Source organism: Geodermatophilus sp. SYSU D00525 (assembly GCF_054050475.1).
Map to the genome: position 1 here is coordinate 1 of NZ_JBJGZK010000018.1, position 56,678 is coordinate 56,678.

Genomic DNA, 56,678 nt, shown 5'->3' on the forward strand with positions numbered 1-56,678 from the left:
GCTCCGCGAGGGGTGCGACGGGTGGGCTCGGCGCAGGCCGGGACGGCTCCTGGCCGCGGTGTCGTGCCCGAGTGGGGCCCGGAGGGCTCCGCGAGGGGTGCGACGGGTGGGCTCGGCGCAGGCCGGGACGGCTCCTGGCCGCGGTGTCGTGCCCGAGTGGGGCCCGGAGGGCTCCGCGAGGGGTGCGACGGGTGGGCTCGGCGCAGGCCGGGGACGGCTCCTGGCCGCGGTGCGGTCCGGTAGGACCGCAGTTACGACGCGTAGACCTCGGGCTTGAGCGTCCCGATGTAGGGGAGGTCGCGGTAGCGCTCGGCGTAGTCGAGGCCGTAGCCGACGACGAACTCGTTGGGGATGTCGAAGCCGACGTAGCGCACCGGCACCTCGACCTTGATCGCGTCGGGCTTGCGCAGCAGTGCGCACACCTCCAGCGAGGCGGGCCGGCGGCTGCCCAGGTTCTTGAGCAGCCAGGACAGGGTCAACCCGGAGTCGATGATGTCCTCGAGCACGAGCACGTCCATGCCGGAGATGTCCCGGTCGAGGTCCTTGAGGATGCGCACGACCCCCGAGGAGCTGGTGGAGCTGCCGTAGGAGGAGACGGCCATGAACTCCATCTGGGTGGGCAGCCGCAACGCCCGGGCGAAGTCGCTCATGAACAGCACCGCGCCCTTGAGGACGCCGACGAGCAGGACCTCCCGGCCCTCGTAGTCCCGCGCGATCTGATCGGCCAGCTCGGTGATCTTGTCCTGGATCTGCTGCTCGGACAGCAGCACGTGGTCGATGTCGGGGCCGTAGCCGTGGTCGGGCCCCAGTTCGACAGGGGTCGACGCGGTCTCGCTCACGGGGCCTGCTCCTCGGGGTCGGGGGCGGTTCCGGCCCTCCCGCCCCGGGAGCCGGCGGGCCGCAGCACCAGCCTGCCAGACGCCCGGAGCGCCTCCGCACCGCCCGGGAGGGCCACCGGCCCCTGCCCGCGCCAGCCGGTGAGCAGCGCGTCGACGGCGGCCAGGTGCACCGCCTGCAGGTCGCCGACCCCCGCCCCGCGCAGCCAGCCGCGCAGCACCCGGCGGCGCAGCGCGGCCGGCAGCCGCGCCAGGTCCGGCACCGGCAGGCCGTCCGGCCCGGCGAGCCGGGCGAGGTGGTCGCCGGCCAGCGCGTCGAGGGCGTCGAGGTCCTCGCGCAGCAGGTCCGCCGTCCGGGCGAGGGCCGGGGCGACGCCGCCGCCGAGGACCTCCTCCAGCAGCGGCAGCACCTCGGCGCGCAGCCGGGCGCGGCGGTAGGCCGGGTCGGTGTTCCACGGGTCGTCCCAGACCGGCAGGCCCAGGGCGGCGCAGGCGGCGCGGGTGGTGGCCCGGCGGACGCCGAGCAGGGGCCGCCAGAACGGCGGGCGCTCGGCCACCATCCCGGCCACCGAGCGCGGGCCCGAGCCGCGGCCCAGCCCGAGCAGCACGGTCTCGGCCTGGTCGTCGAGGGTGTGGCCGAGGGCGATCCGCGCGCCGCGCTCCCGCGCGCACCGGGCCAGGGCCGCGTAGCGGGCGGCGCGGGCCGCGGCCTCGGGGCCGCCGTCGGTCCCCACCTCGACCGGGACGACCAGGACCGGGTCCAGCCCCGTCCCGCGCAGCAGGCCGGCGGTGTCCCGCGCCCGCTGCGCCGAGCCCGGCTGCAGGCCGTGGTCGACGGTCACCGCGCCCGCGGGCACCCCGGCGCGCGGCGCCTCGAAGGCGACCGCGGCGGCCAGCGCGAGGGAGTCCGCTCCCCCGCTGACGGCGACCAGCACCGGCTGCCCGGACGCCCGCAGGCCCGGCCGGACGGCGCCGCGGACCTGCGCGACCGGGACCGGCGGGCCGCTCACCGCGCCCCGGCGGTCAGGCGGTCACGGCCGGGCGGCCGTGCACCCGCTCGACCCACCGGGCGGGGTCGGTGAGCTCCTCGACCAGCGGCAGGGTCTCGGGCCCGGTCCACACCCGGTTGAAACCCTCCATGCCGACGAGGTCCACGACACCGCCGACGAAGGTCCGCCCGTCGGCGTACTGCTTCATCTTCTGCTCCAGGCCCAGCAGCCGGCGCAGCACGCGGTCGAGCGGGCCGCGGCCCTTGCGGCGCTGCGCGAAGCGCTTGCGCAGCGTGCGGACCGAGGGCACGACGTCGGGACCGACGCCGTCCATCACGAACTCGGCGTGCCCCTCGACCAGGCTCATCACGGCGGTGACCCGGTCGAGGACGGCGCGCTGCTCGGGGTCGCGCACCAGCGCCATCAGCCCCTGGGAGCCCTCGTCGCCGTCCCCGCCGCGGACGGCGTCGGCGATCCCGCGGACCAGGTCGGACATCCGGTCGCGCAGCGCGTCGGGGCTGAGGTCGGTGGCCTCGACGAACTCGGCGATCTGCGCCTCGAGGTGGTCGCGCAGCCACGGGAAGGCGGTGAACTGCAGCTGGTGGGTGACCTCGTGCAGGCACACCCACATGCGGAAGTCGGTCGGGTCCACGCCCAGCTTGCGCTCGGCGTCGACGACGTTCGGCGCCACCAGCAGCAGCCGCCCGCCGGTGCCGAACACCTCGTACTGGCCGAGGACGCGGGAGGACAGGAAGGCCAGCAGCCCGCCGGCCTGGACGCCGGTGGCGCGCGAGCCGATCGCGGTGGCGAGCGGCCCGGGCCGGTTCTCCGAGCGCTCGGTGAGCGCGGTGACCAGCGGGTCCAGCAGGGCGGCCATGCCGGTGGTGTTGGCGTCGATCCAGCCGGGCCGGTCGACGACGGCGACCTCCGGCACGGGGCCGCCCGCGACCGGGTGCAGCCCGGTCAGGCCCTCGACGTGGGCGACGGCGGCCGCTGCGGCCTCGTGCAGCTCGCGGACGACGGCGGCGGCCTCCTCCCGCGTGGTGGCGGGCCCGGGCCCGGCCAGGCGGCGGGCGGTGCGCCCGGCGAGCTCCCAGTCGACCAGTGCGCTGCTCGTCATCGCCTCACCGTACGCGCGGAGGCCGGGCGTCGGCCCCGTTCAGCGGCACCCGCAGGCGGCCAGGGCCGCGGCCACCGCGTCGAGCGCCGCCTCCTCGGGCCCGCCGCCGCCGGTGGTGCCGTTGGCCACCAGCGCGTAGGCCAGCAGCCGGCCGTCGGCGGTGACCACCGTGCCGGCGAGGCCGTGCACGCCGAGCAGCGTGCCGGTCTTGCCGCGCACCGCGCCGGGCGCGGTGGCCGGGTCGGCGTCGCCGCGGTCGGCGAGCGTGCCGTCGTAGCCGGCCACGGCCAGCCCGGAGACGACCGCCGACGCGCCGGGCAGGGAGCCGTCGGCGGCGCCGGTGACCACGTCGGCGAGCAGGTCGGGGGTGACCAGGTCCAGCCGGGACAGGCCGCTGCCGTCGTACAGCTCGACGTCGGGGGTGTCGAGGCCGGCGTCGGCCAGCGCCCCGGTGACCGCCTCCGCCGCGCCCTCGAAGGTGGGCGGCAGGCCGCGGGCCAGGGCGACGTGGCGGGCCAGGGAGTCGGCCAGCAGGTTGTCCGACTGCGACAGCGCCTGCTCGACCAGCCGCGCGACCGGTGCCGAGCGGACGCTGCCCAGGGTGGTGGCGCCGTCGGGGGCCTCGCCGAGCTCGACCGCCGCGCCGGGGGCGCCGAGCGCCTCGGCCAGCGCCCGCCCGGCGTCGGTGCCGGGCTGGCCGCTGCGGGCGTTCTCCCCCGGGACCACCCGCGCGCCGTCCACGGCGGCCGCGGTGACCGGGGCGGCGTAGCTCGAGGGGGCGTCCTCGGGCCCCCAGCCCTCCGCGGTCAGCGGCCCCTCGAACAGCGAGGTGTCGACGACGACCCGGCTCACCGTCGTGCCCGGCGGCAGCGCGGCCAGCACCTGGGCCGCGAGGTCCGCGACGGTGGCCGCGCCCGGGTAGGTGAGCGAGGGGGCGGTCGTGGACAGGGTCGGGTCACCGCCGCCGACGAGGACGACCTCGCCCGGGGCGGACCCGGCGACGACCGTCGTCCCGAGCGTGTCGTCGGGGTCCAGGGTGGTCAGCGCCGCGACGGAGGTCAGCAGCTTGGCCGTCGAGGCCGGGGTCACCTGGTCAGCGGCGCCCTGGTCGAACAGGGTCTCCCCCGTGGCGACGTCGACCACCTCGGCGTTCACCCCCCGGGCCAGCGCCGGGACCGACAGCAGCGGGCCCAGCTCCGCGGCGAGCGCGTCGGGGTCGGGCGCCGGGGCGTCGGAGGACAGCGCGGCGAGCACGGGCGCGGGGTCGCCGACGTCGGGCAGCACCGCGGCGGGCCCGGCGGCGTCCGGGGCGGCGTCGTCCCGGGTCAGGAACAGGACCCCGCCGACGACCAGCGCGGCCACCAGCAGGAGCGCCAGGGCGCCGATCAGCAGGCGCCGGCGCAGCCGCCGGTAGCTCGGCGTGACCGTCGTCGGACCGTTCGGCGCGATGCTGCCCACCCCCCGTACGAGACCCCGGGGCGGACCTGCGCCGGTGGGCCTGATACCGGTGGGCCACACTACGTGCCGTGCAGTTCGACGTGACGATCGAGATCCCCAAGGGCCAGCGCAACAAGTACGAGCTGGACCACGCCACCGGACGCATCCGGCTCGACCGGATGCTGTTCACCTCCACGCGGTACCCGGCCGACTACGGGTACATCGAGCACACCCTGGGTCAGGACGGCGACCCGCTCGACGCCCTCGTGCTGCTCGAGGAGCCGACCTTCCCCGGGTGCCTCATCACCTGCCGGGCCATCGGCATGTTCCGGATGACCGACGAGAAGGGCGGGGACGACAAGGTCCTCACCGTGCCGGCCACCGACCCCCGCATGGCCCACCTCCAGGACATCACCGACGTCTCGGAGTTCGACCGGCTGGAGATCCAGCACTTCTTCGAGACCTACAAGGACCTCGAGCCGGGCAAGTCGGTCGAGGGCGCCGAGTGGGTCGGCCGGGCCGAGGCCCAGGCCGAGATCGACGCCTCCATCAAGCGGGCCCAGGAGGCCGGCGGCCACTGACCGCCGCCCCGGGCGATCCACCGGCCCTCCGAGCGCACGACGGACGACGCACGGCGGTGCACCCCTCCACGGGGTGCACCGCCGTCGTCGTGTCAGCGCCTCGTGTCGTGCAGGACGAGGGTCAGGAACCCCAGCTCACCGCGGTAGCCCTCCAGCCACTGCCGCCGGTGCGCGCGGGCGGCCTCCAGGGCGGCGGCGCGGTCCTCCCCGGTCGCCTCGGTCAGCGCCCACTCGGTGACCGCGCCGGTCCAGCACCACTCGTACTCGTCCCACTCGGCGAGCGTGGACAGGTGGCCGTAGCCGGGCTCGAAGCCGGCGCGGGTGACCTCGGCCAGCAGCCCGGGCAGGTCCGGCAGCTCGCCGGGCTCGGCGCCGAGGCCGGCCAGCGCCGCCTCGCCGGGCCCGGCCTCCCAGAAGCCGTCGCCGAACAGCACCCGGCCGCCGGGGCGCAGGTGGCCGCGCACCGCGGCGAGGGTCCCGGCGGGCCCGCCGAAGGCGTGCGTGGCGCCGATGCAGACGACGACGTCGAACTGCCCGCCGCGCCAGGCCGCGGCGTCGGCCTGCACGAACTCGACCCGGCCGACCAGGCCACCGAGTGCGGCCCGGTCCCGGGCGGCGTCCAGGGCGGGGGCGGAGGTGTCGACGCCGACGCCGACCACGCCGGGGTGGGCGGCGACCAGCGGCAGCAGCCAGGCGCCGGAGCCACAGCCGAGGTCGAGCACCCGGCCGTCCTCGGGCGGGGCCATCCGGGCGACCAGCCGGGCGAGGGCGTCGTCGGAGACGGGGGCCGCGACCGGGTGCCAGCGGTGGGCGACGGCGCTGAGGAGGGCTCTGTCCACGCCGGCAGTCTGGCGCAGCCGCCGGGGTCAGATGAGGCCGCGGGAGCGCAGGTCGCGCAGCTCGGCGAACACCCGCCGGCGGATGAGGTCCTCGCGCTTCTCGCCCAGGCCCACGAAGCGCAGCGACAGCTCCGTGCGCTCGTCCTCGCGCGGGTGGCGCCGGACGATCTCGGCCTTGGCCGACACCCGGGTGCCGTCCAGGTCCACGGTGACCGGCAGGACCGCGCCGACCTCCAGGGCCGCTCCCACCTCCCGCTTGCCACCGAGGATGCAGCGCGTGCCGCCCTCGCTGAGGTCGACGGTGGTCCCCGACAGCAGGGTCTCGCCGGCGCCGAGCTCGACGGGCAGCGACAGCGGGGTGCGGACCGCGGACCGCCGCTGCCCCCGCGAGGCGGGGCCGACGACGCGGAGCCGCCAGGTCGGCGCGTCGCCGGTGCGGACCTCGGCGAGCTCGACCGGCAGGGAGCGCAGCTCCTCGGGCCCCCGCCAGATGAGCTCCATGCGCTCGCCCACGTCGAGGCGGACGCGGCGCCGCGAGGCGTCCTCCCCGACGCTGACGACGAGCTCGCCGCCCGTCGCCTCCTCGACGAAGCTGGTCAGCACGTCGTCCCGGCTGACCGCCTTCACGTCGAGCACGGCCCTGTCCTCGGGGTAGTCGACTCCCGGCGTCCCCATCGTCGTCCTCCTCGCTCGCCCGGTCACGCACGTGACGACGGGGGACCACCCGGTCCGCGGCAGGTCCTCGCGGTCACGTTCCCCAGCTGCATCGGCAGCGGGGACGCGGATCTCCAGTCGGGCGCACCCCGGGAGGTCACCCTCCCCCCGTCGGGGGAGGTGCCGGCGGGCACGCCACCGGCCTCAGCCGGGGACGGGCACCCGCGGCCGCGGCACGTCGGCCGGCAGGACCGGTCCGGTGTGCAGCCGCTCCGCCAGCTCCCCGGCCGGGGCGGGCCGGCCGACGAGGTACCCCTGCACCCGGTCGCACCCGAGGGCGGCGAGCCGGCGGACCTGCTCGGCGGTCTCGACCCCCTCGGCGACCACGCGCAGTCCGAGACCACGGCCGAGGCCGACGACCCCGGCCACGACCGGGCCGTCGCCGTCGGTCATCCCCGCCGTGAAGGAGCGGTCGATCTTGACCTCGGTGACCGGGAGCCGGCGCAGCTGGGCCAGGGAGGACCACCCGGTGCCGAAGTCGTCGACGGACACGCCGACACCGAGCCCGCGCAGGCGCGCGAGGTGCCCGTTGCGCACCGCAGCCTCCGACAGCACCTGGCTCTCGGTGACCTCCACCGTCAGCGCCCGGCTCGGCAGCCCGGTCTCCCGCAGGACCGCCTCGACCAGGTCGGCGAAGCCGGGGTCGGCGAGCTGGAGCGGGGACACGTTGACGGCCACGTCGAGGTCGAGCCCCTCGCACCGCCACCGCGCGACGGTGGCGCAGGCCTCGCGGAGCACGTGCGCGCCGATGTCCCCGATCAGGCCGCCGGCCTCGGCGAGGGGGACGAACACGTCCGGCGGGACGGAGCCGAGCTCGGGGTGCCGCCACCGGACCAGCGCCTCCACGGCCGCCACCCGCCCGCTGACCAGGTCGACCTGCGGCTGGTAGTGGACCTCGATCTCCGCGCGCGCCAGGGCGCCGTGCAGGTCGGTCTCCAGCCGCAGCTCGTGCGCGGAGGCGATCCGCGTGGTGCGGCCGCCGCGCAGCCGGGCCTTGGCCCGCTGCAGGTCCTCGGCGGCCCGGGCGACCAGCTCGCGGGCCGACTCCGCGGGCGCGTCCGCGGGGTCCGTCGCCGCCGTGCCGGTCACGAGGTCGACGAACACGTCCTCGCCCGCCACCGTCACCGGGGTCGTGACGGCCGCGGCGACCCGGTCGCCGAGTGCCGCGAGCCCCGTCGCCCCGACGCCCGGGAGGGCGACGGCGAACTGGTCACCGCTGTAGCGGGCCAGCACGTCGCCCTCGCGCAGCACCGACCGGAGCCGGTCGGCGACCTGCCGCAGCACCTCGTCGCCGGCCTCGTGCCCGAGGCTCTCGTTGACCCTGCTCAGCCGGCTGACGTCGCAGAACAGCACCGCGCAGCCGGCGGACCGGTCGCCGGGCGCCACGAGCTGCTGCAGGCGGGCCTCGAACGTCTCGCGGTTCGGCAGCCCGGTGAGGGCGTCGTGCGCGGCCTGCCACTCGACCTCACCGGCGAGCCGGCTGTTCTCCAGCGCGACGCCGGCGATGCCGGCGAGGCCCCAGAGACGTTCGACGAGCGTCTCCCCCAGCGTGGTGGGCGGCTGCCGGTGCACCCAGTGCGCCAGCACGATCCCGACGAACCGCTCGCCGACGGCGATCGGCACACCGGCCATCGCGCGGACCCCGAACTCCTCCAGGACGCCGCGCGCCCAGGGCGAGCCCGAGGCGTCGACGAGGAGCGGCCGGCCGTGGCGGACGATCTCGCACAGCTCCGGGCTCTGCGAGGTGTCGGTCGCGTAGCGGGCGACGCGGTCGGCCAGCTCGCCGCTCCAGCCGCTCGCCCCCGCGATCCGGACCGACTCACGGCCGGACTCCCACAGGGCGACCGCCGAGCGCTCGGCCGAGCAGAGCACCGGCACGGCCTCCGCGACCACCTGGGCGATCCGGTGCACGGACCCCTGGCCGGCCAGGGACCGCGCGACGGTCAGCAGCAGGCGGGCGGTCTCCTCGTGCTCCCGGGCCTCGGCGAGCAGGGCCGACGTCTGCAGGCCCACCGCCGCGTGCCGGGCGAAGGCCGCCAGCACCGCCTCGTCCTCGGGGAAGAACGCCTGCCCCGGCCACAGGACGGCGGCGAGGACGCCGTAGGCGCGGTCCGCCGCGGCCACCGGCACGGCCAGCACCTCGGCGTCCCCCACCCGCTGCAGACCCGGCTCGAGGACGGTGTCGCCGAGACGGTCCACGACCTCCGTGCCCAGACCACGGGTCCGGACGTGCCGTGCCCCGTCCGGCAGGCGGACGTCGAGCAGGTGGCCGGGGGCGTGCAGCGCCCGGTCCGCGCGGGACGTGACGCGGTCCAGGGTCTGCTCGACGTCGGCACCGCAGACCAGGTCACCGATGGCGTCCTGCAGGATCGCCAGCCGCTCGTCGGACAGGAGCGCCGCGTCCAGGTCGGGCCGGGCCGCGGGACGCCGGCGCCACGGCCTCCGGGAGGTCCTGCGCCGCGGCACCCAGCTGACCTCGTAGACGCACTCCGGGGCGCCGTCGACCTGACAGGCCTCGTGCCGCACCTCCGCCGCGGGGAGCCCGAACACCACGGTCACCTGCCGGAGCATCCCGGTGTTGTAGTCGCAGTCGACCCGGTTCGGGACGTCCGGCGGCAGGACCCGCCACCCCACGCGAGCGGCGCCGGGGTCCGCGCCGAGGCAGCGGAAGACCGCGGCGGTGTCCAGCCGGGTGGACACCCGCGACACCGAGCGCAGCACGGCCTCCGGCGAGCCGAGGGCCCGGACCACCGCCCGGAACGGCGCGAGGGCCGGGTCCTGCAGCGCGGCCTCCCCGAGGCGCAGGCCGATCCCCGGGTCCCCGAGCTCGGCGGCCACCGCGTCCAGGAGCGCCGCCTTGACCCCGTAGGGCACCCGGCCGTGCAGGCCCTCGAGCTCCGCCCGCCGGTCGCCGAGCCCGGCCCGCGCCAGCACCCGGTCGACCGAGCCGTCACCTCCGAGGTCGGCGGCCAGCCGCAGGACCAGTCGGGTGGTGAGCGTGGACGTACCGGCGTCGTGGTGCATGGGTCCCCTCCTCCGGCGCCGCGTGGTACCGGGCGCCGACGGGAGAGGTATCGGCCGCTCCTGTTCCTCTTTGAGCCCGCGGCTCCCGGTCCCCCCTCGAAGGAGAGGGGTTCGGCCAGCCCGCGTCAGGCGCTGACGTAGGCCGCGAGGTGCTCGCCGGTGAGGGTGGACCGGGAGGCGACGAGGTCGGCGGGCGTGCCCTCGAAGACGACCCGGCCCCCGTCGTGGCCGGCCCCGGGACCGAGGTCGACGATCCAGTCGGCGTGCGCCATGACCGCCTGGTGGTGCTCGATGACGACCACCGACCGGCCGGAGTCGACGAGCCGGTCGAGGAGGGCGAGCAGGTTCTCGACGTCGGCGAGGTGCAGGCCCGTGGTCGGCTCGTCGAGGACGTAGACGGCCCCCTCGTCGGCCATCTGCGCGGCCAGCTTCAGCCGCTGCCGCTCGCCGCCGGACAGCGTGGTGAGCGGCTGGCCGAGGGTGAGGTAGCCGAGCCCGACGTCGGCGAGCCGGTCGAGCACCTTCGCCGCGGCGGGGGTGCGGGCCTCGCCGGAGCCGAAGAACTCCCGCGCCTCGGCGACCGGCATCGCGAGGACCTCGCTGATGTCCCTGCCGCCCAGGTGGTACTCGAGCACCGAGGCGTCGAACCGCCGGCCCTCGCACTGCTCGCAGGGGGTGGCGACGCCGGCCATCATCCCGAGGTCGGTGTAGACGACGCCCGCGCCGTTGCAGGTGGGGCAGGCGCCCGCGGAGTTGGCGCTGAACAGCGCGGGCTTGACGCCGTTGGCCTTGGCGAACGCCTTGCGGATCGGCTCCAGCAGCCCGGTGTAGGTGGCCGGGTTGCTCCGCCGCGAGCCGCGGATCGCGGTCTGGTCGACGGTCACCACGCCCTCCCGGCCCGCCACCGAGCCGTGGACCAGCGAGCTCTTCCCCGACCCGGCCACCCCGGTGACGACGACGAGCACGCCGAGCGGGATGTCGACGTCGACGCCCTGCAGGTTGTGCGTACGGGCGCCACGGACCTCGAGCGCGCCGGTCGGCGTGCGCACGGAGGTCTTGAGCGCGGCCCGGTCGTCGAGGTGCCGCCCGGTCAGCGTGCCGCTGGCCCGCAGGCCCTCGACGGTGCCCTCGAACACCACCTCACCGCCCGCGGTGCCGGCCCCGGGCCCGAGGTCGACCACGTGGTCGGCGATCGCGATGGCCTCCGGCTTGTGCTCGACGACGAGCACGGTGTTGCCCTTGTCCCGCAGCTGCAGCAGCAGGTCGTTCATCCGCTGGATGTCGTGCGGGTGCAGGCCGACGGTCGGCTCGTCGAAGACGTAGGTGACGTCGGTGAGGGCGGAGCCGAGGTGGCGGATCATCTTGGTGCGCTGGGCCTCTCCGCCGGACAGCGTGCCCGCGGGGCGGTCGAGGGAGAGGTAACCCAGCCCGATCTCGACGAAGGAGTCGAGCGTCTCGCGCAGCGCCGTGAGCAGCGGGGCCACCGAGGGCTCGTCGAGGTCGCGGACCCACGCGGCGAGGTCGCTGATCTGCATCGCGCAGAGGTCGGCGATGCTCGCCCCGCGGATCCTCGAGGACCGGGCGGCCTCGCTGAGCCGGGAGCCGCCGCACTCGGGGCAGGTCGTGAAGGTGATCGCCCGCTCCACGAAGGCGCGGACGTGCGGCTGCATCGCGTCGACGTCCTTGGACAGCATCGACTTCTGGATCTTGGGGATGACGCCCTCGTAGGTGAGGTTGATCCCCTCGACCTTGATCTTCGTCGGCTCGCTGTGGAGGAGCGTGTCCAGCTCCCGCTTCGTGAACTGCGCGATCGGCTTGTCCATGGGCAGCCCGGCGCCGGTGAAGATGCGGCCGTACCAGCCGTCCATGCTGTAGCCGGGGACGGTCAGCGCGCCCTCGTTGAGCGACTTGCGCTCGTCGTAGAGGGCGGACAGGTCGATGTCGTTGACCCGGCCCATGCCCTCGCAGCGCGGGCACATGCCGCCGGTGATGCTGAACTCGCGGCGCTCCTTGACCTCGCGCCCGCCCCGCTCGGTCCTCACCGCGCCGGCGCCGCTGATCGAGGCGACGTTGAAGGAGAACGCCTGGGGCCCGCCGACGTGCGGCCGCCCGAGCCGGCTGAACAGGATGCGCAGCATCGCGTTGGCGTCGGTGGCGGTGCCGACCGTGGAGCGCGGGTTGGCGCCCATCCGCTCCTGGTCGACGATGATCGCCGTCGTCAGGCCGTCGAGGACGTCCACGTCGGGCCGGGCCAGCGTGGGCATGAAGCCCTGCACGAAGGCGCTGTAGGTCTCGTTGATCAGCCGCTGGGACTCCGCGGCGATCGTGCCGAACACCAGCGAGCTCTTGCCCGAGCCGGAGACGCCGGTGAACACCGTCAGCCGGCGCTTCGGGAGCTCGACGCTCACGTCCTTGAGGTTGTTCTCCCGCGCGCCGTGCACGCGGATCAGGTCGTGGGCGTCGGCCGCGGGCGACCCGGACGCCCGCCGGTCGGTGCTGGTGGCGGTGCTCATCGTCTCTCCATCCGGTGGGCGCCTGCGTCGGCGGCGCTGTCGCTGTCTACCTGGTGGGGGTGACGGCCGGCACGGGACGACGCCCGTCCGGCGGACACCGGGCGGGCGTCGTGGACTCGGGACGGCGGGCGGCTCAGCCGGCCTCCTGGACGCGGACGAGGTTGCCCGCGGGGTCCCGGACGGCGAAGTCGCGGACGCCGTAGGGCTGCTGGGCCGGCTCCTGGACGACCTCGGCGTCGCCGGCCTGCAGCCGCTCGAAGGCGCCGTCGAGGTCCTTGGTGGCCAGGACGATGGAGGCGTAGGTGCCCTTGGCCATCATCTCGGTGATCGTGCGGCGCTCGTCGTCGGTGACGCCGGGGTCGGCCGCCGGCGGGTGCAGGACGATCGAGGTCGCGGGCTGGCCGGGCGGCCCCACGGTCAGCCAGCGCATCCCGCCGTACCCGACGTCGTTGCGGAGCTCGAAGCCGAGGGTGTCGCGGTAGAAGGCCAGCGAGGCCTCCGGGTCGTCGTGCGGGAGGAAGGTGTAGTGGATGGTCAGGTCCATGGCGGTCACGCTAGGGACGGCGTCCCCACCGGGGCTTCTCGATTCCTGACCGGTCGGGTGACCTGCTTGGCGACGCACGCCGGGATGCCCGCGGTGGACTCCGCCGCGAGGCGCCGGTAGGTGCTCGGCGGCATGCCGACCAGCTCGGTGAAGCGGGTGCTGAACGTGCCCAGCGACGAGCAGCCGACGGCGAAGCAGACCTCGGTGACGCTCAGGTCCCCGCGGCGCAGCAGCGCCATCGCCCGCTCGATGCGGCGGGTCATCAGGTACGAGTACGGCGACTCGCCGTAGGCGCGGCGGAACTCGCGGCTGAGGTGCCCGGCCGACACGTGCACGCCCCGGGCGAGCGCCTCGACGTCGAGCGGCTGGGCGTACTCCCGGTCGATCCGGTCGCGGACGCGACGCAGCCGCGCGAGGTCGCGCAACCTCTGTGCGTCGGCGGGTGCGCTGGCCACGGGCGGGATCGTGCCAGAGCGGACCGCCGATCCCCAGGGACGACGCAGCGGCCCTCCCGGAGGGGAGGGCCGCTGGAGGGAGCCGCCTGTCGGAATCGAACCGACGACCTTCTCATTACGAGTGAGATGCTCTACCGACTGAGCTAAGGCGGCGGACGTGCGGCGTCCAGAGTACGACACCGGTCCGCCGCACCCGCGCAGGCCCGGCGGTCACCCCGTGGGCAGGCGCAGCGCCACGGTGAGCGCCTCGACGGCGACCTGCGGCTTCACGTTCTGCTCCAATGCGGTGCGGCAGGCCAGGACGGCGTCGATCCGGCGCAGCGCACCCTCGGCGCCGATCCGCCGGGCCAGCTCCTCGGCGTCGGCCCGCCGGTCGGGGTGGTCCAGCGGCAGCGGCTCTCCGGGCGCAGCTGCCAGTACCAGTGCGTCGCGGTAGAGCGCGGCGAGGTCCACCAGGGCGCGGTCGAACGAGTCCAGGCTGATGCGCCTCTCCCGCACCTTCTGCCGCTGCTCCAGCTCCTTCAGCTGCGTGGCGACACCACGGTTGGCCGCGGCGACGCCCGGGCCGCGCGCCCCGACCCCGAGGCTCGCCTTGAGCGCCTCCGTCTCCGCCTCGTTCAGGGCGCCGGTCGCAGCCGACGTCTCCTCCTTCGCCGCAGCGAGCAGGTCGTCCGCCGCGTTGAGGCAGGCAGCCAGGGAGACGAGCGAGAGCGGGATGTCGAGGACGGCCTTGCGGGACAGGCGGGCGCCCTCGTCCCGGGCGAGGCTCCGTGCCCGCCCGACGTGCCCACCGGACGCGGCTGCAGCCCACGCGGCCAGCGCCGGGTCGATCCCGTCGCGGCGCACCAGGACGTCAGCGACGGCGTCCACGGGCGGGGTGCGCAGTCCCAGTACGCGGCACCGGGACCGGATGGTGACCTTGACGTCCTCCGGGTGCAGGCTGGGCGCGCAGAGCATGACCACCGTCCGCGGCGGTGGCTCCTCGATCATCTTGAGCACCGCGTTGGCGGCGCTCTCGTTCATGCGGTCGGCGTCCTCGATGATGATCGTCTGCCAGCGCCCCTGGGACGGCGCCCGACCGGCCACCCGGACGAGTTCACGCGCCTCCTTGACGGTGATGACCACGCCCTCCGGGTTGATCACGGTGAGGTCCGCGTGTGTCCCGGCGAGGACCGTCCGACACTCGTGACAGGTGCCGTCGCCGCCCGCGGGGCACTGCAGCGCCGCGGCGAAGGCGCGCGCGGCCACCGAGCGGCCCGACCCGGGCGGCCCGGTGAACAGCCAGGCGTGGGTCATCGCGGCGGGCTGCGCGACGGCGGCCTTCAGCTCCGCGACCACCGCCGGCTGGCCGACGACCTCCGCCCAGACGCCGTCGGCCGCGGTCACGCCACCCTCCCCGGCATGAGCGCGGCGACCCGCTCGCGGACGGCCGTGGCCAGCTCGTCGGCGGGGCGCTGCGCGTCGAGCACGAGGTAGCGCCCGGGCTCGGCGGCGGCGAGGTCGAGGAAGGTGGCGCGGACCCGCTCGTGGAACTCCACCGACTCCGACTCCAGCCGGTCGGCGGCGGCGCGGCCGCGGGCGCGCGCCAGGCCCGCCTCGGGCGGGAGGTCCAGGAGCACGGTGAGGTCGGGCACCAGGCCGCCGGTGGCCCAGGCCGACAGCCGCCGGACCTCGTCGAGGGCGAGCGCCCGGCCGGCGCCCTGGTAGGCCAGCGAGCTGTCCACGTAGCGGTCGGTGACCACCACCTCGCCGGCCTCGAGCGCGGGGCGGACCACGGTGTCGACGTGGTGCGCGCGGTCGGCGGCGTAGAGCAGCGCCTCGGCCCGCGGGGACAGCCCGGCGCTGGCCGGGTCGAGCAGCAGCGCGCGGATGCGGGCGCCGGGCGGCGTGCCGCCGGGTTCGTGGGTCACCCGCGCCGGCACCTCGACCAGCCCGAGCCAGTCGAACAGCCGCCGGACCTGGGTGGACTTCCCGGCGCCCTCCCCACCCTCGAAGGCGACGAACAGGCCGCGGCCGGGCAGGCGACCAGAGGCGTCGATCGGGGGCTCCCGGGCTCATGGAGGGTGGGCGTCGGCCGGTCCACGGTACCGGCCGGGGACGACGCTCCCGGGTCCTACGGTCGGCGGGTGAGCGCCGCCTGGGACCCCGCCGCCTACCTCCGCCACGCCGGCGAGCGGGCGCGGCCGTTCGCCGACCTCCTGGCCCGGGTGGACGCGCGCGGACCCCGCGAGGTCGTCGACCTGGGCTGCGGCACCGGGGAGCCGGCCGCCTCGCTCGCGCGGCGCTGGCCCGGCGCGCGGGTGACCGGCGTCGACTCCTCCCCGGAGATGCTCGCCGCCGCGGCCGCGCACGCCGTCCCCGGGCGGGTGCGGTTCGTGCCGGGCGACGTCCGCGACTGGCGGCCGGACGGCCCGGTCGACGTCCTCGTCACGAACGCCGTCCTGCACTGGGTGCCCGGGCACGCGGACCTGCTCGCGCGGTGGGCCGGCGACCTCGCGCCGGGCGGGTGGCTGGCGCTGCAGGTGCCCGGCAACCACCGGGCGCCGACGCACCGGCTGCTGGCCGACCTGTGCACCGGGCCGCGGTGGGCGCCCCGCCTGGCCGCGGCCGCTCCCCCGCCCGACCCGGTGCTCGACCCGGCGGGCTACCTCGACGTCCTCACGGCGGCGGGTCTGTCCGCCGACGTCTGGGAGACCACCTACCTGCACGTCCTGAGCGGCGCCGACCCGGTGCTGAGCTGGGTGCGCAGCACGGTGCTGCGGCCGGTGCTGGCGCTGCTCGACGACGCCGACGCCGCCGCGTTCACCGCCGAGTACGCCGCGGCGCTGCGGGCGGCCTACCCGGCGCGGCCGGATGGGACGACCGTGCTGCCCTTCCGCCGGGTGTTCGCGGTGGGCTCCCGGCTGGCAACTACTTGACCGGGTGGAAAGTAGTTGCCACCCTGTCGCGCACCCCGACCGAGGAGGCAGCCGTGCCCGCTCCCACGCCCGAGTCCGCCACCGCCCTGCTGGCCGAGGCCGACGCCGCGGCCGCCCGGGTGCGGCGGGAGGCGAGACCTGCGGCGTCGGCGTTCCTGCTCACCCTCGGCTGCGCGAGCGCCGGGTTCTTCCTCGCCCAGCCGGTGGCCGGGTCCGAGCGCGGGGTCGGGGCGGCGGCGGTGGTCTACGCGCTGGCCGTGCTGGGCGCGGCGGCGGCGCTGCTGGCCGGCCGCGGCTCGGTGCGCGCCGGCTTCTCCACCCGCTTCGGCGTGGCCATGGGCGTCTGGGGCGCGGTGCTGGGCCTCGGGCTCGCGGTGGGGCTCACCGTGCCCGGGCTGGCCTCCGGCTGGGCGTGGTGGGCGCCGCTGGCGGTCGCCGTCGCGGCGCCGTGCCTGGTGGGTGCCTGGCGGGAGCGGCCGCGGTGACCGGGCACCCGCGGCACGCGCTCGACGAGGTGATCCACGCGCCGGTGCGGTTCTCGGTGGTGGCCACGCTGGCCGCGGCGGAGGAGGCGGAGTTCGGCTTCGTCCGCGACGGCGTGCAGGTCAGCGACTCGGTGCTGTCGAAGACGGTGGCCGTGCTGGAGCGGGCGGGCTACGTCGAGGTGCGCAAGGGCTACGTCGGCAAACGGCCGCGGACCTGGCTGCGGCTGTCCGCGCGCGGCCGCGAGGCGTTCGCCGCCCACGTGGCGGCGCTGCGGGCGATCGCGGAGGGCCGGGCGCTCAGCGCGGGCTGAGCCGGTAGGCGTCGGTGCGGTAGGGCAGCTCGAGGACGTCGCGCCCGGCCGTGTCGGGGTGGCCGGCCAGCAGGTCGCGGAGGCCGCCGAGGAACGCGGCGCGGGCGTCCGGGGTCATCGTCGCGACGTAGCTGCGGGTGCCGATGCCGCCGACGACCTGCTCGGGGGTGACCCGCTGGACGACCCGCGACCGCGCGGTGGCCACGTCGGCGGGCAGCGTCGCGGCGAAGGCCGCCACGACGCCCTGGTCGGCCTCGTGGCCGCGGGCCTCGGTGGCGAGTGCGGCGCCGAGCGCGGCGACCCAGGGCACGGTCTCGTCGCGGGTGTTCCACACGAACCCGGCCACGCCGCCGGGCCGCAGCACCCGGCGCAGCTCCGCCGCGGCCGGCTCCGGGTCGAACCAGTGCGCGGCCTGACCCGCGACGACGGCGTCGACGCTCGCGTCGGCCAGCGGGATCGCCTCCGCGCCGCCGACCCGCGCCGGGACGCCGGGGTGCCGGGTCCGCAGCTGGGCGAGCATCTCCGCCGACGGGTCGACGGCGAGCACCTCGTGCCCGGCGGCGACGAGGACGTCGGTGAGCAGCCCGGTGCCGGCGCCCAGGTCGAGCACCCGCCGCGGCCGCCTGCCGAGCAGGAACGCCACCGCGTCGGCCGGGTAGCCCGGGCGCAGCGCGGCGTAGTCGGCGGCGACCGACCCGAACGACGTCCGCCGCTGCTGCCAGTCGGCGGGGTCGAGCGAGCCGGTCGCCGTCACGGTCAACCGGCGGGGACGGCGTCGGACGGGGCCGCCTTCTCCGCCGTGGCCCCCTTGGCCGTCGTCTTCTTGGCCGCGGTCTTCTTGGCGGTGGCCTTGGTGGCCGCCGTCTTCTTGGCCGCCGTGGTCTTGGTCGCCGCCGTCTTGGCCGCCGTGGTCTTGGTCGCCGCCGTCTTGGTCGCCTTCCTGGCGGCCTTCTTCTTCGTGGCGGCGGGCCGGCTGCGGCGGTCGGCGAGCAGCTCGGCGGCGCGGTCGAGCGAGATGGTCTCGACGTCGTCGCCCTTGCGCAGGCTGGCGTTGGTCTCGCCGTCGGTGACGTAGGGACCGAACCGGCCCTCGCGGACGGTGATCTGGCCCTGGCTGACCGGGTCGGCGCCGAGCTCCTTGAGCGGCGCGGCCGCGGCCCGCCGTCCCCGCTGCTTGGGCTGGGCGAACACGGCCAGCGCCTCGTCGAGGGTGACGGTGAACAGCCGCTGCTCGTCCTCCAGCGACCGCGAGTCGCTGCCCTTCTTGAGGTAGGGCCCGTACCGGCCGTTGAGCGCCTGGATCTCCTCGCCGTCGGGGGCGGTGCCCACGGTGCGCGGCAGGGTCAGCAGCTGCAGCGCCTGCTCCAGGGTCACCGTCTCCGGGGACATGGACGCGAACAGGCTCGCCGTCCGCGGGCTGTCCTTGCTGCCCTCGGGGACCACGGTGGTGACGTAGGGGCCGTAGCGGCCGGCCTTGACCACGACGGGGTGCCCGGACTCGGGGTCGGTGCCCAGCTGCCGGTCGCCGGAGGGGGCGGCGAGCAGCTCGGCGACCTTCTCACTGGTGAGCTCGTCGGGCGGGAGGTCCTCGGGGAGGCTGACCCGGGGGCCCTCCTCGCCGCCGGCCTGCAGATAGGGGCCGTAGCGGCCGACGCGGACCACGACCGGCTCGCCGGCCGGCCCGGTCGCCCGCAGCGGGATCGAGTTGACCCCGCGGGCGTCGATCTCCTCCAGCTGCTGGCCGATGACCTGCTTGAGCCCGCCGGAGGCCGCGATGCCGCCGGCGTGCCGGCCCTCGCCGCCGAAGTAGAACTCGGTCAGCCAGTCGACCCGACCGAGCTCGCCGGCGGCGATCTCGTCGAGCTCGTTCTCCAGCGACGCGGTGAAGTCGTAGTCGACCAGCGCGGCGAAGTGCTGCTCGAGCAGGTTCACCACCGCGAAGGCGGTGAAGGAGGGCACCAGCGCGGCGCCCTTCTTCCACACGTACCCGCGGTCCTGGATGGTCTGCATGATCGACGCGTACGTCGAGGGGCGGCCGATGCCCAGCTCCTCGAGCCGGGCGACCAGGCTGGGCTCGGTGTAGCGCGACGGAGGGGTCGTCGTGTGCCCCTTCGGCTCCAGCGACCGCGTGTCGAGCTGCTGGCCGCGCTCGACCCGGGGCAGCCGCCGCTCGGCGTCGTCGCTGCCGTGCTCGTCGTCGCCGTTGCCGGCGCCCTCGTCGCGGGACTCGACGTAGGCCCGCAGGAAGCCGGGGAAGGTGATCGTCCGGCCGCTGGCGGTGAACTCGACCCTCTCGTCGGTGCTGCTGCGCCCGGCCAGCCGGATGCTGACGGTCTGCCCGACGGCGTCGGCCATCTGCGAGGCGACGGTGCGCTGCCAGATCAGCTCGTAGAGGCGGAACTCGTCGCGGGCGAGCTGGCCGGCGAGCTGGCCGGGCGTGCGGAAGGAGTCGCCGGCGGGGCGGATCGCCTCGTGCGCCTCCTGCGCGCCCTTGGCCTTCTTGCTGTAGCGGCGGGCCTCGGCGGGGACGTAGGCGTCGCCGTAGAGCTCGCGGGCCTGGGTGCGGGCGGCGTTGATCGCCTCGTTGGAGAGGTTGGTCGAGTCGGTCCGCATGTAGGTGATGTGGCCGTTCTCGTACAGCCGCTGGGCCACCCGCATGACCTGCGCCGAGGACCAGCCGAGCTTGCGGCCGGCCTCCATCTGCAGCGTGGAGGTGGTGAACGGCGCGTAGGGACGGCGCCGGTAGGGCTTCTCGTCGACCCGGCTGACCGTGACCTGGCGGCCCTCGAGCCGGGCGGCCAGGCCCCGGGCGCCGGCCTCGTCGAGGTGGACGACGTCGCCGGTCACCTGCCCGGTGGCGGGGTCGAAGTCGCGGCCGGTGGCCACGCGGCTGTCGTCGACGCTGACCAGGCGGGCGCGCAGCGTCGTCGGCTCGCCCGCGTCCGCGCCGGTGCGGCCGGGGACGGCGAAGACGCCGTCGAGGGACCAGTAGTCGGCGGCGGTGAACGCCATCCGCTCGCGCTCCCGCTCGACGACGATGCGGGTGGCCACCGACTGGACGCGGCCGGCCGACAGCCGGGGCAGGACCTTCTTCCACAGGACCGGGCTGACCTCGTAGCCGTAGAGCCGGTCGAGGATGCGGCGGGTCTCCTGCGCGTCCACCAGCGCGGTGTCCAGCTCGCGGGGGTTGGCCACGGCGCGGGCGATGGCCTCGGGGGTGATCTCGTGGAACACCATGCGGCGGACCGGGACCCGCGGCTTGAGGGTGTCGACCAGGTGCCAGGCGATGGCCTCGCCCTCGCGGTCCTCGTCTGTCGCGAGGTAGACCTCGCTGGCGTCCTTGACCAGCTGCTTGAGCCGGCTGACCTGCTGCTTCCGGTCGGGGCTGATGACGTAGAGCGGCTCGAAGGCGTTGTCGACGTCGACGCCGAGGCGGGCCCACGGGGCGCCCTTGTGCTCGGCCGGGACGTCGGCGGCGTTGCGCGGGAGGTCGCGGATGTGCCCGACGCTGGCCTCCACGACGTAGCCGTTGCCGAGGTAGCCGGCGATCTTCCCGGCCTTGGTCGGGGACTCCACGATGACCAGCGGGCGGCCGCCCCCGGCAGCAGCGGTCCGGCGGCGGGCGGGCGTGCTCGTGCCGCCGGCGGTCGTGGCGGCGGTCTGGCCGTTCTTCGCGGTCTTCGTGGGCACGGTGCTCCTGTCGGGTGGTGCTGGTCGCGGCAGCGCGGTACGCGGTCTCGTCGTCACGCGGTGCGCCCCCTCGGCGGGCCACGGTAGGCCACGACGCCGGAACACGACCGGTCGGCGACTGCGCGCGGGCGCGCCGTCACCGCCTCCAACGGTGCAGCGGCGCGGCTGTTCCCCGCCTCCCCCGCCCGGGTCCCGGCCGGTCAGTCACCCTGCTGCGCACCCGAGACCACCTCCCCGATCCCCGCGAGGGTCGGCCGGCCGGGGTCGAGGTACCAGGTGTGCCAGGTGTCCCAGTCGGCCGGCAGCGGGGTCGCCCCGAAGTCGTCGTCGCCGGTGTTCGTGCCGTGGACGTCCAGCGGCCAGGTGACGAGGTCCAGGGCCGGCGAGGCCTCGTGGACCTCCTCCACCTCCAGGTCCGACGCCGGGCCGTCCATCCCGGGACTGCCGAGGAGGACCACCGCGTCGGCCGCGAGCCGACCGGGCTCCTCCGCGGCCCGGTCGACCACGACGGTCCCGTAGCTGTGCGCGACGACGGTGACCCGGGGCGGCTCCCCGCCCCGGACGGGGTCGGCCGCCCGCGCCGCCGCCAGCCCGGCCAGGTCGCCGGCCAGGGCCCTCCCACCGGTCCCCGCCCGCCCCTCCACCCACGCCGTCGGGAACACGACGCCGCCCGGCGGGCGGTAGCCCAGCCAGGCGACCGTGGCCACCGAGGCGGCGGGGGCGGCGGCGCGGGCCGCGTCGGCGACCGCCCGGGCGTCGGTGCCCAGACCGCCGAGGTCCTCGACGTCGTTGCCCACGCCCGGCACGTACACCCCGACGTCGTCGGCGGTGTCGAGGTCGCCGTGGACGACGGCCGCCAGGTGGTCGTCGAGGTCGAGGGACCACAGCTGCACCGGGCGGCCGGCCGCCTCCTCGCGCTCGAGCTCGGCCGCCACCGCCCGCGCGGTCTCCTCGGTGTCCTCGGACGGGTCGGCCAGGGCTCTCTCGAGCACCAGCCGGTTCGCCCGGTCCCGCGCCCACGCCGGCAGGCCGTCCAGGTTCCCGACGAGCCGGGGATCGACGAGGGTGACCAGCTCGCGCGCCCGGGTGGACAGCCCCGCCCACCAGGCCGCCACCGACTCCGGCGACGTCCCCCGCACCGGCAGGCAGGACGGCACCCAGACCCCGTCCGCGGCCACGGCCGCCGCGAGGCCGGCGTAGTCCGGGGGCACGACGCCCCCGGCCGTCCCGACCGTGCCCAGCGGCGCGGCCGAGTCGGCCGCGCAGGCGGCGGCCCGGGCCGCGGCGCGGAGGGCGTCGGCCGCCAGCCCGGCGACCCGTTCGGCCGCGGCGGCCTGCTCGGCGATCGCGTCGTAGTGGCCGGCCAGCGCCTCCGGTGTCGCGCCGGCCGGCGGTGCGGCCGGCGCCGGGACGACGACGCCGCCGGCCTCGTCCACCGTGACGCCGCGGGCGGCGGCCTCGGCCAGCGCCTGCTCCGCCAGGTCCTGCGCGGTGCGCGCCTCCCGGGCGGTGTCCTGGAGCCGGTCCAGCGACGCGCCCAGGGCAGCGGTCACCGCCGTGACGACGGCGGACACCTCCCCCAGCGCTCCCGCCGCGGCCTGCCCCGCGTCCCCGGACCAGCACTCGGCGGCGGCCAGGGCGCGGGCGACCGCCTCCGTCCGGGCGCGCCACCGCGGCAGCCGCTCGGTCACCGCCTCGAGCGTCCAGACGGCGCCGTCGAGCAGCGGGACGTCCCACGCGGCGACGGCCGTGAGGCCCGGGGCGCTCACCGGGCGCCCGCGGGCAGCGCCGCCCGCGCCGCCAGCAGCCGGTCGGAGACCGCGGCGTCGGCCAGCCGGTAGGACCGCACCGCGCCGAGCAGCGCGGTGGCCGCGGCGTCGGCCCCCGTGGCGAGGTCGGCGACGAGCACGGCCCACAGCCGCCCGGTCGTCCCGGCCTGCTCGGACACCTCCCCCGCCGCCGCCGTCGCCAGCGACACCGCGGTCGAGGTGCACAGGTCGGCGTCGGAGGACAGCTCGGCGGCCAGGGCGGCGAGCTCCTCGCCGAGCGCCTGGACGGCCTCGAGCTGGACGGCGATGGTGGCGGACAACGGCCCTCCCGGCGTCGGCGCCGGACCCCGGGTGGGTCCGGCGCCGCGGACGCTAGGACGGCCCGGCGCCGGGACCGGCCGCGTCGTCCACAGCCGGCTCCCCGTCCACAGACCGCCGCCGCGGGCCCCCGCCCGGCCGGGCCAGGCGGAGGCTCGCGGGGTGGGCTCAGGAAGCGGACGTGGTCAGCGTGCCGGCCGGCTCCCCGGCGGTGCCGCCGACGACGACCGAGCGGCGCTTGGACACCACCACGGCGGCGATGACCACCAGCGTCGCGGCGCCGGCGATGAGCAGCCGCACCGTGGTGTTGGCGTCCTCCCCGACCTGCAGGCCGACGACCGCCGGCGCGATGAGCAGCGCCACCAGGTTCATCACCTTGATGAGCGGGTTGATCGCCGGGCCCGCGGTGTCCTTGAACGGGTCGCCCACCGTGTCGCCGATGACGGTGGCCGCGTGCGCCTCGCTGCCCTTCCCGCCGTACGCGCCGTCCTCGACCATCTTCTTGGCGTTGTCCCAGGCGCCGCCGGAGTTGGCGAGGAAGACCGCCATCAGCGTGCCCGCGGCGATCGCGCCGACCAGGTAGGCGGCCAGCGGGCCGAAGCCGAGGCCGAAGCCGACCGCCACCGGCGCCAGCACGGCCAGCAGCCCGGGGGTGGCCAGCTCGCGCAGCGAGTCCTTGGTGCAGATGTCGACGACGGCGGAGTAGTCCGGCCGCTCGGAGAAGTCCATGATCCCGGGGCGGGTGCGGAACTGCTCGCGGACCTCGAACACGACCCGCCCGGCGGCCCGGGACACCGCGTTGATCGCCAGCCCGGAGAAGAGGAACACCACCGCCGCGCCGATGACCGCGCCGACGACGTTGTCCGGCTCGACCAGGCTGAACGCCTGCCCGAGGTCGACGCCGTCGAGGGCGGCGCGGACCTGCTCGTTGTAGGAGCCGAACAGGGCCGTGGCGGCCAGCACGGCGGTCGCGATCGCGATGCCCTTGGTGATGGCCTTGGTGGTGTTGCCGACGGCGTCGAGGTCGGTGAGCACGCGGGCGCCGTCGTCGTCGATGTCGCCGGACATCTCGGCGATGCCCTGCGCGTTGTCGCTGACCGGGCCGAAGGTGTCCATCGACACGATCACGCCGGCGGTGGTGAGCAGCCCGCACCCGGCCAGGGCGACGGCGTAGAGCGCCGCGCCGCCGCCGATGAGGAAGGCGCCGTAGACGGCGGCGCCGATGAGCAGGGCGGCGTAGACGGCCGACTCCAGGCCCAGCGAGATGCCGGACAGCACCACGGTCGCCGGGCCGGTGAGCGAGCTGCGGCCGACGTCGCGGACGGGCTTGCGGCTGGTCTCGGTGAAGTAGCCGGTGAGCTGCTGGATGGCGGCGGCGAGCACGATCCCGACCAGGACGGCCACGAAGCCGAGCACCTGCGGGTTGACCACCGAGTCGGGGACGTCGGCGACGCTCGGCAGCACGGTGAAGGCCGCGGCGGCGACGAGGACGAGGGAGACGACCGCGGAGGTGAAGAAGCCGCGGTTGATCGGGGCCAGGCCGCTGGCGTCGCTCTTGCCCGGGTTGCTGGCGAGGATGCCGACGACGGAGGCGAGCACGCCGATCGCGGCGACGACGAGCGGGAAGACCATGCCGACCGCGCCGAAGAAGACCTGCCCGAGGATCAGCGCGGCCACGAGGGTCACCGCGTAGGACTCGAAGAGGTCGGCGGCCATGCCGGCGCAGTCGCCGACGTTGTCGCCCACGTTGTCGGCGATGGTGGCGGCGTTGCGCGGGTCGTCCTCGGGGATGCCGGCCTCGACCTTGCCGACCAGGTCGGCGCCGACGTCGGCGGCCTTGGTGAAGATGCCGCCGCCGACGCGCATGAACATCGCCAGGAGGGCGCCGCCGAACCCGAAGCCCTCGAGGACGACGGGGGCGGTCTCGTCGAACAGCAGCAGCGCCAGCGACGCGCCGAACAGGCCGAGGCCGACGGTGATCATCCCGCAGACCCCGCCGGTGCGGTACGCGATGCGGAAGGCCGGCCGGTAGCCCCCGGTGCGGGCGGCGGCCGCGACCCGGACGTTGCCGCGCGTGGCCAGCGTCATCCCGATGAAGCCGACCGTCGCGGAGAACAGGGCGCCGACGAGGAAGAACACCGCGCGGCCGGTGCGGGTGCCCCAGCCGCCGTCGGAGACCGGCAGGACGAGCAGGAGCAGGAAGACGATCACCGCGAAGACGCCGAGCGTGCGGAACTGCCGCCGCAGGTAGGCCCCGGCGCCCTCCTGCACGGCCCGGGCGATGTCCCGCATGCGCGTGGTGCCCTGCTCGGCGGCCAGGACGGCGCGCACGAGGGACCACGCGAACACCAGTGCAGCCAGCGAGACGACGAGGGCTGCCGTCACGAGGACGACGTCCCCGCCGGAGAGATCATTGTCCGGCATCGGTACCTCCCAGCGGTCGGCTGCCGACGGGCGGCTGGCGTCCCCGGTCGGCGGACAGCACGTCGGCGGGCGGACCGCCCGGAGACGAGGCGCGAGTGTAAGCGGAATCACACTCCGCGGTCTGCCCCCTCCCCGGGACCGGGTGGCCCGGGGTGCGGGACCGCAGGCGGGCGGCGGGTCGCTCCCCTGGTGGGACGAGGAGCGGCTTGCCCCCGGGTGTGACAGTGGAGGGGTGACCACGCTCCACCCGGTCCGGTCGGTTGCTCCCCCACCCGGCCGCGGAGGGTCCTCGGGGGGCGAGGCGCCGGGCACCGCGGGAGAGGGCACCGCCGTGGAGGGGACGCCGGTCCACGGCTCGGCCGCCGCGCACAGGTCCGCAGCCCCTGGGAGCGCTGATCCGGGCAGCGTGCCGCCGGGCGCCGAGCTCCTCGAGGGCCTGCTGGCCGGCACCCCGGAGGAGGAGTCCCCGGTCACCCACGTGCACCGGCTGGCGGTGCGGGAGAGCCGGACCCTGCCCTGGCCGGAGTGGGTCGAGCCCGGCCTGCGGGAGCGGCTCGAGCAGCAGGGCGTCCGCGAGCCGTGGCGGCACCAGGTCGAGGCCGCGCAGCTGGCCCACGACGGCACCTCGGTGGTCGTGGCCACCGGCACCGCGTCGGGCAAGTCGCTGGCCTACCAGCTGCCCGCGCTCACCCGCCTGGCCGAGGACCCGCGCGCCTGCGTCCTCTACCTCGCGCCGACCAAGGCGCTGGCCCGCGACCAGCTGGCCTCGGTCGCCGCGCTCGCCGACCCGTCGGTGCGGCCGGCCGCCTACGACGGCGACACCCCCGCCGAGGAGCGCGACTGGGTGCGCCGGCACTCACGGTGGATCGTCACCAACCCGGACATGCTGCACCGCGGCGTGCTGCCCGCCCACCAGCGCTGGTCCTCGACCCTGCGCCGGCTGGCCTACGTCGTCATCGACGAGTGCCACGCCTACCGCGGGGTCTTCGGCTCGCACGTCGGGCACGTGCTGCGCCGGCTGCGCCGCATCTGCCGCCGGTACGGCGCCGACCCGGTGTTCGTGCTGGCCTCGGCGACCGTCGCCGAGCCGGCCGCGGCGGCCGGCCGGCTGGTCGGGGCGCCGGTCGTGGCCGTGACCGACGACGGCTCCCCGCGCCCGGGCGCGACCTTCGCGCTGTGGGAACCCCCGCTCACCGAGCAGACCGGCGAGCACGGGGCGCCGCTGCGCCGGTCGGCCGCCGCGGACACGGCCGGGCTGCTGGCCGACCTGGTCGAGCGCGGCGCGCGGACGCTGGCGTTCGTCCGGTCCCGGCGCAGTGCCGAGTCGGTGGCCGAGCAGGCCCGCCGGCTGCTGGCCGACCGGGGCCGCGGCGACCTGGTGCGGCGCGTGGACTCCTACCGCGGCGGCTACCTCCCCGAGGAGCGGCGAGAGCTGGAGCGGGCGCTGTCCGCGGGCGAGCTGCTCGGCGTGGCCACCACCAACGCCCTCGAGCTCGGCATCGACATCGCCGGGCTCGACGCCGTGGTGCTCGCCGGCTACCCCGGCACCCTGGCCTCCCTGTGGCAGCAGGCCGGCCGCGCCGGGCGGGCGCAGCGCGAGTCGCTGGTCGTGTTCGTCGCCCGCGACGACCCGCTGGACCACTACCTGGCCCACCACCCCCGGGCGGTCTTCGGCCGCCCGGTCGAGGCCACCGTCACCGACCCCGCCAACCCCTACGTGCTCGGGCCGCAGCTGTGCTCCGCGGCGGCCGAGCTGCCGCTGACCCCCGCGGACCTGCCGGACTTCGGCGGCCCGGTGGCCGAGGCGCGCCTGGAGGAGCTCGTCGCGGCCGGGGACCTGCGGCGGCGGCCGGCCGGCTGGTACTGGGCCGGCCGCGGGCGACCCGAGGTCGACATCCGGGGCAGCGGCGGCGAGCCGGTGGCGATCATCGAGGGCGACACCGGCCGGCTGCTGGGCACCGTGGACGGCGGGGCGGCGCACTCCACCGTGCACACCGGCGCGCTGTACGTGCACCGCGGCGAGACCTTCGTCGTCGACGAGTTCGACCCCGAGGACGCCTGCGCCGTCGTGCACGCCGAGAGCCCGGAGTGGACCACCGTGGCCCGCGACGTCACCGACCTCTCGGTCGTGGACGTCGAGCGCACCCGCCGGCTGGGCACGGTCACCGCGCACACCGGCGTCGTCGACGTGACCAACCAGGTCGTGGCCTACCAGCGCCGGCGGGCCGGCACCGGCGAGGTGCTCGCCGAGTTCCCGCTGGACCTGCCGCCGCGCCAGCTGCGCACCCGCGCGGTGTGGCTGACCCTCGACGCCGACGCGGTCGCCCGCGCCGAGGTCGACGACCTGGCGCTGCCCGGGTCGCTGCACGCCGCCGAGCACGCGGCGATCGGCATCCTGCCGCTGCTGGCCACCTGCGACCGCTGGGACCTCGGCGGGCTGTCCACCGCGCTGCACCCGGACACGGGGACCGCGACGGTGTTCGTCTACGACGGGCACCCCGGCGGGGCCGGGTTCGCCGAGCGCGGCTTCGCGGCGCTGCGGCGCTGGCTGCGGGCCACCCGCGCCACCGTCGCCAGCTGCGAGTGCGAGAGCGGCTGTCCCTCCTGCGTGCAGTCGCCCAAGTGCGGCAACGGCAACGACCCGCTGGACAAGGCCGGCGCGGTGCGCGTGCTCGACGTCGTGCTCGACGAGCTCGCCGCGGCCGAGGAGACCGCCGACGGCGACGACGCCGAGGAGCCCGAGGCCGACGGCACCGCCCACGTGATGCCGACCGGCCCGGTCCGGGGGCTGCTGCGGCGGCCGGGCACCGGGCGGGCCGCTCCGCGGTCCGGAGCCGCCCCGGAGCCGGACGGCGGTGAGCCCGCCGCGGACGCCGGCGCCGGCCACGTCGAGGACGGCCTGGTCTTCTGAGCCCGGCGGCGCCGGCCCGGCGCGGGCGACCGCCTCGGCGCGGCGGGCGCCCAGCGGCCCCAGCGGGACGGTGACCGCCACCCGCACGTCGACGACCGCACCGTCCCCGACCGTGCAGGCCACCGGGTCCGCGCCGTTGGCCCGCGCCACCTCGGCGGCGGCCGTGCAGGCGGCCGGGTCCCCGGTGACCGCCCGCGCGGCGGCGGCGAGCGCGGCGAGATCGGCCGCGGACCCGGCGCGGTGGCGGGCGACCACCGCCGCGCCGACGAGGACCGCGGCCAGCCCGACCAGCGCCAGCACGCCCGCCAGGGCCACCGTCCACACCGTCGCCGAGCCCCGCTCGCGCCCGCTCACCCTTCGGCCACCCCGGGCTCCAGCCGGGCGACCGCGCCGGCCGCGACCCCGACGGCCGGGCCGACGCCCAGCGGCGCCACCGACGCGGCGACGGTGACCCGGACCTCCTCCCCCGCGACGACCACCGCGGTCACCGCCCCGTCCGGCGCCACCCGGGCGGCCAGCGCGCGGACCTGCGCCGCGTCCTCCCCGCGGGCGGCGGCCCGGGCACCCTCCCGCGCGGCGTCGACGCAGCGCAGGTGCGCGCCGACCACCACGACGGCGGAGACGACGGCGGCGAGGACGAGCACCAGCACGGGCAGCACGACGGCGGTCTCGGCGGTCACCATCCCGGCCTCCCGCCGGTCCGGGGGCACCGCGCGGCGGCGCACGGTCAGGAGAGGGCGCCGAGCGCGGACTCGACCAGGTCGCCGAGCGCGCTGACGACCGAGCCCCCGGTCACCACGCGGTAGAGGACCGCGGCGAAGGCGCAGGCCGCGACCGTGCCGACGGCGTACTCGGCGGTGCTCATGCCCGCCTCGGCGGTCGCGCGGACCCGGGCCCAGCGGCGGGCGAGCGCCCGCCGACCGGGTCCCGCGGGAGTCGGCTCGGTCGGGTCCTCGGCGGGCGGGTGGTCGGTGGTCACGGCTCCTCCTCGGGTCGGGTGGCCCCGGTCGCGGGGCGCGCCCCGACCCTCGCCGCGCCGGGCGCCTCCGCCGGCACCCGCCCGCAGGCTGTGGACGGCGGGCCGCCTGTGGACGGCGATCCGGCGGGGTGTCGGTGCTTCCGCTTCAGGTGGTCCCGGCAGGTGCCGAACCTGCGAGGAGGTGGCGCGGACGCGTCACCGGCGGCCGGGAGGAGGACCCGTGGCACACGGCACCGACCGCCCCGAGGGCCGCCCCCTCGTCCTGGCCGGCTACGTCGTCGCCCTCGTCGCCGCCGTGGCCGCGTTCGGGCTCGACCCGACGCTCGGCGTGCTCGCCGGCGCGCTCAACGTGGTGTTCGGCGTCTACTTCTGCCGGCACCTCGCCTTCGCCGTCGCCGCCGCCCGCTGGGCCGAGCGCGACCTGCTCGCCGCCGACGTCGGGCTGGACACCTACACCCCGCCGGTCGCGGTGCTCGTCGGCTGCAAGAACGAGGAGCTCGTCGTCGACGGGATGGTGTCCGCGCTGCTGGCGCTGGACTACCCGGCCGACCGGCTCACGCTCGTCGTCGTCGACGACGGGTCCGATGACGCGACCGGCCCGAAGCTCGACGCCTGGGCCGTGCGCGAGCCACGGCTGCGCGTGCTGCACCGGCCGCCCGGTGCGGGCGGGGGCAAGTCCGGCGCGCTCAACGAGGCCCTCGACCTGGTCGACGCCGAGATCGTGCTGGTCTTCGACGCCGACCACGAGCCCGAGCCCTCCTCGCTGCGCCGCCTGGTGCGGCACTTCCGGGACCCGGTGGTCGGCGCGGTCATGGGCCGGTGCGTGATCCGCAACGGCAAGGACTCCTCCATGGCCGGCGTCGTCTTCGTCGACTACCTGTCCGGCTACCTGGTCAACGAGTACGGCCGGCAGGCGCTGTTCGAGCTGCCCGCCTACGGCGGCGCCAACTGCGCGGTGCGGATGAGCACGCTGCGCGCGCTCGGCGGCTGGAACCCCGAGACGGTCACCGAGGACACCGACCTCACGCTGCGCGTCCTCATGGCCGGGCAGCGGGTGCGCTACGACGTCTCGGCCATCGACTTCGAGGAGGCGGTGGTCAGCGCCCAGCGGTTCTGGAAGCAGCGCTACCGCTGGGCCCGCGGCCACCAGAAGTGCCTGCGCGACTACTGGCGGCCGCTGATGCGCACGCCGCACCTCTCCCCGCTGGAGAAGGTGGAGACGTCGCTGTTCCTCGGCGTCTACCACGTGCCGATGCTGTCGGGGCTGGGCCTGCTGCTCACCGTCCTGCGCGCCTTCGGCATCGGGGACCTGCCGGTCGTCGGGTTGCTGCCGCTGTCGATGCTGCTGTTCATCGGCCCGCTCGCCGAGCTGTGCGTCGGGCTGCTGGTCGGCCGGGTGGAGCGGCGGTCGGCCTGGCGGCTGCTGGGCTTCCTCCCCGCGTTCGCGCTGTCGATCTGGATCACCTCCCGCGCCTACGTCGACGGGATGCTCGGGCGGCCCTACAGCTGGGTGAAGACCAGCCGGTCCGGCGCCACCTCGACCGTCCTGCCGGCGGCGCCCCCCGTCCCGGCGGCCGCCGCCCGCGCCGCGGTCGAGCCCGCCGGCCGGCCGCGGTCGTTCGCCGCCCCCGGGGAGGAGCGGTGAGCGCCGCCGGCCTCGCGGTCCCGCCCGTCCGCCGCCGGCCGTGGCGCGGCACGAACCGCCGGCTGCTCCCGGTGCTGCTCGACCTGGGGCTCGCCGCGGCGATCTGCGTGCTCGGCTTCCGCTACCTGTCCGGCCCGCTGCAGGTGCTCGAGGCGGCCGGCGTGGCGGCGGTGCTCGGCTGGATCGCGCCCGGCCGGGTCTCGGGCGTGCTGCCGCAGCACGTGCTGCTCTTCCCCGGCGACGGCGGGATCATCGACGCGGTCGTGACGGCGTCGTGCTCGTCGGTGCTGTCGGTGCTGGGCCTCACCGCGCTGACCGCCGTCGTGCTGCGCAGCCGCAAGCTGCACGCGGTCGGGGGCCTGCTGGTCGCCGTCGCGGCGCTGCTGCTGCTCAACCACGGCCGGCTGCTGCTGTCCGCGGGCGCGGGCCTGCTGTGGGGCGAGGGCGCGCTGGTCCTCTTCCACGACTGGGTCGGCACGGTGTGGAACCTCGTCGCCACCCTCGGCGGCTTCCTCCTGATGGTGTGGATCACCCTGCCGGCCCTCGAGCGCGCCGAGCAGGACGTCGCGGGCCGGCACACCGCCCGCCGCCCCGACAGCTGGGCCCGCCCGGGCCTGGGCTACCGCGACCCGGAGGGCGACGAGCGGCGCGCCCGGCGGCGGCGGACCACGGTCACCGGGCTGCTGCACCGCCACGTCTACCCCCGCCGGCTCTCGGCCTGGCTGGCCGCGCGCCGCGAGTCCGGGCGCGTGGACTACCGGCTCGGCCACCTGCCCCCGGACCACCGGGCCGAGCGCATCCGCGAGCTGGCCGCCGACGGCCTCGGCGCGCACGGCGCCTCGCTCGTGGCCGTGGCCACCTACGAGACCGACCTCGCGGTCCTGGACTGCCTGGCCGAGTGCGTCGCCGCGCGGCAGTGGGAGCCGGTCACCGACACGCGGGTGGCCGCTCTGCGGCTGTGGGCCCGAGGCTGGCTCCTGGCCCGGCCGTCCGTCGACGACGGGGTGCCCGTCCGGCCGGCCGCGGCGCAGCCGACGGTCCCGGTCGCACGGATCGCGGTGCCGCCCGCCGGTCGCCCGGCCGACCCGCCGCTGCCCGTTCCCGCCCCGCCGGCGGCCGGTCCCGCCGTCCCGCACCCCGCCAGCTTCGCCCGCCCGCACGACTCGGAGACGCCCCGGTGACCTCGACCCTGCACCCCGCGCCCACGCCCCCGGCCCACGGCCGGCACGCGGACCCAGACGCGGCGCCCCCCGCCGTCCTCGTCACGGGTGCGGGCGGCCCGGCAGGCGTCGCGGTCGTCCGCCGCCTGGTCGCCCTCGGGCACCGGGTGGTCGGCGTGGACGCCGACTGGACCGCCGCAGGCGCGGCGCTCGCCACCGTCGGCGCGGTCGTCCCGCGGGCGGACCACGTGCGCTTCGTCGACGCCCTCGTGTCCGTCGCGACGACGCACGGCGCGGACGCGCTGATCGGCACGGTCGCCGAGGAGCTTCCCGCCCTCATCGCCGGCGCCGGGCAGCTGGCCGCGGCCGGGGTGGCCACCTGGCTGCCGTCGGCGGAGAGCGTGGAGCGGTGCTGCGACAAGGCCGCCTTCGCCCGCACGCTGCGCGACGCCGGCGTCCCCCACCCGGCGACCACCGACACCCCCGCCGGGCTGGTGCGGGTCCCGGGCCCGTGGGTGGTCAAGCCGCGCGCCGGGCGCGGCAGCCGCGGCGTGCGGCTGCTCGACGCCCGCGCCGCGGTGGCCGACGCCCTCGCCGAGGACGCCGCGCTCATCGCGCAGACCCGGCTCGAGGGGCGCGAGTTCACCGCCGACGCCCTCGTCGGCCGCGACGGCGGGCTGCTCACCGTGGTGCCGCGCTGGCGCGACGACACCCGCGCGGGCATCTCGGTCAAGGGCACCACCTTCGACTCCCCCGCCGTGACCGACGTGGTCGCCGCCGCGCTGGAGGCGGTGCGGCTGACCGGCCCGGCGAACGTGCAGGGCTTCGTCGGCGACGACGGCCGGGCCACCGTGGTCGAGATCAACCCACGGTTCTCGGGCGGGCTGCCGCTGACGCTGGCCGCGGGGGCCGACGTCGTCAGCGCCCACCTCACCGGCATCCGCGACCCGCAGGCCCCGCTCCCGCACCTGTGGTTCACCCCGGGCGTGCGGATGAGTCGCTACTTCGCCGAGACCTACACCGCCGACGACGGCACCCCGGTGACCGACCCCTGTGCCGCGCAGGCGGTGTCCGCGTGAGCCGCCGCCGGCACGTGCTCGTGCCCTTCGGGACCCGGCCCGAGGTGGTCAAGCTCGCCCCCGTGGTGGCGGCCCTGACCGCCGCCGGCCACCGGGTCGACGTCGTCGACACCGGGCAGCACACCGACCCGGCGCTCTCCACCCGGCTGCAGGAGACCCTGGGCCTCGCGCCGACCTGCCGCTTCGCGCTGCCGACGGACGACCCCGCTGCCCGGTACGGCGCGCTGCACGCCGACGCCGCCCGCGCGCTGGCCCGGTTCCGGCCCGACGTCGTCCTGGCGCTGGGGGACACGAACACCGTGCCCGCCTACGCGCTGGCCGCCCGGGGCGCCGGGGTGCCGTTCGCGCACCTGGAGGCCGGGCTGCGCAGCCTCAACCCGCGCAGCGTCGAGGAGGTCAACCGGCGGGTGGCCGCGGCGGTGGCCGCCCTGCACCTGGCCCCGACCCGGCGGGCCGCGGCGTTCCTCGCCGCCGAGGGCGTGCCCGCCGAGCGGGTGTTCGTGGTCGGCAACCCGGTCGTGGACACGCTCGTCGCCCGCGGCGTCCGCCCGGTGCCGGTGGCGCAGCGGTCCGGCGTGCTGGTGACCGCGCACCGGCCCACGAACGTCGACGACCCGGTGCGGCTCAAGCGGCTGGTCGGGATCGTCCGCGCGCTGGCCGACCAGGTCGGGCCGGTGACCTTCCCGGTGCACCCGCGGACCGCGGCCCGCCTGGCGGCCACCGGCCTGGACACCGAGCTCGACCACCCGGCGGTCACCCGCAGCGGCCCGGTGGACTACGACACCCTGCTGGCCGCGCTGGCCTCGGCCCGGCTGGCGGTCACCGACTCCGGCGGCGTCCAGGAGGAGGCCGCCTACCTCGGCGTCCCGGTGGTGGTGCTGCGCGGCTCGACGCCGCGGTGGGAGGGCGTCGAGGCCGGCACCACCACGCTGGCCGGCCTGGCCGACGACTCCGCCGCCGACGCCGTCCTGGCCGCGGCCGCGGCCCACACCGGCCCCGCGGGGCAGGCCCGCGCGGCCGGCCTCCCCTGCCCCTACGGCGACGGCACGACCGGGCCGCAGGTGGCCGCCGTCCTCGCCGACGAGGCCACCGATGCGCTCCTGGCCCTGGACGAGCCCGACTTCACCGACGGCCGGCTGCCCTGGTGAGCACCGCACCGGATTGGTCCGGCCCGCCGCCGCTGGCCGTCGTCGTCGACCTCGACGACACGCTCTACCCGCAGGCCGCCTACCTGGCCGCGGCCGCGGCGGCCGTCGGGACCGCCGCCGACGTCGCCGGGCTGGACGGCGACGCGGTGCACGCGGCGCTCGTCGCGGAGCTGACGGCCGGTTCCGACGCCGGCGGGACGATCGACCGAGCGCTGCTGGCCGCCGGGGTGCCCGCCGGCGGCCTGGCCCGGTACGTGCCGCCGCTGGTCGCCGCGTTCACCGCCTGTGCGCCGGAGCGGCTGGACCCCTACCCCGGCGCCCGGGAGGCCCTCGCGGCACTGGCCCGCGCCGTGCCGGTCGGCTGCCTCACCGACGGCAACCCGGTCATCCAGGCGGCCAAGCTCGACGCGACCGGGCTCGGGCCGCTGCTGACCGCGGTGCTGGTCACCGACACCCTCGGCGGCCGGGCCGCGCGCAAGCCCGCCCCGCAGGGGCTGCTCGTCCTCGCCGCGCGCCTGGGCGTCCCCGCCGACCGGGTGCTGGTGATCGGCGACCGCCCCGGCAAGGACGTCGCCGTCGCCGCGGCCGTGGGCGCGCGGGCCATCCGCGTCCGGCAGGGCGAGTACGCGGCGGCGCCGGACGTCCCCGCGCCGTGGGCGGGGACCGGCACGTTCCCCGAGGCCGCGGAGCTCGCGCTGGCGGTCGTCGCCGGGGCCGTCCCCGTCTGAGGACGGCCGCTCCCTCCCGGGGAGTGACCCACCCCGCGGCCGCCTGCACGCAGCGCCCCGGCCGTCCGATGGGCCTCCGGTGGGGCCGGGTGCGCCCTGGTCCGGAAGGGGGCCACGTGGCAGGCAGGACGCGGCGGCGCAGGGCACCGCTCGGGGCGCGGCTGGCGGTGACCGCCGGCGTCGGTGCCGCGGCGGTGCTCGCCACCCCCGGGATGGCGAGCGCCCACTACGGCTCGGTGTCGGTCACCTGCGTCACGCCGGTGCAGGACGGCTACTGGAACGTGGTCTTCGGCTACACCAACACCACCGGGACGACGGCGACGGTCCAGCGGGGCCAGTACAACGACGTGAGCCCCGACCGGTTCGACGGCGCAGCTCACCCGGTTCACCCCGGGTCCGCACCCCGGCGCGTGCTCGGTGCGGGTGCCCGCGTCCGTGAGCAGCGTGCGCTGGCAGGTCCTCGGCACGACGGCCACGGCCGGCCGGGACTCCGGCACCCGGTGCCCTCGTCGACGCCGCTGCCGGCCGACGGCAACGGCATGGGCATCGTCATCGCCCTCGCGGCCGCCGGCGCGGTGGGTGGCACCTCGGTGGTCGTCTCCCGGCGGCGCCGCGACCGCGGGACGCCCGAGCCCGTCGCGGGCTGACGGATTGCGCACGACCGGACCTCCCCCCTCGGGGGGGAGGTCCGGTCGCCGCGCTGGAGGGTGCCGCCGGCGGCGCCGATGGAGAGGTGTCGGGCGGGGAGGCCGCCCCTGGCGAGCAGAGGACGGCGGCCGTGGACGGCACGACCACGCGGGGTCCGGGACGCAGCGTCCTGGCCATCGGCGCCCACCCCGACGACGTCGAGCTCGGTTGCGGCGGCGCGCTGATGGCGCACGTCGCGGCCGGCGACACGGTGACGCTGCTCGTGATGACCGGGGGCGAGAACGGCCCCGGCGACGACAGCCAGATCGCCGGCCGGCGTGCCGAGCAGCAGCGCGCGGCCGAGCTCATCGGCGCGCGGCTGGCCTGGGGCGGGCTGCGCGACTGCGAGGTCGTGGCCGACTCGGCCACCGTCCGCCGCATCGAGCAGGTGCTGCAGGAGACCGCCGCCGACCTCGTCTACGTGCACGCCCCCGACGACAGCCACCAGGACCACCGCGCCATCGCCGCCGCCACCCTGGGTGCCGCCCGGCGCCTGCCGCGGGTCCTGCACTACCAGAGCCCCTCGACGCTGGCCTTCGCGCCGAGCGTGTACGTCGACGTCACCGCCCACCTCGCCGGCAAGCTCGACGCCCTCGCCGCGCACGCCTCCCAGGTGGAGCGCTCGGCGATGGTCGAGCCGGACGCGGTCGTCGCCTCCGCCCGCCACTGGGGCGCGCAGGCGCGCATCGGCTACGCCGAGGCCTTCCAGCCGACGCGGATGGTGCTCGACCTGGCCCCTGTCGCGCCGGCGGTCCCCGCGGCCGTCCCCGCGGCCTGGTCGCTGGTGCCGGCCCACACCTCCGCGATGGTCGCCGGCCGCCGCTGACGGCCGTCCCGGGGGCTCACCCGAACACCTGGCCCGCGATGCCGATGACCATCGGCGCGATGCCCAGGCACACGAACGCCGGCAGGAAGCACAGCCCCAGCGGCGCGAGCACCCACACCCCGGCCCGGCGCACGCCCGCCTCGGCCCGGCTGCGCGCCGCCGCCCGCGCCTCCGCCGCCAGCACGCGCAGGGCCGGCACCGCCGCCGCCCCCGACTCCCCCGCGCGCACCAGGACCCGGCCCAGCCCGGCCAGCTCGGGCGGTGCGTCGTGCCACGCCGTGCGGGGCGCGGCCCCGAGGCGCAGCCGGCCGGCGACGTCCGCCAGCGCCGGACCCAGCGGTCCCGGCACGGCCGCCGCGACCGCGGCCAGCGCCGCGCCGACCGGCAGCCCGGCGCCCAGGGAGACAGCCAGCAGGTCGCAGGCCACCGGCAGGTCGGGCGTCAGCAGCGCGGACGCCGGCCCCTCGCCGGGCGCCCGCCGCAGCCACCGGTCGGCGAGGACCGCCCCGACCGCTCCCACTGCCAGCCCGGCCGCACCACCCACCAGCAGCGCCGCGGCGGCACCGGTCAGGACGGGGAGGACCAGCCGCCGGACCGGGCCGGGGCTCCCCTCCCGTGGCCGCTCCGGCGCGGCGGGCGCGCCCAGGGCACGCAGCCGGGCCGTGCGGCGCACCGCCGGCGTCGGCCAGGCCGCCAGCGCGCCGGCGACCGCCAGCAGAGCCAGCGCCGGGGCTCCTGCGGCGCTCACCGCAGCGCCCGCCGGACCAGCCGCGCCGACCAGGCCAGCCCCGCCGCCTCCAGGGCCACCCCGGCGACGAGCAGCGCCTGCCCGGGGACCGTCGTGGTGAGCACGGCCCACGGGTCGGCGCCGATGCCGCTGCCCATGGCGAGCGCCAGCAGCGGCAGGCCGGCCAGCAGCGCGGCGCTGGCCCGCGGACCGGCGGTCACCGAGCGCAGCTCCTCCCGCTGGCGCCGGCGGGCCCGCAGGTCGTCCTCGACCGCCCCGGCGACGGCGGCCAGCGAGCACCCCGTCCGGCCGCTGAGCTCGACCGCCGCCGCGAGCCGCCCGTGCGCCCGGCCGAGCTCCGACGCCGCCTCCGCCGGCACCGTCCCCGGCGCGCGGAGGGCCCGGGCGAGCGCCCGGGCGTCGTCGGGGTCGAGGACTCCCGCCACCGCGGCCGCGGTCGCCGCGTCGAGCGGCCGGCCGCTGCGCAGCTCCGCCGCCAGCGCGGCCAGGGCGTCGGCGAGGACGTCGAGGGCCTGCTCGTCCCGGCGCAGCGCGCGCTGCCGCACCGCGGCCCGGGCGGCCCCGGCGGCGGCCGCGCCGGCCAGGACGGCCACCAGCGGCGGGCCGGCCAGCGCCCCGGCGGCGGCGCCCGCGGCCGCGGCGAGGACCGGCCAGGACCGCGGCGCCGCGGCCAGCGGTCCCCGTGCCGGGCGCCCCGCCCCGGTGAGCCGGCGCAGCCGCGCCCGCCGGCGCGCCGCCCCGCCGGGCCACAGCAGCAGCGCCAGCGCGCCGGTCGCCAGCGCCGCGGTCACGTCGCCCCGCCGTCGAGGAGGGCGGCCAGCCGGTCCGCGCCCGGGCACGGACCGCCGTCGGCCCGCCAGCCGGCGTCGACGGCCACCAGGTCGCCGTCGCGGCGCACCACCCCGACCTCCGCCACCCGGCGGCCCGCCGGGGTGCGCCGCAGGTGCACGACGACCGCGAGCGCGGCCGCCGCCTGGCTGTGCACCGCCCGCCGGTCCAGGCCGGCCGCCACGCCCAGCGCCTCCAGCCGCGCGGGCACCTCCCCCGGCCGGTTGGCGTGCAGGGTGCCGCAGCCGCCGTCGTGCCCGGTGTTGAGCGCGGCCAGCAGGTCGGTGACCTCCGCACCGCGGACCTCGCCGACCACCAGCCGGTCGGGCCGCATGCGCAGCGCCTGGCGCACGAGGTCGCGCAGGGTCACCTGCCCGGCGCCCTCCACGTTCGGCGGGCGGGTGAGGAGCCGGACCACGTGCGGGTGCGCCGGGGTGAGCTCCGGCGCGTCCTCGCAGAGCACCACGCGCTCGTCGGGCGGCACCTCGCCGAGCAGCGCCGAGAGCAGCGTCGTCTTGCCCGACCCGGTGCCGCCGGTGACGAGGAAGGCCAGCCGCCGCCGCACCACCGCCCGCAGCAGCGCCTCCGACTCCCCCGGCAGCGTCCCGCGCCCGGCGAGGTCGGCCAGGCCGAGGGAGACCCGCCGCAGCACCCGCAGCGACAGGCAGGTGCCCCCGGCCGACACCGGCGGCAGCACCGCGTGCAGCCGGGTGCCGTCGGGCAGGCCCGCGTCCACCCACGGCGCGGCGTCGTCGAGGCGGCGCCCGGCGCTGGCGGCCAGCCGGACCGCGAGCCGGCGGACGGCGTCCTCGCCGGGGAACCGCACGTCCGCGGGCTCCAGGCCGCTCCCCCGGTCCACCCACACCTCGTCGGGGCCGTTGACCAGCACGTCGGTGACCCCGGGCGCCCGCAGCAGCGGCTCCAGCGGCCCGGCGCCGGCCAGCTCGGCGACCGCGTCGCGCACCGCTTCGAGGACGTCGGTCTCGCCGAGCAGTCCGGCCTCCTCCCGCACGAGCGCCGCCACCGCGGCCCGGCTCGGCGGCCCCGGCTCCAGCGCCAGCCGGGCCCGCACACGCTCGACCAGCGGCAGGCCGCTCACGCCGCCCGCTCCGGCCGGGACAGCTCCCCGAGCAGCCGGCGGGCGAGCGCGCCCAGCGGGCTGCGCGGCGCCACCGACGGCGGCTCGCCCCGCTCGCCCCGGGGCAGCGCGCCGCGGTCGTGCCCCAGCTCGGCGAGCACCGGCCGCCCGGCCACGGCGGCCACCTCCGCGGCGGACAGGCCGCCCGGGACGGTGCGCACCACCAGCCGGGCCGCCGACCAGGGCGCGCCGGCCCCCAGCGCCCGGGCGGCCGACGCGGCGCGCAGCCGCGCGGGCACGACCAGCAGGGCCAGGTCTGCCTCGGCCAGCACCGCCTCCGCCGCGGGGTCGGGCACCGCTGCGCGCGGCAGGTCCACCACCACCGGCAGCCCGCGGTCCCGCGCGGCGTCGACGACGGCGGTGAGCGCCTCGGCGGGCACCGGCGCCGGGTCGTCGCGCGCCGCGGCGAGGACGTGCACCCCGGCGGCCGTCGGCAGCGCCGCGAGCAGCGCGTCCCCGGCCACCCGGCCGCGCACCCCCGTCAGCGCCGGCCAGCGCAGCCCCTCGACGTCCTCGGCGCCGAGCAGCAGGTCCAGCCCGCCGCCCCACGGGTCGGCGTCGACCAGCAGGGCGCCGCCGCCCCGGCCGGCCACGGCGACGGCGAGCGCGGTGGCCAGCGTGCTGGCGCCCGCCCCGCCGCAGCTGCCGCCGACCACGGCCAGCCAGCCCCGTGCCACCGGCGACCGTCCGGCCTCCCCCGCCCGGGCGGCCAGCCACGCCTCGTCGTCGGGCAGCACGGCGACCCGCTCGGCACCGCGCTCCACCGCGGCCGCCCAGGCCGGCGCCGGCAGGGCCTCGGGCGCGACGACGACCACCCCCGGGCGGCGGGGCAGGGCGCGCACCGCCGGGCTGTCGAGGACGTCGGCACCGAGCAGCACCAGCGCCGCATCCCGGTGGGCGCGGCGCAGCGCCGTCCCGCCGGTGGCCACCTCGGGCTCGGTGCCGGCGGCGGCGAGGACCCGCAGCACGTCGTCGAGGAGGTCCTCGTCGGCGCAGACGACGAGCGGGCGGGACGGCGGGGACAGCGGACGCGGGGGCACGCGCTGCAGTGCACCGCGGACGGCCGGTGCACGCGTGCCGGGTGGGGCACCTGTGGACGACCCGAAGGGGTGTGGACGGGGATGCGAGACCCGTCACACCCGGGGGGTCCGCTTACAGTCGTGGACCGTGACGCACGCCGCGGCGTTCTTCGACCTGGACAAGACGGTCATCGCCAAGTCCAGCACCCTGGCCTTCGGCCGCCCCTTCTTCGCGGGCGGGCTGATCAACCGCCGCGCCGTGCTCAAGGGCGCCTACGCCCAGTTCGTCTTCTCCCTCTCCGGCGCCGACGCGCAGCAGATGGAGCGGTTGCGGGCGCAGATCACCGACATGGCGACCGGCTGGGACGTCGCGACGGTGCACGAGATCGTCCGCGAGACGCTGCACGAGGTCGTGGACCCGCTGGTCTACGCCGAGGCGGCCGACCTCATCGAGTCCCACCGGGCGGCGGGGCGGGAGATCGTCATCGTCTCCAGCAGCGGCGCGGAGATGGTGGAGCCGATCGGCGAGATGCTCGGCGCCGACCGGGTGGTGGCCACCCGGATGGTGACCGTCGACGGCCACTACACCGGCGAGATCGAGTTCTACGCCTACGGGGAGAACAAGGCCGAGGCGATGCGGCAGGTGGCCGCCGAGAGCGGCTACGACCTCGCCGACTGCCACGCCTACAGCGACTCGGTCACCGACCTGCCGATGCTCACCGCGGTCGGGCACCCGACGGCGGTCAACCCCGACCGGGCGCTGCGCAAGGTGGCCGCCGAGCGCGGCTGGCCGGTGCTGGAGTTCACCCGGCCGGTGTCGATGCGCTCGCGCTTCGCCGTGCCGCCGGCCCCGGTGGTCACCGGCGCCGCGATGGGCGTGGGCGCGGCGGTCGCCGGGCTGGCCTGGTACGCGCGGCGGCGGTCGCTGCGCGCGGTGCCCGCCGCGGCGGCCGCCGCGACGGTGGCCGTCCCGGCCGCCGGCCGGTGGCGGCGCCGGGGGGCCTGAGCGCCGCCCGCTCAGACTCCCAGCCGCCCGCGGAGCCCGTCCACCCGCTCCCGGACGCCGTCCACCAGCGTGCGCACCGCCGACACCGGCGCGAACGCCCGCGCCGCCGCGGTGAGCGCCGCCTGCTCGTCGGGCCGCAGGTCGACGTCGGCGGCCGCGGCGTTGGCCTCCACCTGCTCCACGCTCGAGGCGCCGGGGATGACCACCACCCGCGGCAGCGAGACCAGCCAGGCCAGCGCGATCGTCCCGGGCCGGACCCCGTGCGCGCCGGCGATCTCGCGCAGGACGTCGAGCAGCGGCTCCGCGCGCCGGAGGTTCTCGGTGCCGAACAGCGGGTTGGCCGCGCGCACCCCGCCGGGCCGGTTCTCCGTGCCGTACCGGCCGCCGAGCAGGCCCTGCGCCAGCGGGCTGTAGGCGATGACGACCCGCCCCTCGCGCTCGGCGAAGGGCACCAGGTCCTCGAGCGGGCCGGGCCGGACGAGGGAGAACTGCACCTGGTTGCTGAGCACCGGCCGGCCCAGCGCCGCGTCGGCCGCCCGCCAGCGGGCCAGCGAGTAGTTGGAGACGCCGGCGGCGCCGATGCGGTCCTCGTCGAGCAGCTGCCGAAGGCCGGGCATGACCACGCTGTCGGGGACGACCGGGTTGGGCTGGTGCACCTGGTACAGCGGGATCCGCCGCAGGCCGAGCCGCCGGGCGCTGCCCTCGAACCGGGACCGGACCACCGGCGGGAACGGCGCCACGGGGAAGACCTTCGAGGCGACGACGACCTCGCCGCGGTCCTCCCCGAGTGCCTCGCCGAGGATGCGCTCGCTGCGGCCGAAGCCGTAGATCTCCGCGGTGTCGAACAGGGTGACGCCGAGGTCCCGCGCCCGGCGGACGATGTCGCGCGCGGCTCCCTGGGCGTACCCCTCGCCGTATCCCCACTCGCGGGAGCCGAACTGCCAGGTGCCCAGCCCGATCCGGCTGACCCGGCCGAGCCCGTCGACGTCGAGGTGGCGCATCCCCCCACTCTGCGCCGCGCCCGGACCGGGCGCAGGGCGGGCCGCTCAGCCGCGCAGGATCGCCTCGGCGATGGCCAGCCCCTCGCGGGCGCCGAGCTCGGTGGCGCGGCAGCAGTGGACCAGCCAGGCGGCGACGCCGTCCGGACCGCCCGCGGCGTAGCCGGCCAGCCGCTCGCGGTAGGCGTCCGCGCCCAGCTCGACGAAGCCGACCTCGGGCACCGACACGGCCTTGGGGTCCAGGCCGCGGCCGATGGTGGTGAGCCGGGCCGCCGCCCGGGCGACGACGCCGTCGGCGGTGCCGAAGGGCGCCAGGGCGGCGAGCTCGCCGTGCACCAGCCCGGCCACCAGCACCGCGGGCACGGTCGAGGTCCCGGTCACCACCTGGAACAGGCCGGACAGCCGCGGGCCGGCGTGCGGGCCGGGGCGGCCGAGGCCGGCCGGGTCGGTGAGGTCGGCGGCGGCCAGCACGTGCAGCCGGGCGAGCACCTGCCCGGGGGCCCTCGCCCACGTGTCGACCAGCGAGCCCAGCCCCACGGACACCCGCAGCGAGCCCTGCACGACGGGGTCGTCGACCGAGCCCGCGCGCAGGTCGGCCAGCGGGACGTCGACGCCGTCGAGCGCCGCCGACGCGCGGGCCCCGCGCAGCGCCGACTCGGTGCTGACCTCGGCCGACCGGTTGCGCATGAGCCGGTGGGCCAGCAGCCGGTCGATGCCGGCGCGGGCGGCGTCGGCGGCCTCCCGGACCCCGGGGAGGTCGAGCAGCGGGGCCAGCGGGTCGGGGCCGGTCGGCGCGGCGGCGGGACGGCCGGCGCCGGGACGGCCGGCGCCGGGACGGCCGGCGCCGGGACGGACGGGGATGGTCACGTCCCGACGGTACGAGCACCGGCACCGGGGCCCGCGCCCGCCTGCCCTACGCTCGGCGACCACCATGGCCCGCCCCCTCACCCTCCTCCTCGTCCGGCACGGCCAGAGCACCTGGAACGCCGCCGGGCTCATGCAGGGCCAGACGGCGCACGTCCCGCTCACCGACCAGGGGCACGACCAGGCGCGGGCGGCGGCCCGCGCGCTCGCGGCGCTCGGGCCGGGCGCGATGCTGTCCAGCGACCTGCTGCGGGCGGTGCAGACCGCCGAGCACTGCGCGGCCGCGACCCGGCTGGCGTTCACCACCACGCCGGCGCTGCGCGAGCAGGGCTACGGCGTGCTCGAGGGCCGGCCGTCGCGGGAGCTGTGGGACGTCGTCGACTGGACCGACCCGCACTGGGCGGCCGAGGGCGGCGAGAGCCTGGCCGACCTGCACGCCCGGGTCGCGGCCCTCCTCGACCGGCTGCGGGCGGACCCGCCGGCCGACGTCGTCGCGCTGGTCACCCACGGCGACACCATCCGGGCCGCGCAGGCGGTCGCCGCCGGGCTGGGTCCCGCGGAGCTGCCGGCGGTGACGCCGCACAACGGCACGGTCACCCGGCTGGAGCTCGCGACGGCGGCCGCCTGATGGCCCGGGTGCTGGTGCTGGGCGGGTCGCGGTCGGGCAAGTCGGCGCACGCCGAGTCGCTGGTCGCCGACCGGACCGACGTCGTCTACCTGGCCACCTCGACGCCGGTCCCGGACGACGCCGAGTGGGCCCGGCGGGTCGCCGCGCACCGCGCCCGCCGGCCGGCCGGCTGGACGACGTTGGAGACGACGGCGCCGAGCGACCTGCTGCGCGGCGGGACGGTGCTGGTCGACAGCGTGACCACGTGGGTCGCCGCGCTCATGGACGAGACCGGCGTCTGGACCGACGACCCGGGTGCCCTCGACCGGCTGGCCGGCCGGGTCGACGCGCTGGTCAACGCCTGGGCGATGACCCCGGCGCACGTGGTGGCGGTCAGCGACGAGGTGGGCCTGGGCGTGGTGCCGGAGACCCGCGCGGGCCGGCTGTTCCGCGACACCCTGGGCGAGGCCAACCAGCGGCTGGCCGGCACCGCCGACGAGGTGTGGTTCGTCGTCGCCGGCCTGCCGCAGCGGCTGCGGTGACGCACCGGCCGAGGTGGGCCGGCCCGCTGGAGTCGGTCGCGCTGCTGACCGTGGTCCGCGTCCCCGCCGCGGGGACGACGTCCACCCGCGGGGTGCTGCCGTGGGCGCCGCTGGTGGGCCTGGTGCTGGGCGGTGCCGCGGCCGGGGTCGGCGTGCTCGGCGCGCACCTGGTGTCCCCGCTGACCGGGGCCGTGGCGGCGCTGGCGCTGCTGGCGGCGCTCACCCGGGCGCTGCACCTGGACGGCCTGGCCGACACCGCCGACGGCCTGGGTCCGCTGCGCGGCCGGGAGCGGGGGCTGCAGGTCATGCACCAGGGGGACGTCGGCCCGTTCGGGGTGGTGACGCTGGTTCTCGCGCTGCTGCTGCAGGCGGCGGCGGGCGCGGCGCTGCTGGCGGCCGGCGGCGGCTGGCTCGCGCTGTGGACGGCGGTGGTCGTGGCGCGGCTGGCGATGGCCCGCACCGGGCTGCCCGGCACGCCCACGGCCGAGGGCTCGTCGCTGGGGCGGGCGGTGGCCGGCACCGTGTCGGCGCCCTGGCTCGCGGGGTGGGTGCTGCTCGTGGTCGGGGGCGCGGCCGCGGCAGGGTGGGTAGCCGGCGGCGCGGGGACCGCGGCGGCGCTGGCGGGGGCCGCGGTGGCCGGCCTGCTCGCGGCCGAGCTCGTCCGCGCCCGCGCGACCGCCCGCCTCGGCGGCGTCACCGGGGACGTGATGGGCGCGATGGGCGAGGCGGCGGCGACCGTCGTCCTGCTGGTCGCCGCCGCCTCGGTGGCCTAGGAGGTCAGCCCGCCGTTCAGCGCCGGCCGGTCAGCGAGCCGAGCAGGCGGCTCAGCCCGCCGGAGGCGGCGGTCGTCGGCTTGCCGCGGCCGAAGCGCCGGGTCGGCGTCGGGGTCGCCATCTTGGAGCGGCCCATGCCGCGGCCGGACGGCACCCGGCGCCCGGCGGCGCCCCGGCCGCCCGTTCCGCGCCCGGCGGCGCGGCCGGCGGCGGCGCGGCCCCCGGCGGCTCCGCGACGAGCCGTGGTCTCAGCAGTGCCCAGGAGTCGGTTGAGGATGCCCATGGTGATCGACTACCCGGCCGCACGGACGACCCGTCCCGTTTCCGGATCGGTGCCGCGCGTCGTCACGATCCGTGATCATCCCAGCTCAGGCCGACGCCCCCGACTGCGCCGGCGTCTCGCCACCCTCCAGGTCGCCCTCGGTGTCGAGGTAGGCCTGCCGCAGCCCGGCCAGCAGCGCCGGGTCCGGCTCGGCCCACATGCCCCGGTCGACCGCCTCGAGCAGCCGCTCGGCGATGCCGTGCAGCGCCCACGGGTTGGACCGCTCCATGAACTCGCGGTTCTCCGGGTCGAGCACGTAGGTCTCGGTGAGCTTCTCGTACATCCAGTCGGCCACCACGCCGGTCGTGGCGTCGTAGCCGAACAGGTAGTCCACGGTCGCGGCTAGCTCGAACGCGCCCTTGTAGCCGTGCCGGCGCATCGCCGACAGCCACTTCGGGTTGACCACCCGGGCGCGGAACACCCGCGACGTCTCCTCGGTCAGCGACCGGGTGCGCACCTGCTCGGGCCGGGTCGAGTCGCCGATGTAGGCGGCCGGCGCACGCCCGGTCAGCGCGCGGACCGTCGCCACCATCCCGCCGTGGTACTGGAAGTAGTCGTCGGAGTCGGCGATGTCGTGCTCGCGGGTGTCGACGTTCTTCGCCGCCACCGCGATCCGCCGGTACGCCGCCTCCATGTCCGGCCGCGCCTGCACGCCGTCGAGGTCGCGGCCGTAGGCGTAGCCGCCCCACACCGCGTACACCTCGGCGAGGTCGGCGTCGCCGCGCCAGTCGCGGGAGTCGATGAGCGACAGCAGCCCCGCCCCGTACGCGCCGGGCTTGGAGCCGAACACCCGGGCCGTGGCCCGCCGCCGGTCGCCGTGCTCCGCGACGTCGGCGTCGACGTGCGCCCGCACGAAGTTCTGCTCGGGGGACTCGTCGAGCCCGGCGACCAGCGTCACCGCGTCGTCGAGCATGGTCACCACATGCGGGAAGGCGTCCCGGAAGAAGCCCGAGATCCGCACCGTGACGTCGATCCGCGGCCGGCCGAGCTCCTGCAGCGGCACCGGCTCCAGCGAGGTCACCCGCCGCGACGCGTCGTCCCACACCGGGCGGACGCCGAGCAGCGCGAGCACCTCCGCGACGTCGTCGCCGGAGGTCCGCATCGCCGAGGTCCCCCACACCGACAGCCCGACCGAGCGCGGCCACTCCCCCGTGTCGGCCCGGTAGCGCTCCAGCAGCGAGTCGGCCATCGCCTGGCCGGTCTCCCACGCCAGCCGAGAGGGCACCGCGCGCGGGTCCACCGAGTAGAAGTTCCGCCCGGTCGGCAGCACGTTGACCAGCCCGCGCAGCGGCGAGCCCGACGGCCCGGCCGGCACGTAGCCGCCGTCGAGGGCGTGCAGCGTGGCGTCGAGCTCGTCGGTGGTCCGCTCCAGCCGCGGCACCACCTCGTCGACGGCGAATCGCAGGACGTCGGCCACGGCGGAGTCCTCGCGCCCGAGCACCTCCCGCACGACCGGGCCGACGGCGCCGATCGTCCAGCCGGCCTGCTCCATGCCCGAGACGAGCGCGTGCGCCTGCGCCTCGACGAGATCGGTGGCCACGCGCCCGGCCGAGCCGTCCTCGGTCAGCCCCAGGGCCTCCCGCAGGCCGGGCAGCGCCACGGCACCGCCCCAGATCTGCCGCGCGCGCAGCACCGCCAGCACCAGGTCCACCCGGTCGGAACCCGACGGCGGGACGCCGAGCACGTGCAGGCCGTCGCGGATCTGCGAGTCCTTGATCTCACAGAGCCAGCCGTCGACGTGCAGGATCATCTCGTCGAAGTGGTCGTCCTCCGGCCGCTCGGCCAGCCCCAGGTCGTGGTCGAGCTTGGCGGCCTGCAGCAGCGTCCAGATCTGCGCCCGGACGGCGGGTAGCTTCGCCGGGTCCATCGCGGCCACGTTGGCGTGCTCGTCGAGCAGTTGCTCCAGCCGGGCGATGTCGCCGTAGGAGTCGGCGCGCGCCATCGGCGGCACCATGTGGTCGACCAGCGTGGCGTGCGCCCGGCGCTTGGCCTGCGAGCCCTCGCCCGGGTCGTTGACGAGGAACGGGTAGACCAGCGGCAGGTCGCCGATCGCGGCGTCGGGCCCGCAGGAGGCCGACAGCCCGACCGTCTTGCCCGGCAGCCACTCCGTGTTGCCGTGCTTGCCGACGTGCACCAGCGCGTGCGCCCCGAACACCGACCGCAGCCACCAGTAGGCGGCCAGGTAGTGGTGCGAGGGCGGCAGGTCCGGGTCGTGGTAGATCGCGATCGGGTTCTCGCCGAAGCCGCGCGGCGGCTGCACCATCACGACGACGTTGCCCGCGCGCAGCGCCGCGAAGACGACGTCGTCGCCGTCTACGAACAGCGAGCCCGGCGCCTCGCCCCAGTGCTCGACCATCGCGTCGCGGAGGTCCTGCGGCAGCGTGTCGAAGAACCGCTGGTACTCCGCGGCCGGGATGCGCACCGGGTTGCCTGACAGCTGCTCCTCGGTCAGCCAGTCGGCGTCCTGCCCGCCGGCGGCGATGAGCGCGTGGAACAGCGCGTCGCCGTCGAGGTCGGCGACGCCGGGCAGCGCGTCGGGCCCGTCGAACGGGCCGATGTCGTAGCCCTGCCCCTGCATCGCGGCCAGCAGCCGCACCACCGACGCCGGGGTGTCCAGGCCGACGGCGTTGCCGATCCGGGCGTGCTTGGTCGGGTAGGCCGACAGCATCAGCACCACCCGGCGCTCCGCGGGCGGGGTGTGCCGGAGCCGGGCGTGCGCCACCGCGGTGCCGGCCACCCGCGCCGCCCGCTCGGGGTCGGCGACGTAGTGCGTCAGTCCGTCGGCGTCGGTCTCCTTGAAGGAGAACGGCACGCTGATCAGCCGGCCGTCGAACTCGGGGATGGCCACCTGGTTGCCGACGTCGAGCGGCGAGAGGCCGTCGTCGTCGGCCAGCCACTCCGCCCGCGAGCGGGTCAGGCACAGCCCCTGGACGACGGGCACGTCGAGCGCGGCGAGCTGGCCGACGTCCCAGGCGCCGTCGTCCCCGCCGGCGGACGCGGTGGCCGGGCGGGAGCCCCCGGCGGCGAGCACCGTGACGACGAGCGCGTCGGCGGTGCGCAGCACGTCGAGCAGGTCGGCGGGGACGCTGCGCAGCGAGCTCACGAACACCGGCAGCGCCTGCCCGCCGGCGGACTCGACAGCGCCACAGAGCTCGTCGACGAACGCGGTGTTCCCGGCCAGGTGGTGCGCCCGGTAGTAGAGGACGGCGATCCGCGGGCCGCTGCCCCGGCCCGCGCGCTCCAGCACGCCCCAGTCCGGGGCCACCGACGGCGGCTCGAAGCCCTCGCCGGTGAGCAGCACGGTGTCGGAGAGGAACCGGTGCAGCTGCACCAGGTTGTCCGGGCCGCCCTGCGCCAGGTAGGCGTGCGCCTCGGTGGCCACGCCCATCGGGACGGTGGACAGCTCCATCAGCTCGGCGTCGGGCACCTGCTCCCCGCCGAGGACGACGACCGGCGCCGGCCCGGCCAGCAGCGGCGCGAGCACCTCCTCGTACTGCCGCCGCACGCCGAGGATCCGGACGACGACGAGCTGCGCGCCCTCGGTCAGCGCCGCGATGCCGTCGGCACCGAGCCGGACCGGGTTGCCCAGCCGCCAGTCGGCCCCGCTGGCGCGGGCGGAGAGCAGGTCGGTGTCACTGGTGGAGAGCAGGGCGAACACGCAGCGTCCTCACTCGGGGTCCGCGCCCCGGGCCGTCGGGCACGGCAGCCGGAGTGTCTGGCTCCCCCGGTCGCCCGGGGTCACAGTGGCGGGACCGCGCCGGGCTCGCACCGGCTTCCTGCGCGCACTGCCGTGATGGGGAGACGGTACCGCCCGGGCCGGCCCGCCCCGGCCGCGTGGCCGGGGCGGGGCGGGGACCTCAGCCGAGGACCGGGACCGTGGTGGACGGGTCGCCGTCCGCGGCGGCGGCCAGGGCCGGCACCACCTCGTCCAGCAGGAAGGGCAGCGAGAGCGGGCTGCCGAAGCCGAGCGCGGCGGACACGTCACCGGAGTAGCCGCCGAGCAGGACCGTGCGGCCCTGGGTCACCACGTCGAGGGCGGAGAACAGCGCGTCCCCGTCCGCGGCGGCCTGGTCGTAGCCGTTCACCGCGAGCACGTCGGCGTCGAGCAGGTCCAGCCGCTCCTGGCTGACGTCGGTGCTGGTCTCCGGGACGGTGAAGCCGAGGTCGGTGAAGAACTGGGTGCGCAGGTCGTCAGCGCCGAGGAGGTAGTGGCCCGAGCCGACGCCGGTCAGGTCCACGGCGAGCGAGCTGCCGGCGAAGTCCGGGTTCTCCTCGACCGCCTGCCGGAACCGGCCCTCGACGTCGTCGACGAGCTGCTGCGCCTCGTCCTCGCGGCCGAGCGCCCGACCGACGAGGAGGGTCTGCTCCTGCCACGGGGTGGCGCCGTCGGCGTACTCGCCGGTCTGCGCGAGCGTCGGCGCGATGCCCGACAGCTGCTCGTAGTCCGCCTCGTCCATGAAGGAGTACACGCCGACGATCAGGTCGGGCTCGAGCGCGGCGACGGCCTCGAGGTCGATCTCCTCGCCGCCCACGGTCGGGATCTCCTCGTCCGGCAGCTGCTCCTGCGCCCAGGGACGGGTCGTGGCGTCGTAGTCGCCCAGGAGCTCGCGCTCGCCGACCGGGGTGACGCCCAGGGCCAGCACGAAGTCCTGGTCGTTGAAGCCGACGGTGACCACGCGCTGCGGCTCGGCGGGGATCTCGGTGGTGCCGAACCTGTTCTCGATGGTGACCGGCCAGGCGCCGTCGGCGGCCGGGGCCGCGGGCTCGTCGCCGGCGGTCCCGCCGCAGGCGGCGAGCCCGGTGACGAGGAGGGCGGCGGCCGCGGTCAGCGACACACGCCGCGCGCGGTTCCGGAGGGGGTGGGGCAGCACGGTCGGCTCCTGACCTCGGTGATCAACTCGTGGTCAGGTTAGCCTGCCCTTACTTCATTCCGGAGCCCGGTTCCCGTCCGGTCGCGTCCGGTGCCGGTCGGCGACCACCTGCGTCGTCGGCCCGGTCGGGGGGCTGCTGGTCGCCGGTCGTCCGACCGAGGGCGTCGAGCACCGCCCCGCGCAGCCGGAGGTACTGCGCCCGGTTGTAGCCGGGCAGGCCGGGCGGGCGGACGACGACCCGCGGCTCACCCACGACCTCGTGCGGGGTGAACTGCCCGCGGGTGAGGTCGACCTCGCGGCCGCCGGGCAGCCGGTTCCACCAGTGCACGCCCTGCCGGGAGCCGTCGGTCCGGCGCACCTCGGCCAGCAGCAGCTCGCCGCCGAGCAGGTCGTGCACGGTGAGCGCGGTGGCGCCGCACTGGCCGCGCGCGGGGTTGCCCGGCGTCCAGTCGGCGAGGTCGCTGTCGTCGCAGGTCTCCCGGCACCAGGCCGCGCGCACGGCGGCGGTCACCTCGTCGAGCGTGGGCACGGGCGGCACCCTGGCACGGAGCACCGACACCGTCAGCGCAGCAGCAGCCGCTCCAGCGCGCCGGGCACCCAGTCGGCGTAGCGCTCCGGTGGCCAGCCGCAGCCGCGGACCAGCCGGGACTGCGTCTGCGGGGAGAACACCGACCAGGCGACGTCGACGGCGGCCTCGACGTCGAGGTCGGCCCGCAGGTCGCCGGCGAACGCCTCGACCAGCGCGGTCGTGTCCGCGCGCCGCCGGCGCTCGTAGTCGGCGTACGCCGCCCCGACCTCCGGGTCGACCGCGGCCGCGGCGGCGAAGACGTCCTGCATCGGGAGCGTGGCGGCGGTCGTCCGCAGCGCCAGCCGGTGCAGCGCCGCCAGCCGGCCGGCCCGGTCGGGCGCGGCGAGCAGCTCGGCGAACGGGCCCAGCTCGCGGACGGGGCGCTCGTCGTCGGAGCCGACGAGCGCCCGGTCGACGCACGCGAGCAGCACCGCCGCCTTCCCGTTCTGCGCGAACACGGTCGGCACCGAGACCCCGGCGGCCGCGGCGACGTCGCGCATCGTCGTCGCCGCGTAGTCGCGCTCGACGGCCCGGTCGACCTGGCCGCCATGTACGTCGTGCACCGCGCCTTCCGCCGGGACCTCGACGCGTTCGCCGCCGTCGTCCCCACGGTGGCCGTCGCCGACCGGCGGCGGTGGCGGCGGCTGGCCCGCCGCTTCGCGCAGTTCGGCTCCTACCTGCACAAGCACCACTCCGGCGAGGACGCGGGGCTGTGGCCGCTGCTGGCCGAGCGCGGCGCCGACCGCGCCGTCCTCGACGCCCTGGAGGCCGAGCACGCGGGCATCGACCCGGCGCTGGCCGCGGTCACCGCGGGGCTGCAGGCCCTGGCCGCCGGCCGCGGCGACGCCGCCACCCGGGACGAGCTCGCCCGGCGGACGGTGGCGCTGCGCGACGGGCTGGGCGCGCACCTCGCCCACGAGGAGAGCGACGGGATGACCCAGGTGCTGCGGCACCTGACGCCGGCCGACTAGGACCGCCTGGACCGCGAGGTCTTCGCGAAGGAGTACCGCCCGACCGAGATCGTCGGCGCGCTGGGCTGGACGGTGTCGGCCATCCCGGACGAGGCGGTCAACCGCCTGCCGGTGCCGCACCCGGCGCTGCTCGCCGTCGCCCGGTTCCTCGGCCGGCGCGCCGCCCTGCGGGACGTGCGGTTGTCCGGGACCGCCCGGTGACCGCGACGACGAGCACCGCCCTGTCCCGCGCCGACCGCGCCGCCACGGTGCTGTCCCGGCACGTGGCGGCCCTGCACACCGCGCTGCTGCGCCGCACCGGCGGCCGGGTCGGCAACCGCTTCCGCGGCGGCGACGTCGTCCTGGTGACCTGCCGGGGCCGGCGCACCGGGCAGCCGCGCACGACGCCGCTGCTGCACGTGCGCGACGGCCGGGACCTGGTGGTGGCGGCGTCCAACGGCGGCATCGACGCCGAGCCGCAGTGGTGGCTGAACCTGCAGGCCGACCCGCGCGGCGAGGTGGAGGTGCGCGGCCGGCGGTGGGCGGTGACCGCGAGCGAGGTCGGCGACGCCGACCGGCCGCGGCTGTGGGCCGCGCTCATGGCGAACTGCGGCACCTACGACGCCTACCAGGCGAGGGTGTCCCGCCGGATCGCGCTGGTGCGCCTGTCCCCGGCGGGCTGAGCCTCAGGCGGCCAGTGGCCGGCCGAACTGGGTGCGGTACAGCTCGGCGTAGCGGCCGCCGAGGGCGAGCAGGTCCTCGTGCCGGCCGCGCTCGACGACCCGGCCGCCCTCCAGCACGAGGATGCAGTCGGCCGCGCGCACGGTGGACAGCCGGTGCGCGATGACGATCGCCGTCCGCCCCTCGAGCGCCTCGTCGAGGGCCGCCTGCACCGCGGCCTCCGACGTGGCGTCGAGGTGGGCGGTCGCCTCGTCGAGCAGCACCACGCGCGGGCGGGCTAGCAGCAGCCGGGCGATGGTCAGCCGCTGACGCTCGCCGCCGGAGAACCGGTAGCCGCGCTCGCCGACGACGGTGTCCAGGCCGTCGGGCAGCGCGCGGACCAGGTCGGCCAGCCGGGCGCGGGCGAGGGCGTCCCACAGGTCGTCGTCGCCGGCGTCCGGCGCGGCCAGCAGCAGGTTGTCCCGCAGCGACTCGTGGAACAGGTGCCCGTCCTGAGTCACCACCCCGACCGTGCGCCGGATCGAGGCGGCGGTCAGGTCACGGACGTCGACGCCGCCCAGCCGGACGGCGCCGGCGTCGACGTCGTACAGGCGCGGCACCAGCGAGGCGATCGTCGACTTGCCCGCGCCCGAGGACCCGACCAGCGCGACCACCTGCCCCGGCCGCACGGTGAACGAGACGTCGTGCAGCACGTCGACGCCGCCGCGGCCGTCGAGCCGGGCGACGTCCTCCAGCGAGGCGAGCGACACCCGGTCGGCCGCCGGGTAGGCGAAGGTGACGCCGTCCAGCTCCACCGACACCGGCCCGTCGGGGACGTCGACGGCGCCGGGGCGCTCGCGGACCAGCGGCACCAGGTCGAGCACCTCGAAGACCCGCTCGAAGCTGACCAGCGCCGAGGAGACGTCGACCCGGGCGCTCGCCAGCGCGGTCAGCGGCGCGTAGAGCCGGGTGAGCAGCAGCGCCAGCGCCACCACCGAGCCCGGGTCGAGCGCGCCGGCCAGCGCGTACGTGCCGCCGAGGCCGTAGACCAGGGCGAGCGCCAGCGCCGAGACCAGGGTGAGCGCGCTGATGAACGCCCACTGCACCATCGCCGTGCGCACCCCGACGTCGCGGACCGCCCGTGCCCGGCCGGCGAAGCGGGCCGACTCGCGGCCGGGGTCGCCGAGCAGCTTGACCAGCGTCGCGCCGGGGGCGGAGAACCGCTCGGTCGTCTGGCCGGTCATCGCCGCGTTGGCCACGGCGGCGGTCCGGCTCAGCGCGGCCAGGCGGCGGCCGATCCGGCGGGCCGGGAGCAGGAACACCGGCAGCAGGAGCAGCGCCAGCACGGTCACCTGCCAGGACAGGGTCAGCATCGCCACGAGCGCGAGGACGAGCGTGACGGTGTTGCTGACGATCCCGGAGAGGGTGTCGCTGAACGCCCGCTGCGCGCCGAGGACGTCGTTGTCCAGGCGGGACACCAGCGCGCCGGTGCGGGTCCGGGTGAAGAAGGCGACCGGCATCCGCTGCACGTGGTCGAACACGGCGGTGCGCAGGTCGAGGATCAGCCCCTCGCCGAGGCTCGCCGACAGGTACCGGCCGACCAGCCCGAGCGCGGTGGCGAGGACGGCGAGCGCGGCGATCGTGACCGCGAGGCCGACGACGACCGAGGTGGCGGCGCCGTCGACGATCGCGTCGACGACCCGGCCGGCCAGCAGCGGCGAGGCCACCGTCAGCACCGCCTCGACGACGCCGACGGCGACGTAGCCGGTGATCCGCGCCCGGTGCGGGCGGGCGAAGGCGAGCACCCGCCGCAGCGTCGCCCGGGTGACGGCACGGCGGTCGGGCCGGGCGTGCGTCGCGCGGGACAGCGCCGACCACGCCGTCATCTCGATGCTCACGCGGCGGACGCTAGGACCTCCAGTCGACTGGAGGTCAAGCGTCCGCCGGCGATCGAGCAGGAACGGTCAGGCGGCGCCCAGGGCGTCGGCGACGCGGTGGTGGGCGACGGCCTCGTCGCGGCGGCTCTGCCGCTCCAGGGTGCGGGCCAGCGCGCGGCGGGCCCACCCGTTGGCCGGCGCGAGGTCGACCAGCCGGCGCAGCGCCGTCTCCGCGCGCTGCAGCTGGGCCGAGCCGAAGTAGCTGCGGGCCAGCAGCTCGAGGGCGGCCTCGTTGCCGGGCTCGGCCTCGACCAGCGGCTCGAGCAGGCGGGCGGCCTCGATGGGCTGCCCCATGGAGAGGTAGAGGTCGGCGCGGAGGAACTCCGAGTGCAGGTCGGGGCTGAACGGCTGGGTCACGCCGACGGAACGACGGCGCGGCGCCCGCTCTTCCCGAGATCGCGACACGCCCGGGACGAGAAGGTCCGGAACCAACTGCATCCGGACACGACCGGATTGGGAACAACGGATGTCAGCACCACCGACCCGAGGAGCACGACCATGGCCCTGTCGCTGCACCGCCACCGGACGGCCGACCGCACACGCACCGCCGCGGCCCCGCCCGCCGCTGACACCGCACCCACCGGCGCCGGGCCGGCCCCAGCCGGGACCGCCGCCGAGAGCGCCCCCGCCGAGTCCACCTCTGCCGGCACCGCGCACGGCAACCGCGTCTACGCCGTCCAGCGCACCGGCGCGTTCGTCGTCGCCGGGATCATCGCCGTCTTCGGCGTCCTGGGCCTGGCCAACGGCCTGGCCTTCTTCTCCACCGAGGGCCAGCGCGTCCTCGGCATGTCGTCCAACGGCCTGCTGTCGGTGATCTCGCTGGTCACCGCCGCCGTGCTGGTCGTCGCCGCCTTCCGCAGCCCCCGCACCGCCTCGACGGTCATGATCGTCATCGGGGTGCTGTTCCTGGTGTCGGCGCTGGCCAACCTCGCGGTGCTCAACACCGGGCTGAACTTCCTGGCGTTCCGGCTGAGCAACGTCGGCTTCTCCGTCGCCGCAGGCCTGGTGCTGCTCCTGCTCGGCGCCTACGGCCGGGTCAGCGGCAACCTGCCGCCCGACAGCCCGTACGCCCGCGAGCGGGACGAGGTGCCGCCGGTCCCGGCCGACGAGTACCCGTCGACGCCGGCCGAGTTCGCCGCCGAGCGGGCCATGCGGGACGCCGAGGTCGCCGTCGTGCAGCACGTGGCCTCCTTCGACCAGCGCCGCCGGGTCGCCGCCATGGCGCAGGTGACCAGCCGCAAGGAGCGCCGCGAGGTGTGGATGTCCTTCGACCGGGCCCGCCGCGACGCCTGACCCCGGCACGATGCGGGGTGACCGTCCGCCTGGCGCACTGGCCCACCCCGCTCGACCCGGCACCGCGGCTCGCCGCCGCCCTCGGCCTGGGGCCGGGGGACCTGGCGGTGAAGCGGGACGACCTGACCGACCTCGGTGGCGGCAACGAGGTGCGCAAGCTCGAGCACCTCGTCGCCGAGGCGGCCGGGGACGGCGCGACCGTCCTGGTCACCAGCGGCGGCGTGCAGAGCAACCACGCGCGGACGACCGCCGCGGCCACCGCGCGGCTGGGGCTGCGCGCCGTGCTGGTGCTGCACGGGACGCCGTCGGCTGCCTGTCCCGGGAACCTGGCGCTGGAGGGCGCGCTCGGCGCCCGGGTCGTGGTGGTCGGCGACCCGGACGACGTCGACGCCCGGGTGGCGGAGGTGGCCGCGGAGCTGCGGGACGCCGGCGAGGTGCCGGCGGTGCTGCCGCTGGGCGGCTCCTCGCCCACCGGCGCGCGGGGCTACCTGGCCTGCGCGGACGAGCTGCGGGAGCAGGCGCCCGACGCCCGGCACGTCGTCGTCGCGGGCGGCACGATGGCCGGCCTGGTGGCCGGGCTCGGCGCCGAGCGGGTGCTCGGCGTCGACACCGGGGCGGTGCCCGACCCGGCGGAGCGGGTGGCGGCCCTGGTGACGGCGCTCGGCGGCGCGGCCGCGGGGCTGCGGCTGCGCCGCGACCAGGTGGGCGACGGCTACGGCGCCCGCACCGACGCGGCGGTCACCGCGCTGCGGACGGCGGCCCGCACGGAGGGGCTGCTGCTCGACCGCGTCTACACGGCCAAGGCGCTGGCCGGGCCGGCCGCCGCGGTGGCCGACGGCTCGGTCCGGCCCGGCGAGCGGACCGTGTTCGTGCACACCGGCGGGCTGCCGGGGCTGTTCGGGCACCCGGTGGCCGCCGAGCTGGCCGGTGAGGTGCTCGGGGTGTCCTGACCCGGGAGCGACGTAGCCTCGCGGGCGCGATGACGACGCCCCGACCCCGCGCCGACGCCTGCCCCGGCGCGCTGCAGACGCACCCTGCCGCCGACGGCGAGCTCGCCCGCGTGCGGGTGCCCGGCGGCCTGCTCACCGCCGCCCAGCTGCGGGTGCTCGCCGCCGCCGCGCGCGACCTCGGCGACGGCGTCCTCGAGATGACCAGCCGGGGCAACCTGCAGCTGCGCGGGCTGGCCGCCGGCGCCGCCCGGGAGCTCGGCGACCGGCTCGCCGGCGCCGGCCTGCTGCCCAGCGAGACGCACGAGCGGGTGCGCAACGTGCTGGCCAGCGCGCTGACCGGCCGCGCCGGCGGGCTGCTCGACGCCCGGCCGTGGGTGGCCGCGCTCGACGCCGGCCTGTGCGCCGACCCCGCCCTCGCCGTGCTGCCGGGCCGCTACCTGGCCACGCTGGACGACGGCCGCGGGGACGTGTCCG

Annotated in this window: 53 protein-coding genes, 1 tRNA gene, 1 pseudogene and 1 riboswitch (1 of these 56 running past the window's edge); of the genes and pseudogenes, 22 read left to right on the forward strand and 33 right to left on the reverse strand. The window is 77.3% G+C overall.

Translation table 11 applies throughout. The features are described from left to right. Positions 1–251 precede the first annotated feature (251 nt). The 4 genes from hpt to dacB are packed head-to-tail and all read right to left on the reverse strand — an operon-like array spanning position 252 to position 4,403. Positions 252–839, reverse strand: coding sequence for a hypoxanthine phosphoribosyltransferase (gene hpt / locus ACI796_RS15280; RefSeq protein ID WP_456942080.1), 588 nt, complete (start codon positions 837–839; stop codon positions 252–254). Then, on the reverse strand, positions 836–1,846 hold the full coding sequence (tilS, locus tag ACI796_RS15285; RefSeq protein WP_456942081.1) for a tRNA lysidine(34) synthetase TilS: 1,011 nt from the start codon (positions 1,844–1,846) through the stop codon (positions 836–838). Before tilS ends, hpt begins: the two co-directional genes overlap by 4 nt. Before the next feature lie 13 nt (positions 1,847–1,859). Next, positions 1,860–2,945 carry a zinc-dependent metalloprotease gene (locus tag ACI796_RS15290; RefSeq protein ID WP_456942082.1) on the reverse strand — a complete coding sequence of 362 codons (1,086 nt, stop codon included), beginning with the start codon at positions 2,943–2,945 and terminating at the stop codon, positions 1,860–1,862. A gap of 39 nt (positions 2,946–2,984) precedes the next feature. Continuing rightward, positions 2,985–4,403 carry a D-alanyl-D-alanine carboxypeptidase/D-alanyl-D-alanine endopeptidase gene (dacB, locus tag ACI796_RS15295; protein WP_456942083.1) on the reverse strand — a complete coding sequence of 473 codons (1,419 nt, stop codon included), beginning with the start codon at positions 4,401–4,403 and terminating at the stop codon, positions 2,985–2,987. A 68-nt stretch (positions 4,404–4,471) separates the two neighbouring features. On the opposite strand from dacB, the gene ACI796_RS15300 reads away from it, so the two are divergent. Beyond that, positions 4,472–4,963, forward strand: a complete 492-nt coding sequence (locus ACI796_RS15300) for an inorganic diphosphatase (protein WP_456942084.1) — start codon at positions 4,472–4,474, stop codon at positions 4,961–4,963. Positions 4,964–5,055: 92 nt separating this feature from the next. On the opposite strand, the gene ACI796_RS15305 is transcribed toward ACI796_RS15300, so the two are convergent. The 9 genes from ACI796_RS15305 to tmk form a co-directional block, all read right to left on the reverse strand. Beyond that, positions 5,056–5,802, reverse strand: coding sequence for an SAM-dependent methyltransferase (locus ACI796_RS15305; protein WP_456942085.1), 747 nt, complete (start codon positions 5,800–5,802; stop codon positions 5,056–5,058). A 27-nt stretch (positions 5,803–5,829) separates the two neighbouring features. Continuing rightward, positions 5,830–6,477: a flagellar brake protein gene (locus tag ACI796_RS15310; protein ID WP_456942086.1), complete on the reverse strand. Its 648-nt coding sequence runs from the start codon at positions 6,475–6,477 to the stop codon at positions 5,830–5,832. Between the two features lie 183 nt (positions 6,478–6,660). Beyond that, entirely contained in the window at positions 6,661–9,540 is a 2,880-nt protein-coding gene (locus ACI796_RS15315; RefSeq protein ID WP_456942087.1) for an EAL domain-containing protein, read from the reverse strand. Positions 9,541–9,665: 125 nt separating this feature from the next. Then, entirely contained in the window at positions 9,666–12,053 is a 2,388-nt protein-coding gene (locus tag ACI796_RS15320; RefSeq protein ID WP_456942088.1) for an ATP-binding cassette domain-containing protein, read from the reverse strand. Between the two features lie 133 nt (positions 12,054–12,186). Beyond that, positions 12,187–12,597 (reverse strand): VOC family protein, encoded by a 411-nt coding sequence (locus tag ACI796_RS15325; protein ID WP_456942089.1) that lies wholly within the window; start codon positions 12,595–12,597, stop codon positions 12,187–12,189. A gap of 5 nt (positions 12,598–12,602) precedes the next feature. Beyond that, on the reverse strand, positions 12,603–13,052 hold the full coding sequence (locus ACI796_RS15330; RefSeq protein ID WP_456942090.1) for a helix-turn-helix transcriptional regulator: 450 nt from the start codon (positions 13,050–13,052) through the stop codon (positions 12,603–12,605). A gap of 80 nt (positions 13,053–13,132) precedes the next feature. Then, positions 13,133–13,205, reverse strand: a tRNA-Thr gene (locus ACI796_RS15335). Between the two features lie 57 nt (positions 13,206–13,262). Further along, positions 13,263–14,438: a DNA polymerase III subunit delta' gene (locus tag ACI796_RS15340; RefSeq protein WP_456942091.1), complete on the reverse strand. Its 1,176-nt coding sequence runs from the start codon at positions 14,436–14,438 to the stop codon at positions 13,263–13,265. Then, complete coding sequence (tmk, locus tag ACI796_RS15345; protein WP_456942160.1) at positions 14,435–15,091, reverse strand: dTMP kinase; 657 nt, start codon at positions 15,089–15,091, stop codon at positions 14,435–14,437. Before tmk ends, ACI796_RS15340 begins: the two co-directional genes overlap by 4 nt. 87 nt (positions 15,092–15,178) lie before the next feature. Between tmk and ACI796_RS15350 the strand changes: the two genes are divergently transcribed. Genes ACI796_RS15350 through ACI796_RS15360 form a run of 3 tightly spaced genes read left to right on the forward strand, consistent with a single transcriptional unit; the run spans position 15,179 to position 16,766 of the window. Next, a complete protein-coding gene (locus ACI796_RS15350) occupies positions 15,179–15,970 on the forward strand; it encodes a trans-aconitate 2-methyltransferase (protein WP_456942092.1) in 792 nt (263 codons plus the stop codon). 53 nt (positions 15,971–16,023) lie between these two features. Then, complete coding sequence (locus tag ACI796_RS15355; RefSeq protein ID WP_456942093.1) at positions 16,024–16,455, forward strand: hypothetical protein; 432 nt, start codon at positions 16,024–16,026, stop codon at positions 16,453–16,455. Further along, positions 16,452–16,766, forward strand: coding sequence for a winged helix-turn-helix domain-containing protein (locus ACI796_RS15360; protein WP_456942094.1), 315 nt, complete (start codon positions 16,452–16,454; stop codon positions 16,764–16,766). The genes ACI796_RS15355 and ACI796_RS15360 overlap by 4 nt, the downstream gene beginning before the upstream one ends. Here the strand turns inward: ACI796_RS15360 and ACI796_RS15365 are convergent. The 5 genes from ACI796_RS15365 to ACI796_RS15385 form a co-directional block, all read right to left on the reverse strand. Next, positions 16,753–17,520 carry a class I SAM-dependent methyltransferase gene (locus ACI796_RS15365; RefSeq protein WP_456942095.1) on the reverse strand — a complete coding sequence of 256 codons (768 nt, stop codon included), beginning with the start codon at positions 17,518–17,520 and terminating at the stop codon, positions 16,753–16,755. The genes ACI796_RS15360 and ACI796_RS15365 overlap by 14 nt on opposite strands. Positions 17,521–17,522: 2 nt before the next feature. Beyond that, positions 17,523–20,456, reverse strand: coding sequence for a type I DNA topoisomerase (gene topA, locus ACI796_RS15370; RefSeq protein ID WP_456942096.1), 2,934 nt, complete (start codon positions 20,454–20,456; stop codon positions 17,523–17,525). A 200-nt stretch (positions 20,457–20,656) separates the two neighbouring features. Beyond that, entirely contained in the window at positions 20,657–22,225 is a 1,569-nt protein-coding gene (locus tag ACI796_RS15375) for an alpha/beta hydrolase (protein WP_456942097.1), read from the reverse strand. Then, positions 22,222–22,545, reverse strand: a complete 324-nt coding sequence (locus tag ACI796_RS15380) for a hypothetical protein (RefSeq protein WP_456942098.1) — start codon at positions 22,543–22,545, stop codon at positions 22,222–22,224. The genes ACI796_RS15375 and ACI796_RS15380 overlap by 4 nt, the downstream gene beginning before the upstream one ends. 166 nt (positions 22,546–22,711) lie before the next feature. Then, a complete protein-coding gene (locus ACI796_RS15385; protein WP_456942099.1) occupies positions 22,712–24,967 on the reverse strand; it encodes a sodium-translocating pyrophosphatase in 2,256 nt (751 codons plus the stop codon). A 406-nt stretch (positions 24,968–25,373) separates the two neighbouring features. Here ACI796_RS15385 and ACI796_RS15390 point away from each other — a divergent pair, with 406 nt between their 5' ends. Then, positions 25,374–27,878, forward strand: coding sequence for a DEAD/DEAH box helicase (locus ACI796_RS15390; protein ID WP_456942100.1), 2,505 nt, complete (start codon positions 25,374–25,376; stop codon positions 27,876–27,878). A 24-nt stretch (positions 27,879–27,902) separates the two neighbouring features. Here ACI796_RS15390 and ACI796_RS15395 read toward each other — a convergent pair. From ACI796_RS15395 to ACI796_RS15405, 3 genes and pseudogenes are all read right to left on the reverse strand, one after another. Continuing rightward, positions 27,903–28,232 (reverse strand): annotated as a pseudogene (locus ACI796_RS15395) (Rv3654c family TadE-like protein); the annotation flags it as partial. Next, a complete protein-coding gene (locus ACI796_RS15400) occupies positions 28,229–28,561 on the reverse strand; it encodes a TadE family type IV pilus minor pilin (RefSeq protein ID WP_456942101.1) in 333 nt (110 codons plus the stop codon). The pseudogene ACI796_RS15395 and the gene ACI796_RS15400, both read right to left, overlap by 4 nt. 44 nt (positions 28,562–28,605) lie before the next feature. Next, a complete protein-coding gene (locus ACI796_RS15405; RefSeq protein WP_456942102.1) occupies positions 28,606–28,857 on the reverse strand; it encodes a DUF4244 domain-containing protein in 252 nt (83 codons plus the stop codon). 220 nt (positions 28,858–29,077) lie between these two features. Here ACI796_RS15405 and ACI796_RS15410 point away from each other — a divergent pair, with 220 nt between their 5' ends. The 7 genes from ACI796_RS15410 to ACI796_RS15440 all read left to right on the forward strand — a co-directional run bounded on the left by ACI796_RS15410 (position 29,078) and on the right by ACI796_RS15440 (position 36,130). Next, a complete protein-coding gene (locus ACI796_RS15410) occupies positions 29,078–30,502 on the forward strand; it encodes a glycosyltransferase (RefSeq protein ID WP_456942103.1) in 1,425 nt (474 codons plus the stop codon). Beyond that, positions 30,499–31,683: a hypothetical protein gene (locus ACI796_RS15415; protein WP_456942104.1), complete on the forward strand. Its 1,185-nt coding sequence runs from the start codon at positions 30,499–30,501 to the stop codon at positions 31,681–31,683. The genes ACI796_RS15410 and ACI796_RS15415 overlap by 4 nt, the downstream gene beginning before the upstream one ends. After that, a complete protein-coding gene (locus ACI796_RS15420; protein ID WP_456942105.1) occupies positions 31,680–32,741 on the forward strand; it encodes an ATP-grasp domain-containing protein in 1,062 nt (353 codons plus the stop codon). Before ACI796_RS15415 ends, ACI796_RS15420 begins: the two co-directional genes overlap by 4 nt. Then, positions 32,738–33,889, forward strand: coding sequence for a non-hydrolyzing UDP-N-acetylglucosamine 2-epimerase (gene wecB, locus ACI796_RS15425; RefSeq protein ID WP_456942106.1), 1,152 nt, complete (start codon positions 32,738–32,740; stop codon positions 33,887–33,889). The genes ACI796_RS15420 and wecB overlap by 4 nt, the downstream gene beginning before the upstream one ends. Continuing rightward, positions 33,886–34,617 (forward strand): HAD family hydrolase, encoded by a 732-nt coding sequence (locus ACI796_RS15430; protein ID WP_456942107.1) that lies wholly within the window; start codon positions 33,886–33,888, stop codon positions 34,615–34,617. The genes wecB and ACI796_RS15430 overlap by 4 nt, the downstream gene beginning before the upstream one ends. Positions 34,618–34,733: 116 nt before the next feature. Further along, a complete protein-coding gene (locus tag ACI796_RS15435) occupies positions 34,734–35,264 on the forward strand; it encodes a hypothetical protein (RefSeq protein WP_456942108.1) in 531 nt (176 codons plus the stop codon). Positions 35,265–35,395: 131 nt separating this feature from the next. After that, the gene (locus tag ACI796_RS15440) at positions 35,396–36,130 is read left to right on the forward strand and encodes a PIG-L deacetylase family protein (protein ID WP_456942109.1); all 735 of its coding nucleotides are present in this window, start codon (positions 35,396–35,398) and stop codon (positions 36,128–36,130) included. 16 nt (positions 36,131–36,146) lie between these two features. On the opposite strand, the gene ACI796_RS15445 is transcribed toward ACI796_RS15440, so the two are convergent. From ACI796_RS15445 to ssd, 4 genes are read right to left on the reverse strand one after another with little or no spacing between them, the layout of a single operon-like run. Further along, positions 36,147–36,878 carry a type II secretion system F family protein gene (locus ACI796_RS15445; protein ID WP_456942110.1) on the reverse strand — a complete coding sequence of 244 codons (732 nt, stop codon included), beginning with the start codon at positions 36,876–36,878 and terminating at the stop codon, positions 36,147–36,149. After that, a complete protein-coding gene (locus tag ACI796_RS15450) occupies positions 36,875–37,669 on the reverse strand; it encodes a type II secretion system F family protein (RefSeq protein ID WP_456942111.1) in 795 nt (264 codons plus the stop codon). Before ACI796_RS15450 ends, ACI796_RS15445 begins: the two co-directional genes overlap by 4 nt. Continuing rightward, entirely contained in the window at positions 37,666–38,805 is a 1,140-nt protein-coding gene (locus ACI796_RS15455) for a TadA family conjugal transfer-associated ATPase (RefSeq protein WP_456942112.1), read from the reverse strand. Before ACI796_RS15455 ends, ACI796_RS15450 begins: the two co-directional genes overlap by 4 nt. Beyond that, complete coding sequence (ssd, locus tag ACI796_RS15460) at positions 38,802–39,884, reverse strand: septum site-determining protein Ssd (protein ID WP_456942113.1); 1,083 nt, start codon at positions 39,882–39,884, stop codon at positions 38,802–38,804. Before ssd ends, ACI796_RS15455 begins: the two co-directional genes overlap by 4 nt. A 127-nt stretch (positions 39,885–40,011) precedes the next feature. On the opposite strand from ssd, the gene ACI796_RS15465 reads away from it, so the two are divergent. Continuing rightward, positions 40,012–40,869 carry an HAD family hydrolase gene (locus ACI796_RS15465; RefSeq protein ID WP_456942114.1) on the forward strand — a complete coding sequence of 286 codons (858 nt, stop codon included), beginning with the start codon at positions 40,012–40,014 and terminating at the stop codon, positions 40,867–40,869. 11 nt (positions 40,870–40,880) lie between these two features. Here ACI796_RS15465 and ACI796_RS15470 read toward each other — a convergent pair whose 3' ends face one another. Together ACI796_RS15470 and ACI796_RS15475 are read right to left on the reverse strand one after the other, a co-directional pair. Then, the gene (locus ACI796_RS15470; protein WP_456942115.1) at positions 40,881–41,870 is read right to left on the reverse strand and encodes an aldo/keto reductase; all 990 of its coding nucleotides are present in this window, start codon (positions 41,868–41,870) and stop codon (positions 40,881–40,883) included. A 45-nt stretch (positions 41,871–41,915) separates the two neighbouring features. Beyond that, the gene (locus tag ACI796_RS15475) at positions 41,916–42,734 is read right to left on the reverse strand and encodes an oxidoreductase (RefSeq protein WP_456942116.1); all 819 of its coding nucleotides are present in this window, start codon (positions 42,732–42,734) and stop codon (positions 41,916–41,918) included. A gap of 64 nt (positions 42,735–42,798) precedes the next feature. Here ACI796_RS15475 and ACI796_RS15480 point away from each other — a divergent pair, with 64 nt between their 5' ends. From ACI796_RS15480 to ACI796_RS15490, 3 genes are read left to right on the forward strand one after another with little or no spacing between them, the layout of a single operon-like run. Continuing rightward, on the forward strand, positions 42,799–43,359 hold the full coding sequence (locus ACI796_RS15480) for a histidine phosphatase family protein (RefSeq protein WP_456942117.1): 561 nt from the start codon (positions 42,799–42,801) through the stop codon (positions 43,357–43,359). After that, the gene (gene cobU / locus ACI796_RS15485; protein ID WP_456942118.1) at positions 43,359–43,880 is read left to right on the forward strand and encodes a bifunctional adenosylcobinamide kinase/adenosylcobinamide-phosphate guanylyltransferase; all 522 of its coding nucleotides are present in this window, start codon (positions 43,359–43,361) and stop codon (positions 43,878–43,880) included. The genes ACI796_RS15480 and cobU overlap by 1 nt, the downstream gene beginning before the upstream one ends. Beyond that, positions 43,877–44,653 (forward strand): adenosylcobinamide-GDP ribazoletransferase, encoded by a 777-nt coding sequence (locus ACI796_RS15490; protein ID WP_456942119.1) that lies wholly within the window; start codon positions 43,877–43,879, stop codon positions 44,651–44,653. The genes cobU and ACI796_RS15490 overlap by 4 nt, the downstream gene beginning before the upstream one ends. Before the next feature lie 368 nt (positions 44,654–45,021). On the opposite strand, the gene cobN is transcribed toward ACI796_RS15490, so the two are convergent. The 4 genes from cobN to ACI796_RS15510 form a co-directional block, all read right to left on the reverse strand. Then, on the reverse strand, positions 45,022–48,633 hold the full coding sequence (gene cobN / locus ACI796_RS15495) for a cobaltochelatase subunit CobN (RefSeq protein WP_456942120.1): 3,612 nt from the start codon (positions 48,631–48,633) through the stop codon (positions 45,022–45,024). 52 nt (positions 48,634–48,685) lie between these two features. Next, positions 48,686–48,753: riboswitch (cobalamin riboswitch) on the reverse strand. A gap of 79 nt (positions 48,754–48,832) precedes the next feature. Then, positions 48,833–49,846 (reverse strand): ABC transporter substrate-binding protein, encoded by a 1,014-nt coding sequence (locus ACI796_RS15500; RefSeq protein WP_456942121.1) that lies wholly within the window; start codon positions 49,844–49,846, stop codon positions 48,833–48,835. A 49-nt stretch (positions 49,847–49,895) separates the two neighbouring features. After that, on the reverse strand, positions 49,896–50,375 hold the full coding sequence (locus ACI796_RS15505) for a YunG family protein (RefSeq protein ID WP_456942122.1): 480 nt from the start codon (positions 50,373–50,375) through the stop codon (positions 49,896–49,898). 32 nt (positions 50,376–50,407) lie between these two features. Beyond that, entirely contained in the window at positions 50,408–50,977 is a 570-nt protein-coding gene (locus tag ACI796_RS15510) for a TetR/AcrR family transcriptional regulator (RefSeq protein WP_456942123.1), read from the reverse strand. Here ACI796_RS15510 and ACI796_RS15515 point away from each other — a divergent pair. From ACI796_RS15515 to ACI796_RS15525, 3 genes are all read left to right on the forward strand, one after another. Further along, a complete protein-coding gene (locus ACI796_RS15515; RefSeq protein ID WP_456942124.1) occupies positions 50,963–51,385 on the forward strand; it encodes a hemerythrin domain-containing protein in 423 nt (140 codons plus the stop codon). The two genes, ACI796_RS15510 and ACI796_RS15515, sit on opposite strands and share 15 nt — an antisense overlap. Before the next feature lie 72 nt (positions 51,386–51,457). After that, on the forward strand, positions 51,458–51,586 hold the full coding sequence (locus tag ACI796_RS15520) for a hypothetical protein (protein WP_456942125.1): 129 nt from the start codon (positions 51,458–51,460) through the stop codon (positions 51,584–51,586). After that, positions 51,583–52,047, forward strand: coding sequence for a nitroreductase family deazaflavin-dependent oxidoreductase (locus ACI796_RS15525; protein ID WP_456942126.1), 465 nt, complete (start codon positions 51,583–51,585; stop codon positions 52,045–52,047). Before ACI796_RS15520 ends, ACI796_RS15525 begins: the two co-directional genes overlap by 4 nt. A gap of 3 nt (positions 52,048–52,050) precedes the next feature. On the opposite strand, the gene ACI796_RS15530 is transcribed toward ACI796_RS15525, so the two are convergent. Together ACI796_RS15530 and ACI796_RS15535 are read right to left on the reverse strand one after the other, a co-directional pair. After that, a complete protein-coding gene (locus ACI796_RS15530) occupies positions 52,051–53,922 on the reverse strand; it encodes an ABC transporter ATP-binding protein (RefSeq protein ID WP_456942127.1) in 1,872 nt (623 codons plus the stop codon). A gap of 66 nt (positions 53,923–53,988) precedes the next feature. After that, on the reverse strand, positions 53,989–54,318 hold the full coding sequence (locus ACI796_RS15535) for a tetratricopeptide repeat protein (RefSeq protein WP_456942128.1): 330 nt from the start codon (positions 54,316–54,318) through the stop codon (positions 53,989–53,991). 141 nt (positions 54,319–54,459) lie between these two features. Between ACI796_RS15535 and ACI796_RS15540 the strand changes: the two genes are divergently transcribed. The 3 genes in view from ACI796_RS15540 to cobG are tightly spaced (at most 29 nt apart) and all read left to right on the forward strand, a layout consistent with a single transcriptional unit that may run on beyond the window. Then, positions 54,460–55,254 carry a DUF4383 domain-containing protein gene (locus ACI796_RS15540; RefSeq protein ID WP_456942129.1) on the forward strand — a complete coding sequence of 265 codons (795 nt, stop codon included), beginning with the start codon at positions 54,460–54,462 and terminating at the stop codon, positions 55,252–55,254. Between the two features lie 17 nt (positions 55,255–55,271). Further along, on the forward strand, positions 55,272–56,204 hold the full coding sequence (locus ACI796_RS15545) for a pyridoxal-phosphate dependent enzyme (protein ID WP_456942130.1): 933 nt from the start codon (positions 55,272–55,274) through the stop codon (positions 56,202–56,204). A gap of 29 nt (positions 56,205–56,233) precedes the next feature. After that, positions 56,234–56,678 carry the start of a precorrin-3B synthase gene (gene cobG / locus ACI796_RS15550; RefSeq protein WP_456942131.1) on the forward strand. 701 nt of this gene lie beyond the right edge of the window, so the window shows 445 of its 1,146 coding nt (coding positions 1–445); its start codon is at positions 56,234–56,236; the stop codon falls past the right edge of the window.

What these genes read in the sequence shown, in the direction of transcription:
- ACI796_RS15290 (WP_456942082.1), bottom strand. Translation starts at nt 2,945, where the DNA reads ATGACGAGCAGCGCACTGGTCGACTGGGAGCTCGCCGGGCGCACCGCC.
- ACI796_RS15480 (WP_456942117.1), top strand. Translation starts at nt 42,799, where the DNA reads ATGGCCCGCCCCCTCACCCTCCTCCTCGTCCGGCACGGCCAGAGCACC.
- cobU (WP_456942118.1), top strand. Translation starts at nt 43,359, where the DNA reads ATGGCCCGGGTGCTGGTGCTGGGCGGGTCGCGGTCGGGCAAGTCGGCG.
- ACI796_RS15540 (WP_456942129.1), top strand. Translation starts at nt 54,460, where the DNA reads ATGGCCCTGTCGCTGCACCGCCACCGGACGGCCGACCGCACACGCACC.
- ACI796_RS15515 (WP_456942124.1), top strand. Translation starts at nt 50,963, where the DNA reads ATGTACGTCGTGCACCGCGCCTTCCGCCGGGACCTCGACGCGTTCGCC.
- ACI796_RS15385 (WP_456942099.1), bottom strand. Translation starts at nt 24,967, where the DNA reads ATGCCGGACAATGATCTCTCCGGCGGGGACGTCGTCCTCGTGACGGCA.
- ACI796_RS15470 (WP_456942115.1), bottom strand. Translation starts at nt 41,870, where the DNA reads ATGCGCCACCTCGACGTCGACGGGCTCGGCCGGGTCAGCCGGATCGGG.
- ACI796_RS15400 (WP_456942101.1), bottom strand. Translation starts at nt 28,561, where the DNA reads ATGGTGACCGCCGAGACCGCCGTCGTGCTGCCCGTGCTGGTGCTCGTC.
- ACI796_RS15310 (WP_456942086.1), bottom strand. Translation starts at nt 6,477, where the DNA reads ATGGGGACGCCGGGAGTCGACTACCCCGAGGACAGGGCCGTGCTCGAC.
- ACI796_RS15325 (WP_456942089.1), bottom strand. Translation starts at nt 12,597, where the DNA reads ATGGACCTGACCATCCACTACACCTTCCTCCCGCACGACGACCCGGAG.
- ACI796_RS15315 (WP_456942087.1), bottom strand. Translation starts at nt 9,540, where the DNA reads ATGCACCACGACGCCGGTACGTCCACGCTCACCACCCGACTGGTCCTG.
- ACI796_RS15320 (WP_456942088.1), bottom strand. Translation starts at nt 12,053, where the DNA reads ATGAGCACCGCCACCAGCACCGACCGGCGGGCGTCCGGGTCGCCCGCG.